The sequence below is a fragment of the Tardiphaga sp. 37S4 genome, assembly GCF_021044645.1.
Classification (GTDB): domain Bacteria; phylum Pseudomonadota; class Alphaproteobacteria; order Rhizobiales; family Xanthobacteraceae; genus Tardiphaga; species Tardiphaga robiniae.
Genome location: NZ_CP088008.1, coordinates 4,387,583 through 4,444,365, shown reverse-complemented (window position 1 = coordinate 4,444,365; position 56,783 = coordinate 4,387,583). Strand labels below are relative to the sequence as shown.

The 56,783-nt window shown below is 62.0% G+C and carries 54 protein-coding genes (2 of these 54 running past the window's edge); 24 read left to right on the top strand and 30 right to left on the bottom strand.

Annotation, left to right across the window (positions count from 1 at the left end; genetic code table 11):
* On the bottom strand, positions 1–116 hold the 5' end (the start) of the coding sequence (locus LPB73_RS21125) for a FadR/GntR family transcriptional regulator (RefSeq protein WP_231078062.1). Its footprint begins 610 nt before the window's first position; the window shows 116 of its 726 coding nt (coding positions 1–116); it begins with the start codon at positions 114–116; the stop codon falls past the left edge of the window.
* Between the two features lie 141 nt (positions 117–257).
* Positions 258–1,268 carry a Gfo/Idh/MocA family protein gene (locus tag LPB73_RS21120; protein ID WP_231078061.1) on the bottom strand — a complete coding sequence of 337 codons (1,011 nt, stop codon included), beginning with the start codon at positions 1,266–1,268 and terminating at the stop codon, positions 258–260.
* A gap of 255 nt (positions 1,269–1,523) precedes the next feature.
* On the opposite strand from LPB73_RS21120, the gene LPB73_RS21115 reads away from it, so the two are divergent.
* From LPB73_RS21115 to LPB73_RS21095, 5 genes are all read left to right on the top strand, one after another.
* A complete protein-coding gene (locus tag LPB73_RS21115; RefSeq protein ID WP_231078060.1) occupies positions 1,524–2,687 on the top strand; it encodes an ABC transporter substrate-binding protein in 1,164 nt (387 codons plus the stop codon).
* A 42-nt stretch (positions 2,688–2,729) separates the two neighbouring features.
* Positions 2,730–3,842 (top strand): ABC transporter ATP-binding protein, encoded by a 1,113-nt coding sequence (locus tag LPB73_RS21110; RefSeq protein WP_231078059.1) that lies wholly within the window; start codon positions 2,730–2,732, stop codon positions 3,840–3,842.
* Entirely contained in the window at positions 3,752–4,738 is a 987-nt protein-coding gene (locus LPB73_RS21105) for an ABC transporter permease (protein WP_231078058.1), read from the top strand. Before LPB73_RS21110 ends, LPB73_RS21105 begins: the two co-directional genes overlap by 91 nt.
* Positions 4,739–4,747: 9 nt before the next feature.
* The gene (locus LPB73_RS21100) at positions 4,748–5,560 is read left to right on the top strand and encodes an ABC transporter permease (RefSeq protein ID WP_068733319.1); all 813 of its coding nucleotides are present in this window, start codon (positions 4,748–4,750) and stop codon (positions 5,558–5,560) included.
* 1,024 nt (positions 5,561–6,584) lie between these two features.
* On the top strand, positions 6,585–7,412 hold the full coding sequence (locus tag LPB73_RS21095; protein WP_231078057.1) for an NAD-dependent protein deacetylase: 828 nt from the start codon (positions 6,585–6,587) through the stop codon (positions 7,410–7,412).
* Between the two features lie 16 nt (positions 7,413–7,428).
* Here the strand turns inward: LPB73_RS21095 and LPB73_RS21090 are convergent, their stop codons facing one another.
* A complete protein-coding gene (locus LPB73_RS21090; RefSeq protein ID WP_139285875.1) occupies positions 7,429–7,650 on the bottom strand; it encodes a hypothetical protein in 222 nt (73 codons plus the stop codon).
* A gap of 320 nt (positions 7,651–7,970) precedes the next feature.
* On the opposite strand from LPB73_RS21090, the gene LPB73_RS21085 reads away from it, so the two are divergent.
* Positions 7,971–8,849 (top strand): UPF0104 family protein, encoded by an 879-nt coding sequence (locus LPB73_RS21085; RefSeq protein WP_231078056.1) that lies wholly within the window; start codon positions 7,971–7,973, stop codon positions 8,847–8,849.
* A gap of 1 nt (position 8,850) precedes the next feature.
* On the opposite strand, the gene LPB73_RS21080 is transcribed toward LPB73_RS21085, so the two are convergent.
* Positions 8,851–9,543, bottom strand: coding sequence for a class I SAM-dependent methyltransferase (locus LPB73_RS21080; RefSeq protein ID WP_231078055.1), 693 nt, complete (start codon positions 9,541–9,543; stop codon positions 8,851–8,853).
* Positions 9,544–9,712: 169 nt separating this feature from the next.
* Between LPB73_RS21080 and LPB73_RS21075 the strand changes: the two genes are divergently transcribed.
* Entirely contained in the window at positions 9,713–10,921 is a 1,209-nt protein-coding gene (locus LPB73_RS21075; protein WP_231078054.1) for a DUF3419 family protein, read from the top strand.
* Between the two features lie 184 nt (positions 10,922–11,105).
* Here the strand turns inward: LPB73_RS21075 and LPB73_RS21070 are convergent, their stop codons facing one another.
* The 5 genes from LPB73_RS21070 to LPB73_RS21050 form a co-directional block, all read right to left on the bottom strand.
* Complete coding sequence (locus LPB73_RS21070; protein WP_089262171.1) at positions 11,106–11,813, bottom strand: ABC transporter ATP-binding protein; 708 nt, start codon at positions 11,811–11,813, stop codon at positions 11,106–11,108.
* Positions 11,800–12,543 carry an ABC transporter ATP-binding protein gene (locus LPB73_RS21065; protein WP_120288460.1) on the bottom strand — a complete coding sequence of 248 codons (744 nt, stop codon included), beginning with the start codon at positions 12,541–12,543 and terminating at the stop codon, positions 11,800–11,802. The genes LPB73_RS21070 and LPB73_RS21065 overlap by 14 nt, the downstream gene beginning before the upstream one ends.
* The gene (locus tag LPB73_RS21060; protein ID WP_120288461.1) at positions 12,540–13,469 is read right to left on the bottom strand and encodes a branched-chain amino acid ABC transporter permease; all 930 of its coding nucleotides are present in this window, start codon (positions 13,467–13,469) and stop codon (positions 12,540–12,542) included. Before LPB73_RS21060 ends, LPB73_RS21065 begins: the two co-directional genes overlap by 4 nt.
* 1 nt (position 13,470) lies before the next feature.
* Positions 13,471–14,325, bottom strand: a complete 855-nt coding sequence (locus LPB73_RS21055; RefSeq protein WP_068733337.1) for a branched-chain amino acid ABC transporter permease — start codon at positions 14,323–14,325, stop codon at positions 13,471–13,473.
* A 128-nt stretch (positions 14,326–14,453) separates the two neighbouring features.
* Positions 14,454–15,677: an ABC transporter substrate-binding protein gene (locus LPB73_RS21050; protein WP_231078053.1), complete on the bottom strand. Its 1,224-nt coding sequence runs from the start codon at positions 15,675–15,677 to the stop codon at positions 14,454–14,456.
* A 266-nt stretch (positions 15,678–15,943) separates the two neighbouring features.
* Between LPB73_RS21050 and LPB73_RS21045 the strand changes: the two genes are divergently transcribed.
* A complete protein-coding gene (locus LPB73_RS21045; protein WP_231078052.1) occupies positions 15,944–16,357 on the top strand; it encodes a VOC family protein in 414 nt (137 codons plus the stop codon).
* Positions 16,358–16,671: 314 nt separating this feature from the next.
* Here LPB73_RS21045 and LPB73_RS21040 read toward each other — a convergent pair whose 3' ends face one another.
* Positions 16,672–17,079, bottom strand: coding sequence for a hypothetical protein (locus LPB73_RS21040; RefSeq protein WP_147421601.1), 408 nt, complete (start codon positions 17,077–17,079; stop codon positions 16,672–16,674).
* Between the two features lie 229 nt (positions 17,080–17,308).
* On the opposite strand from LPB73_RS21040, the gene LPB73_RS21035 reads away from it, so the two are divergent.
* Positions 17,309–17,698: a hypothetical protein gene (locus LPB73_RS21035; RefSeq protein ID WP_231078051.1), complete on the top strand. Its 390-nt coding sequence runs from the start codon at positions 17,309–17,311 to the stop codon at positions 17,696–17,698.
* Between the two features lie 55 nt (positions 17,699–17,753).
* Here the strand turns inward: LPB73_RS21035 and LPB73_RS21030 are convergent, their stop codons facing one another.
* The 4 genes from LPB73_RS21030 to LPB73_RS21015 form a co-directional block, all read right to left on the bottom strand.
* Positions 17,754–19,043 (bottom strand): ArgE/DapE family deacylase, encoded by a 1,290-nt coding sequence (locus LPB73_RS21030; protein ID WP_089262157.1) that lies wholly within the window; start codon positions 19,041–19,043, stop codon positions 17,754–17,756.
* 28 nt (positions 19,044–19,071) lie between these two features.
* Positions 19,072–20,349 carry a 4-aminobutyrate--2-oxoglutarate transaminase gene (gene gabT / locus LPB73_RS21025; protein WP_231078050.1) on the bottom strand — a complete coding sequence of 426 codons (1,278 nt, stop codon included), beginning with the start codon at positions 20,347–20,349 and terminating at the stop codon, positions 19,072–19,074.
* A 270-nt stretch (positions 20,350–20,619) separates the two neighbouring features.
* Positions 20,620–21,645 (bottom strand): histone deacetylase family protein, encoded by a 1,026-nt coding sequence (locus LPB73_RS21020; RefSeq protein ID WP_231078049.1) that lies wholly within the window; start codon positions 21,643–21,645, stop codon positions 20,620–20,622.
* Positions 21,642–22,340, bottom strand: coding sequence for a GntR family transcriptional regulator (locus LPB73_RS21015; RefSeq protein ID WP_231078048.1), 699 nt, complete (start codon positions 22,338–22,340; stop codon positions 21,642–21,644). Before LPB73_RS21015 ends, LPB73_RS21020 begins: the two co-directional genes overlap by 4 nt.
* A gap of 138 nt (positions 22,341–22,478) precedes the next feature.
* On the opposite strand from LPB73_RS21015, the gene LPB73_RS21010 reads away from it, so the two are divergent.
* From LPB73_RS21010 to LPB73_RS20985, 6 genes are all read left to right on the top strand, one after another.
* Positions 22,479–23,252 carry a class II aldolase/adducin family protein gene (locus LPB73_RS21010; protein WP_231081209.1) on the top strand — a complete coding sequence of 258 codons (774 nt, stop codon included), beginning with the start codon at positions 22,479–22,481 and terminating at the stop codon, positions 23,250–23,252.
* Positions 23,253–23,318: 66 nt separating this feature from the next.
* A complete protein-coding gene (locus LPB73_RS21005) occupies positions 23,319–24,884 on the top strand; it encodes an ABC transporter substrate-binding protein (RefSeq protein ID WP_231078047.1) in 1,566 nt (521 codons plus the stop codon).
* Positions 24,885–24,968: 84 nt separating this feature from the next.
* Positions 24,969–25,940, top strand: a complete 972-nt coding sequence (locus LPB73_RS21000; RefSeq protein ID WP_231078046.1) for an ABC transporter permease — start codon at positions 24,969–24,971, stop codon at positions 25,938–25,940.
* Positions 25,937–26,776, top strand: a complete 840-nt coding sequence (locus tag LPB73_RS20995) for an ABC transporter permease (RefSeq protein ID WP_093759485.1) — start codon at positions 25,937–25,939, stop codon at positions 26,774–26,776. The genes LPB73_RS21000 and LPB73_RS20995 overlap by 4 nt, the downstream gene beginning before the upstream one ends.
* Entirely contained in the window at positions 26,776–28,395 is a 1,620-nt protein-coding gene (locus tag LPB73_RS20990) for an ABC transporter ATP-binding protein (protein ID WP_175368801.1), read from the top strand. The genes LPB73_RS20995 and LPB73_RS20990 overlap by 1 nt, the downstream gene beginning before the upstream one ends.
* Before the next feature lie 19 nt (positions 28,396–28,414).
* A complete protein-coding gene (locus LPB73_RS20985) occupies positions 28,415–29,353 on the top strand; it encodes a 2-hydroxyacid dehydrogenase (protein ID WP_231078045.1) in 939 nt (312 codons plus the stop codon).
* 202 nt (positions 29,354–29,555) lie between these two features.
* Here LPB73_RS20985 and LPB73_RS20980 read toward each other — a convergent pair whose 3' ends face one another.
* From LPB73_RS20980 to LPB73_RS29135, 5 genes are all read right to left on the bottom strand, one after another.
* Positions 29,556–30,134: a sarcosine oxidase subunit gamma gene (locus LPB73_RS20980; protein WP_231078044.1), complete on the bottom strand. Its 579-nt coding sequence runs from the start codon at positions 30,132–30,134 to the stop codon at positions 29,556–29,558.
* The gene (locus tag LPB73_RS20975; RefSeq protein ID WP_231078043.1) at positions 30,127–33,093 is read right to left on the bottom strand and encodes a sarcosine oxidase subunit alpha family protein; all 2,967 of its coding nucleotides are present in this window, start codon (positions 33,091–33,093) and stop codon (positions 30,127–30,129) included. The genes LPB73_RS20980 and LPB73_RS20975 overlap by 8 nt, the downstream gene beginning before the upstream one ends.
* Positions 33,090–33,350: a sarcosine oxidase subunit delta gene (locus LPB73_RS20970; RefSeq protein ID WP_120288474.1), complete on the bottom strand. Its 261-nt coding sequence runs from the start codon at positions 33,348–33,350 to the stop codon at positions 33,090–33,092. Before LPB73_RS20970 ends, LPB73_RS20975 begins: the two co-directional genes overlap by 4 nt.
* 6 nt (positions 33,351–33,356) lie before the next feature.
* Positions 33,357–34,607: a sarcosine oxidase subunit beta family protein gene (locus LPB73_RS20965; RefSeq protein WP_231078042.1), complete on the bottom strand. Its 1,251-nt coding sequence runs from the start codon at positions 34,605–34,607 to the stop codon at positions 33,357–33,359.
* 109 nt (positions 34,608–34,716) lie between these two features.
* Positions 34,717–34,842 carry a hypothetical protein gene (locus LPB73_RS29135; protein ID WP_256461202.1) on the bottom strand — a complete coding sequence of 42 codons (126 nt, stop codon included), beginning with the start codon at positions 34,840–34,842 and terminating at the stop codon, positions 34,717–34,719.
* Positions 34,843–34,967: 125 nt separating this feature from the next.
* On the opposite strand from LPB73_RS29135, the gene LPB73_RS20960 reads away from it, so the two are divergent.
* On the top strand, positions 34,968–35,786 hold the full coding sequence (locus tag LPB73_RS20960; protein ID WP_120288476.1) for an aldo/keto reductase: 819 nt from the start codon (positions 34,968–34,970) through the stop codon (positions 35,784–35,786).
* Positions 35,787–35,997: 211 nt separating this feature from the next.
* Here the strand turns inward: LPB73_RS20960 and nikR are convergent, their stop codons facing one another.
* The gene (gene nikR, locus LPB73_RS20955) at positions 35,998–36,438 is read right to left on the bottom strand and encodes a nickel-responsive transcriptional regulator NikR (RefSeq protein WP_120288477.1); all 441 of its coding nucleotides are present in this window, start codon (positions 36,436–36,438) and stop codon (positions 35,998–36,000) included.
* A 96-nt stretch (positions 36,439–36,534) separates the two neighbouring features.
* Between nikR and LPB73_RS20950 the strand changes: the two genes are divergently transcribed.
* Both LPB73_RS20950 and LPB73_RS20945 read left to right on the top strand, forming a co-directional pair.
* The gene (locus tag LPB73_RS20950; protein WP_120288478.1) at positions 36,535–38,829 is read left to right on the top strand and encodes a TonB-dependent receptor; all 2,295 of its coding nucleotides are present in this window, start codon (positions 36,535–36,537) and stop codon (positions 38,827–38,829) included.
* A 92-nt stretch (positions 38,830–38,921) separates the two neighbouring features.
* Positions 38,922–40,073, top strand: a complete 1,152-nt coding sequence (locus LPB73_RS20945) for a lactonase family protein (RefSeq protein ID WP_231078041.1) — start codon at positions 38,922–38,924, stop codon at positions 40,071–40,073.
* Positions 40,074–40,136: 63 nt separating this feature from the next.
* On the opposite strand, the gene LPB73_RS20940 is transcribed toward LPB73_RS20945, so the two are convergent.
* The 6 genes from LPB73_RS20940 to LPB73_RS20915 form a co-directional block, all read right to left on the bottom strand.
* The gene (locus tag LPB73_RS20940) at positions 40,137–41,072 is read right to left on the bottom strand and encodes an MBL fold metallo-hydrolase (protein WP_231078040.1); all 936 of its coding nucleotides are present in this window, start codon (positions 41,070–41,072) and stop codon (positions 40,137–40,139) included.
* A 212-nt stretch (positions 41,073–41,284) separates the two neighbouring features.
* A complete protein-coding gene (locus LPB73_RS20935) occupies positions 41,285–42,184 on the bottom strand; it encodes an NAD(P)/FAD-dependent oxidoreductase (protein WP_231078039.1) in 900 nt (299 codons plus the stop codon).
* Positions 42,181–42,648 carry an RrF2 family transcriptional regulator gene (locus LPB73_RS20930; protein ID WP_116661216.1) on the bottom strand — a complete coding sequence of 156 codons (468 nt, stop codon included), beginning with the start codon at positions 42,646–42,648 and terminating at the stop codon, positions 42,181–42,183. Before LPB73_RS20930 ends, LPB73_RS20935 begins: the two co-directional genes overlap by 4 nt.
* A gap of 291 nt (positions 42,649–42,939) precedes the next feature.
* Positions 42,940–44,154: an acyl-CoA dehydrogenase gene (locus LPB73_RS20925; RefSeq protein ID WP_120288483.1), complete on the bottom strand. Its 1,215-nt coding sequence runs from the start codon at positions 44,152–44,154 to the stop codon at positions 42,940–42,942.
* Positions 44,155–44,263: 109 nt separating this feature from the next.
* Positions 44,264–45,355, bottom strand: a complete 1,092-nt coding sequence (gene ribB, locus LPB73_RS20920; protein WP_089263618.1) for a 3,4-dihydroxy-2-butanone-4-phosphate synthase — start codon at positions 45,353–45,355, stop codon at positions 44,264–44,266.
* 273 nt (positions 45,356–45,628) lie between these two features.
* On the bottom strand, positions 45,629–47,353 hold the full coding sequence (locus LPB73_RS20915; protein WP_231078038.1) for a cation:proton antiporter: 1,725 nt from the start codon (positions 47,351–47,353) through the stop codon (positions 45,629–45,631).
* A 154-nt stretch (positions 47,354–47,507) separates the two neighbouring features.
* Here LPB73_RS20915 and LPB73_RS20910 point away from each other — a divergent pair, with 154 nt between their 5' ends.
* Entirely contained in the window at positions 47,508–48,749 is a 1,242-nt protein-coding gene (locus tag LPB73_RS20910; RefSeq protein WP_231078037.1) for a PLP-dependent aminotransferase family protein, read from the top strand.
* Positions 48,750–48,774: 25 nt separating this feature from the next.
* Here LPB73_RS20910 and LPB73_RS20905 read toward each other — a convergent pair whose 3' ends face one another.
* Positions 48,775–49,620 carry a DUF1499 domain-containing protein gene (locus LPB73_RS20905; RefSeq protein ID WP_231078036.1) on the bottom strand — a complete coding sequence of 282 codons (846 nt, stop codon included), beginning with the start codon at positions 49,618–49,620 and terminating at the stop codon, positions 48,775–48,777.
* A 276-nt stretch (positions 49,621–49,896) separates the two neighbouring features.
* Here LPB73_RS20905 and LPB73_RS20900 point away from each other — a divergent pair, with 276 nt between their 5' ends.
* Positions 49,897–51,507, top strand: coding sequence for an acyl-CoA synthetase (locus tag LPB73_RS20900; protein ID WP_231078035.1), 1,611 nt, complete (start codon positions 49,897–49,899; stop codon positions 51,505–51,507).
* Positions 51,508–51,735: 228 nt separating this feature from the next.
* Here the strand turns inward: LPB73_RS20900 and LPB73_RS20895 are convergent, their stop codons facing one another.
* Positions 51,736–52,257 carry an SRPBCC family protein gene (locus LPB73_RS20895; RefSeq protein WP_414716813.1) on the bottom strand — a complete coding sequence of 174 codons (522 nt, stop codon included), beginning with the start codon at positions 52,255–52,257 and terminating at the stop codon, positions 51,736–51,738.
* 217 nt (positions 52,258–52,474) lie between these two features.
* Between LPB73_RS20895 and LPB73_RS20890 the strand changes: the two genes are divergently transcribed.
* Together LPB73_RS20890 and LPB73_RS20885 are read left to right on the top strand one after the other, a co-directional pair.
* Positions 52,475–53,092: a LysE family translocator gene (locus LPB73_RS20890; protein WP_231078034.1), complete on the top strand. Its 618-nt coding sequence runs from the start codon at positions 52,475–52,477 to the stop codon at positions 53,090–53,092.
* Between the two features lie 80 nt (positions 53,093–53,172).
* Positions 53,173–54,147 (top strand): DUF3592 domain-containing protein, encoded by a 975-nt coding sequence (locus LPB73_RS20885; RefSeq protein WP_231078033.1) that lies wholly within the window; start codon positions 53,173–53,175, stop codon positions 54,145–54,147.
* A gap of 48 nt (positions 54,148–54,195) precedes the next feature.
* On the opposite strand, the gene LPB73_RS20880 is transcribed toward LPB73_RS20885, so the two are convergent.
* On the bottom strand, positions 54,196–54,999 hold the full coding sequence (locus LPB73_RS20880) for an N-formylglutamate amidohydrolase (protein WP_231078032.1): 804 nt from the start codon (positions 54,997–54,999) through the stop codon (positions 54,196–54,198).
* Between the two features lie 126 nt (positions 55,000–55,125).
* On the opposite strand from LPB73_RS20880, the gene LPB73_RS20875 reads away from it, so the two are divergent.
* The gene (locus tag LPB73_RS20875; protein WP_231081206.1) at positions 55,126–56,034 is read left to right on the top strand and encodes a transglutaminase family protein; all 909 of its coding nucleotides are present in this window, start codon (positions 55,126–55,128) and stop codon (positions 56,032–56,034) included.
* A gap of 8 nt (positions 56,035–56,042) precedes the next feature.
* Complete coding sequence (locus LPB73_RS20870; RefSeq protein ID WP_231078031.1) at positions 56,043–56,438, top strand: gamma-glutamylcyclotransferase family protein; 396 nt, start codon at positions 56,043–56,045, stop codon at positions 56,436–56,438.
* Between the two features lie 57 nt (positions 56,439–56,495).
* On the opposite strand, the gene LPB73_RS20865 is transcribed toward LPB73_RS20870, so the two are convergent.
* Positions 56,496–56,783 carry the end of an MFS transporter gene (locus LPB73_RS20865; RefSeq protein WP_231078030.1) on the bottom strand. It continues 930 nt past the right edge of the window, so only the last 288 of its 1,218 coding nucleotides appear in the window; the start codon falls outside the window, past its right edge; the stop codon is at positions 56,496–56,498.

Here is a 56,783-nt window from a genome sequence, read left to right as displayed (position 1 = left end):
ACGGGGTAGATTCCGACCGTGATCTGGCTGAGGACATGATCGTAGACGCGGTCGCTAAGCTTTCCCGTCACGGCCGGGCGCTCCGGAATGTCGTCCCGTTTGACCGTTGAGCCCATGTTCACCCCGTCCTTGCTCCGAACACGCTCCAGTCTTTGGCAACATTACATCTTTTTGACAAGTCGGTGCACTCCCGCTGACAATCCGGGATTGCAGCGCTGGCCAAACTGCTTGGGCGCAAGCGGTCGTGAGAGCGTCGGTCAGGCGCGGGCGGCGGCGTCTGATAGCCAGGCCTCGATCAGCCGCTGCACGTGAAGCGCAGAGCGCACGCTATTGGACGGCTCGCGTCGTTCTTCGATTGCATCCAGCATCTCGGTGATCACGCCCCGATGTGGCCCGTGATCGAATGCCATCGGATCGGCACCTCCGCCGCCGGATTGCGCAGTCCCGACGGTCTCTGGCGGACCTTCGTGACGATGGATGACCAATTGAAACGTCTCGAGATAGGCCGAACCGCGCGTGCCCGCGATTTCGATACGCTCCGGATAGCCGGGCCGCGCAACACTGGTGGCATCGAGCACGCCGATGGCACCGCTTTGGAAGCGCACGGCCGCCGCCGTCACGTCTTCAGTATCGATCGTTCGGAGCGGTGAGGTCGATGCAAAACCGGCGACGTCCTTGTGCGGTCCCACGAAATGCAGAAGCAGATCGAGAGTATGGATGGCCTGTGTGAGCAATACGCCGCCGCCATCGCGAGCCTTCATGCCGCGACCCGGTTGACGGAAATAGGCGTCATCACGCCACCAGCGGATCGATGCACTCGCCGACAAGATATCGCCCAGATCTCCCTGATCCAGCACCGCCTTCAGGCGTAGTGCTGCGGGACGAAAGCGATGTTGCAGGCACACGCCGCACCGCACGCCGGCAGCCTCCGTGACGGCCGCGAGTTCCTCACCCCTGGCCACCGATATCTCGACGGGCTTCTCCACCAGAATGTGCTTCCCTGCTGCGGCTGCAGCCTGCACGGTCGCCAGATGCGTTCCGGGGGGCGTCAGTATCAGGACGAGATCGAGATCGGAGCGCGACAGCAAATCCTTTTGGCTATCGAAAACCGGAACGCCCCACTGCTGTGAAAACGCTGACCGCCGGTCCGCTGACGGCGCAAATCCGCCGACGATCGTAATCCGTCCCTGCGCCTGCAATTCAAGCAACGAAAGAATATGCGGCTTCACCGCCATTCCTAGCCCAATCAGGCCGACTCCAATTGGCATGCGTATCTCCCGATGGCCGACCTTCTCAAGGCGCCGACGTGTCGGCTCTTACGGTCGGTTATGACGTCACAGATTGATATGCGAACGAGCAAGACGGGCAAGGTGTGACATCGCGACATCAGCAAGTCCTGCTCATGATCGGCCGATTGCGATCTCCCAATGCTTGACAGATGTCGCCCAACTCGTCGATGCTGTGTTTACAAATAAATGACAACCGTGCGCGACGCGGGTGCATATGCCAGGGAGGAATCGGAAATGCGGATCTGTCCGAATGCATTATTGCGCCCGTTTGCCGGCGCCGTGGCTGTCCTCGCGGTGACGGCCTTCGCTGGTGAACCCCTGAGGGCCGCCGAGCCGATCGTTCTCTCGATCATCGATACCGGGGGCGATCTCGCATCTACCCAGGTCATTATCGAGAACTACAAGAAGGCCAATCCCGACAAGATCAAGGAGATCAGGATTCAGCGCGCGCCGGCGCCGGAGTTGCCGGCCAAGATCAAGGCTCAGCAGGATGCCGGACGGCTGGACATCAACCTTGTGCTGACTGGACAGGACGGTGGTGCGTTTCTCGCGGCCAACAACCAGTTGATCAAGATTCCTGATTTTGAGAAGCTGTTTCCGCGCGATGAGATGACGCCTGCCGGCAAGGCGCTGTACGACGAAGGCCGCGATTATATGGTGCCGTCGGTGGGCAACGCCGGCGGGCCGGTGTTCGTCTACAATCCCAGCAAGGTCCCCAACCCGCCGAAAACCGCCGAAGAATTGCTGGCCTGGGCGAAGGCAAATCCTGGTCGGCTGATGTATGCGCGGCCGGCGAATAGCGGACCGGGCCGGTCGATCGTGCTCGGCATGGCGCATATTCTAAATGACTCAAAGCCACTTGATCCCGACAAGGGGTGGGACAAGACCTGGGCCTATCTGAAGGAGCTTGGGCAATACGTCGAATACTATCCGACGGGCACCGCGATCACATTGAAGGAATTCGCCCAGGGGCAACGCTGGATCATCGCCGGCATCATGGAATGGGACATGAAGCCCCGCGCCCAGAGCGTCATCCCGCCGGACTCCAAGATCACCATCCTTCAGAACACGACCTTCGTCGTCGACGGACATTACTGGTGCATCCCCACGGGCGTGCCGAAAGAGCAGGTCGACGTCATTCTCGATCTCATGAAGTTCATGCGCCGGCCCGAGCAGCAGGTGCTTTCCTGGTCGGGCTTCATTGGGCCGACGATCACCGCGGCCACCATGGAAAAGGCGCCCAAGGAGATTCAGGAACTGGTGAAGGAGTTTTGGCGGTCCGAATACGACGAGGTCGGAACCAAGTGGAAAGTATCCCCGCCGCTCGGCGTGAAGGAATTGAGCTACGCGATGGACCGTTGGGACCGGGAAGTGGGCGCAAACCAGGTCAAGAAGTAATCAATTCGATGAGCGTGCGGGTCCGCATGCACGGACCCGCCGGTGGCTTTGTTGCTTCTTACTCAGAAACGGGACGACATGAACGGGCCGGGAGATACGTTGGACTCGCTGAAGCTTGGAATCACCAAGCGCTATGGCAACAAGACCGTGCTGGACAACCTTGAACTCGATATCCGAAAGGGCGAGTTCGTCACCTTCCTCGGACCGAGTGGATGCGGAAAGTCGACGGCCTTGTCGATCGTCGCTGGCCTGATTGCGGCGACCGAGGGCGAGATCAGGCTCAATGGAGCGCGGGTCGATCATCTGCCGCCCGAGAAGCGCGCATTCGGAATGGTGTTCCAGAATTACGCGCTGTTTCCTCACATGACGGTCTTCGACAACGTTTCGTTCGGGCTCTCCTTGAAGCCATTGTCCAAGGAGGAGATCAAGAAGCGCACCGATGCGATGCTCAAACTGGTGCAATTGACCGGCTATGAGGAGCGCTATCCGGGCCAGCTCTCCGGCGGTCAGCAGCAACGCGTTGCGATTGCGCGGGCCCTCGTGTTGCATCCGCGCCTGATGCTGTTCGACGAGCCGCTTTCGAACCTCGACGCGAAGCTGAGAGTCGAGATGCGGGCGGAGATCAAGCAGATCCACGCCGCGCTGGGGCTGACGTCGATCTACGTGACTCACGACCAGGCCGAAGCACTGTCGCTGTCGGACAGGATAGTGGTGCTGCGCAATGGCGTCCTGATGCAGTCGGGTACCCCACAGGAAATCCACGACCGGCCCAAGAATGTCTTCGTGGCGGACTTCATGGGTTTCCGGAATTTCTTCAAGGTCAGGATCGCGTCGGTGTCGGACGGGATCGCTGAGGGCATTGGTGATGGAATCCGCATTCGGGCACGGGCAGGGGCCGACGTGCGAGCGGATGTAGATATGGTCATGGCGATCCGCCCGGACGATATCCGGGCGGGCGGTGAGGTGGTTTCCGGTGCCGAAGATGTTAGTGGCCGTGTCGAAGTGGTCGAGTATCTCGGTCGGGAACAGGAAGCCGCCATACGCATCAATGACAATACGCGAGTGTGGTTACGCACCGCCGAGGCGATACGAACCGCCGACACGATTGGCCTTCAGTTTCCGATCGACAAGGTCGTCTTGCTTCCTGTGGAATAGGCGAGAAAATGATGCGCGCCGTAGCCAACGATGAGAAGAGCGAATTCGACGCGCTGGCGTTCTTCTGTTTGCTGCCGTCGTTGCTCTACGTTCTCTGCATGTTCGTCTATCCGTTTCTGTATGGTGTCTATCTCAGCCTTCAGCCGCAAAAGGTCGGCGGCTTCAGCCTCGCGAACTATCTCACCTTCTTCAGTGATCCCTATCAGTATGGTACGATCTGGATCACCTTCAGTCTGGCGATCCCCACCACGATCGTTGTTCTTCTGCTCGCTCTTTGGCTGGCTTACGGCATGCGCCGGGGCATTTTCATGGAGCGCACCGTGACGACGATCCTGATCATGCCTATTTCGCTTGGCGTGATCCTGCTGTCGGAAGGTATCTTGGGTTTCTATGGTTCGCAGGGTTGGTTCAATCAGGTCCTTCTCGGATTAGGGCTTATCAAAGAGCCGTTCATTCTGACCCATAACTACGCTGGCGTCATGCTGGCGCTGTTCATGCAGCAGTTCCCATTCTGCTTCCTGATGCTGCTGGGATACATATCCGGCATCGATCCCAGCCTTGAACGCTCGGCGCGGATGCTTGGTGCGACACCTTCGATTGTCTTCCGACGCGTAATGCTGCCGCTCATCGCGCCCGGTCTTGCCATCGCATTCGCACTGGTGTTCGTCATGAGCTTCGCGGTCTTTCCGTCCGCCATCATGCTCGGGCAGCCGGCGGGTACCACGCGCACGATCTCTATTGCGGCCTATCAGAAGGCCTTCGAACAATATGACATGTCGGCTGCTTCCGCGATCGCGGTGGTTATGGGCTTGTGTCAGCTGGCAGCGCTGCTGGTCATCATCCTGTTCCGTCGCCGGTTGTCGCCAGCTGCGACGATGGGCGTCGGAAAGAGATAGGGCTGCACAATGCGAACCAGAATGTGGAAGCTCTCGCTCTATCTGTTCATTGTGGGTTTCATCCTCAACATGCTTGGGATCGTGTCGCATGTTGTCGTGAGCTCGTTCGCCAAGCGTTGGTTCGGCGGCCTGCTGCCGCCGGCCTATACGACGGACTGGTTCGCTTATGCGTGGAAGAATTTCGATCTGGGGCAGGTGTTAGGTGTCACGCTGCTAATCGTAGTCGTTGTCGTCTTCCTTGCATTGGCCATTGGATTTCCGGCCGCTTACATTCTTGCGCGACGAAATTTCCGATTCAAATCGGTCATTCTGCTGCTGTATTTTCTGCCGCTGGTCATCCCACAGATGACTTACGGGATTCCGCTGGCGACCACTCTTTACCGATACGGGGTCGGCGGATCCGTCGTCGGCGTGATTCTGGCGGTCCTCGTGCCGATGGTCCCGTTGGCCGTCTTCGTGTTGATGCCATTTTTCGAGCAGATTAGCGTCAATCTGGAATGGAGCGGGTCAATGCTTGGCGCAAGCCGGGCTCAGATTTTCAGGCGGATTCTGTTTCCCCTGATGGTACCGGGAATACTGACCGCCGGCGTTCTTGTGCTGGTCAATACGATATCGAATTTCGAGCTCGCATTTCTCCTCGGCGGCGGTGGATCGCAGACGCTCGTCGTCGCGTTATTCTACAATATGTTTGCCGGTGGTGTTCGCCCCGTCTATTCCATCGATGCCATGGCCGTGATCTACATGGTGATGGTCATGACGCTGCTTCTCATCGCATTGCGGTTCGTGCGCCCGACGCAGATGGTGTTCAAGCTCGACAAGTAAATTCATGTTTGAGGCTGCGCGTGCCTAGTCATCGCCAAGGTTGGCTCATGGCGCAAGGCGGACAGGAACCACCTGCCGAAGCATGGAGTTGGACCTAGTAACTGGCATCGACTTTTGTCGCGATCTTGAACCTGCCGATCGAGGCGTGCAGATGTATGGAACGTTGAACAGTCCGATGACGAGCAGCCGGTTGAGTTCTCGTTCGCATATTGGTTCATGGGCATCAGCACGGTCCTACGAGCGCCTGTTTCCAAATTGAATTTCGTGACTTTGCGGATACGTTGTACTTTGCGCCACACCGGATTGGAACTTCATCCATCAACCGACGGGGTAACGGTGCAGATCATCTTCGCGCCGATCACTTTGACCGCTGATGCGCCTGGTCAGACTCCGACTGGTGATCGGAAGCTGCTGTCGGTTGTTTCAGCGCTGAGATGGATTCAGCGCTACGTTGGAGCTGAAACCCGCGCGTCCCCTCAATGGGTTGACGTCGTCAGCAGGCTAGCTGCTGCGAGCGAAGATCCGGTCAGCACTGTTGACGCTAGGAATGCACTTCACGATGCAATGGTTGCCTATGGTTGGGCCAAGCGGAGCATCCATTGATTTCGTTTTGGCAAGGGAGCGCGCGTGTTAGCCGCCGACATAGATATTGCCAGTATGACGGATTCAATCCGGCGCTGGGAGCGGCTGATGCGGAAAATCGATCGCTTCTGTTGCGATTCATTTACCTGAGCGCCGCGGCGCTTCGGGAAATGTTTTCCGCCAGGGTCTGAAGTCTTGGTAAAAAGGTTTTGAGCAACTCACGTCGATCAATTGCAGAGATAAAATAAGTCATTCCTACTGTCGCAAGCACCTTTGTCTCCACTCATGAACAAACCGGTTCATTCCCTCGCCAGCGATGTTCGACGCCGTGGCGTGATCTCGAGTGGTGGAATCGCCGAATTCCCTCCCTACATATGCAGTCCTAGATGCCGCGTCCGCGGCGGTTTGGCATTGTTTCCCGCCGAGAGATAATCGTTCCTCTATGACCCCACCTAATGTCCTTCGCGACTTCGTCGATCGCCATCAACGCCTGTTTGTCCTGACCGGCGCTGGCTGCAGCACCAATTCGGGCATTCCCGACTATCGCGACACTGACGGCAACTGGAAGCGCACGCAGCCTGTGACCTTTCAGGCCTTCATGGGCGAGGAACTGACGCGGCAGCGCTATTGGGCGCGCAGTCTCATTGGCTGGCGTCGGTTCGGCCTGGCGCGGCCGAACGATGCGCATCATGCGCTGGCGCGGCTCGAACAGATCGGCAAATGCGAAGTTCTGCTGACCCAGAATGTCGACCGGCTGCATCAGGCCGCTGGCAGCAAGAAGGTCATTGACCTTCACGGCCGGCTCGATCTCGTGCGCTGCATGGGATGTGAACGCCGGATCCAGCGCGATGAATTCCAGCACGAGATGGGCCGCTTGAACACAGGTTGGCTGGATCTCGACGCGGCTGTTGCGCCCGATGGCGATGCCGATCTGGAGGGAGTCGATTTCGCGTCCTTTGTCGTGCCGGCCTGCGAGATCTGCGGCGGCGTCCTCAAGCCGGATGTCGTGTTCTTCGGCGAGAACGTGCCGCGCGACTTCGTCGATGCCGCGCTTGGTCATCTGCAGAAAGCCGACGCCATGCTGATCGCCGGTTCGTCTTTGATGGTCTATTCCGGCTTTCGCTTCGTTCAGGCGGCTATGCGGGCGGAGATTCCCATCGCCGCGGTCAATCTCGGCCGCACGCGCGCCGACGAGTTTCTCAGCTTCAAAGTCGAAGATCGCTGCGAGGACGCGCTCGCATTTCTGCTTCAGCGGGCGGATGCGCCCTAACGGCGCAAGCCTCGGCTCAGGCTGCCAGATCCCACAGTCGCGGACAGCCGCGCAGAACCACGGCGCGGCCCATCGGCGTGAGCGCCGGGTGAGTGTCCGATAGCGCAACCAGTCCCATCGCAACCAGCTGATCGAGCACGTAACGGTTCAGCTTGGCCGGTGGCAGGATCGCTGGGCGAAGCATCCGCAATGTGTCCCACTGGTTTTCGGTGAGCTGATATTCGGTCTCGGTCGACATGGTGTCCTGCTTGGATGAATCAGTGCATTCAGTGCGCATGGCTTACGGAACCCGCATGACCTTGATGCGACATGGCGGGGGCGAAATCTGGAAATCACCGGATTGTTGGATGACGCCAAAACGCTGCTTTTGCGCAGCTGTCACATGGACGTGCAACAGAACGCGCGAACACATGCGCGAATCACGGCGTGCCCAGACCTAATGAAAAGTAGAACAATGTGCCACCCGCATTGAAAAATATCATGCAGCTGATGCGTACGCGCCTCAGCTGGAGGTGGCTTGGCGCGCTCCTTAGCATAGCAATTGCTACGATTGCGTTTATGGCGCTGTCCAAGGCGCTCAAGGGCGTGGATTTCGCCCACGTGCTGTCTGCCATGCACATGGTACCGCCAGGCAGCATCGCGCTGGCGCTGGTGCTGGTGGCGATCTCCTATGGCAGCCTGACGCTGTATGACTGGCTGGCGCTGCAGATGATCGGGCGAGGGGACATTCCCTTCAGGATTGCAGCGCTGGCCAATTTCACCAGCTATCCGATTTCGCACGGAACCGGCGCCGTGCTGTTGGTGTCATCGGCGGTGCGTTACCGGATCTATGCACCGCATGGCATCGGCCCCGCCGGCGTCGCCCGCATCTGCTTCCTGACCGGACTCACCTTCTGGCTCGGCAATCTCACCGCGCTGGCGCTCAGCACCTTGCGCGATCCAGGCGCCATCAGCCGGATCGATCAGCTCTCGCCCGAGATCAACCGCTTCATAGCGATGGCAGTTCTCGTCGGCATCGTCGCGTATGTCGGCTGGACATGGAACGGTATCCGGACGCTCGGTGGCCGCAACTGGTCGGTGCCGGTGCCGAGCGGGCGCAACGTGTTCTTCCAGATCGGGATCGGGCTCGTCGATCTCGGGGCGGCAGCTCTGGCGATGTATGTGCTGATCCCCGTGACGATGGATGTCGGCGTCGCGCAGGTGATCGTCGTCTTCATCGCCGCCACGCTGCTCGGCTTCGCCAGCCATGCGCCCGCCGGCATCGGCGTGTTCGATGCGACGATCCTGGTCGGGCTCGGCGGCGAACATACCGAACAGCTACTAGCTGTACTGCTGCTGTTCCGGCTGTTCTATCACCTGATTCCGTTCGTGCTGTCGCTGACGCTGTTCGGCGCCGTTGAAGCCTACCGGAATGTGAACAGGCGCAAGCTCGCCTGAATTACTTCAGCAGTGTCAGCACCGCCGATTGCGCATAGCCGCGGAACGGACGATTGAAGTCGAGATTGGCGTGGTGACGCTCGGCGAGTGCCTTCAGCACATCGAGAAGCTCGCGGCGCGGCGTCACGTCGAACAGCGTCAGCCAGCGCAACAGCAGCTTGCTCGCGATCTTTGGCAACCGCTCCTGATGTCCGAAATCGACGATATGCAGTTGGCCGCCGGGCTTGAGCTGCGACACGGCGTGATCGAGCACATCCTGCCAGCTCGGGATCATCGAGAGGCTGTAGGAAATCATGACGTGATCGAATGACGGAACAGCAAAGATGCGTGCCGGATCGAAATTCGTCGCATCGCCGTGGGCGACACGGACGGTATCCGTGAGCTCGTTGCGGGCAATGGAAGCGATGGCCGTGGTCAGCATCTCGGTCGAAATATCGATGCCGTAGAATACCGCTTGTGGATATCTGCGGGCAGCCTGAACCAGATTGCGGCCGGTACCGCAGCCGATCTCCAGCACCGTCGCGTCCGGCGCGGGTGTCAGTTCGGCGATGAGCTGATCACGGCCGAGAAGATAGTACCGGCGCGTTGCGTCATAGATGAAGCGCTGCCAGCGATACATCCGGTTCATGCGATGCGTGGCTTCGTTCGACCATGCGGGCTGACCGCCGTCTTCGTATTCGGAGACAATCGTCATGGCGCACCTCGTCGCATCCGGATGAGCGATCCATTTCATCGCAACACGACAGCGGTGTGACAGTGGTTTCGTCGCGGGAATCGGCCGAAATTTAGAATGACTGTCGCAAAACCGCAGTCTGCGCTTGATAAAAATTTCAGATTGTCGATTCGAAGGGTCCAAGAAACCGATGAATACGCATCTGATCGCCGACGCCGTTCGCAATAGCCGTGGTCGCGAGGAAACGACGATCTGGGACAGGCTGTTTGCCTTCTGGTTCCGTCGGCTGGTCTACACCCAGATCTGGGAAGATCCCGAAGCGGACATGGCGGCGCTGAAACTGGCGCCCGGTTCGACGATTGTCACCATCTCCAGCGGCGGCTGCAACGCGCTGTCCTATCTGTCGGCGAAGCCCGAGCATGTCTATGCGGTCGATCTGAATGAAGCGCATCTGTCGCTGCTGAAGCTGAAGCTCGCAGGCCTGCGAGCACTGCCGAACTATCAGGACTTCTGGAAATTCTTCGGCGAAGGCGCCTCGGATACCAATGTCGGCCTGTATCGCGAGCGGCTGCGCCCGCTGCTCGATGCCGAAGCGCGCGGCTATTGGGACGAGCGCGATATCCAGGGCCGCCCGCGCTACGGTTACTTCAGTGACGGCTTCTATCGCCACGGCGCGCTCGGCCGCTTCATCGGCTTCGCGCATACGCTGGCGAAACTTGCCCGCATCGATCTCAAGGCGTTGTTGCATGAGGACAAGCAGTCCCCGGCGCGCAAGCGTGCGCTGGAACGACTGCACTGGCTGTTCCACTCCCGGCTCGCTCGTATGATGACGAAGACGCCAGCGCTGTTGTTCAGCCTCGGCATCCCGCCGCAGCAGCGCACATTGCTGGGCGGCAATCAGCCGCTCAACGAAGTGCTGCATCAGCGTCTGCTCGCTCTGATCGACGTGCATCCGAACGCCAACAACTATTTTGCCTGGCAGGCGCTGAGCCGCAGCTATGTCGGCCCCGGTGACAAGTGCTTGCCGCTCTATCTGCAGCAGAGCCGTTACGCGGACACCGCCAGCCGCGCTGCTCTGGTCACGCCGGTGCATGCCAATCTGCGCGTGTTCCTGGAGAGCCTTCCAGCCCGCCAGATCGACGCGGTCGTGCTGCTGGATTCGCAAGACTGGATGGCGTCGGATGAAATCCGTGCGCTGTGGGACGCGATCGACCGCGCCGGCAAGGATGGCATCCGGGTGATCTTCCGCACCGCCGGTGCCGAGTCGCCGCTGGACGATCCTGAACATGCATCGCTGCGTGAGACGTGGCAGCGCGATGAGGCGCGCAGTGCCGAAGGTCTGGCTGCGGATCGTTCGGGCATCTATGGCGGGTTTCATCTGTATACGCGGAAGGCGTAAGGCGTTGCTGTCTTAACCTCTCCCCGCTTGCGGGGAGAGGTCGACTGTAACGCGCGTAGCGCGTGGAAGTCGGGTGAGGGGGCGGTGTTTTACTCGCTGGCTCCCCCTCACCCGAAGCCTCGCTGGCGCTCGGCTCCGACCTCTCCCCGCAAGCGGGGAGAGGTAAGAAGCGAGCACGTGAACGTCACACCCCCAGATAAATCTGCTGGATATACTTGTCGCCAGCAATCTCCGCAGACGTCCCCTCACGGATCGTCCGTCCATGCTCCAGCACATAGACGCGATCCGCGATCCGCAGCGTTGATGTAGCGTCCTGTTCGACGATCAGGATCGCGGTGCCGTCTCTCCGGATTTGCTGGATCGAGTCGAAGATCAGCCCCTTCAGCCGCGGCGCGATGCCGACGGACGGCTCATCCAAAAGCAATAGCTCGGGCCGGCCCATCAGCGCGCGGCCGATGGCTACCATCTGCTGTTCGCCGCCGGACAATGTGCTGGACTGTTGCCATTGCCGTTCGCGCAGCACCGGGAATAGCGTGAAGACGCGCTCCAGGTCCTTCTCGACGTCCGCGTTGTTCTTGCGCAGGTAAGCGCCGAGCTGCAGGTTCTTCAGCACCGACAATTCCGAGAACAGTTTTCGCCCCTCGGGACAGTGGCAGATGCCCTTGGCAACGACGTTATATGGCTCGATCGGATGCAAGGACGCATCCTTGAAATTCAGTGTGCCTTGCGATGCGATCGAGCGCGAGATCGCTTTCAGCAGCGTGGTCTTGCCGGCGCCATTGGGGCCGAGCACGCCGATGAGTTCGCCTTTCTCGACCCTGATAGAGACGGATTCGATCGCCAGCGCCTTGCCATAGCTGACCTTGAGATCGGCGACTTCAAGCAGAGGCATGGGCTTCCTCCGTCTTGCCGATATAGGCTTCGATCACCTTCTCGTTCTTCACGATTTCTTCCGGTGGGCCGACGGCGATGATCTCGCCGAAATTCATCGCGATCACGCGCGATACCAATGCCATGAACTCGCGCAGCTTGTGTTCGATCAGCAAAATAGTGAGGTTCTCCTCGCGATGCAGCCTGCGGATCAACTGTGCCAGTTGTTCGATCTCGCTGCTGCCAAGCCCTGCGAAGGGTTCGTCGAGCAGCAGCAGGTCGGGGCGGGTCGCCAGTGCACGCGCGATCTCGAGCCGTCGCAGGTCGCCGTATGGCAGCGTCTCCACCGGTTCCTTGTCACGACCGCCGAGGCCGACCTGTCCCAGCAGATAGCTGGCGCGCGCCTCCTTGTCCTTGTCCTCGCTGGCGCGCGGCGACATGCAGGCCACCAGCACGTTCTCCAATAGGTTCATGCCGACAAAGGGACGCGTGAGCTGGAAGGTGCGCGCCATGCCGCGATTGACCACCTTGTAGGGGGCGAGTTCGCGCACCAGTTCGCCGTTGAAGTGAATAGTGCCGGTGGTCGGCTGCATGAAGCCGGTGAGGATGTTGAACAGTGTGGTCTTGCCGGCGCCGTTGGGGCCGAGAATGCCGGTGAACTCGCCTTTCTTCAGCGTGAAGCTCGCGTTCTTGACGGCGGTGAGGCCGCCGAAGCGCTTGGTCACGCCGTTGACTTCGAGCAGGTCAGTCATCGCAGGCGCTCCGTCAGCCGGCGCCAGAGCGGCGCGATCAGTCCATTGGGCAGGAAGAACAGGATCAGCATCAGGGTCAGCGTGTAGATCCACAGCCGGTATTCGCCGAAGCCGCGCAGCATCTCGGTGAGCAACGTCAGCAGGATCGCGGCGATGGCGGCGCCATAGATCGAGCCGATGCCGCCAACATAGACCATGATGATGACCGTGATCGACACAACGACCGAGAACAGCGGCGGCGACACCTGCAGCTGGTAATGCGCATAGAGCGCGCCCCCCAGACCGGCAAAGCCGGCTGAGATCATCAGCGACACGATCTTGTAGAAGGTGACGTTGATGCCGGCGGCCTGACAGGTCGCCTCGTCGCCGCGGATGGCGCGCAGCAGGAGCCCCCAATGCGATCGGGCCAGCAGTGTCAGTACGATCACGGTGACTGCGAGAATCGCCAGCACGAACCAGTAGTAATGCAGCGGGTTTTTCATCAAGGGATCGAGGCCGTAGATGCCTTCCTCGCCGCCGGTGTATTCCCAGAAGATCAGACACAGCCGCTGCAGGATCGCCGAGGCGGACAGCATCGCCAGCGCGAAATAAGGCCCACGCAGCCGCAATGTCGGGAAGCCGACCAGCAGGCTGAAAGCGATGGCGATCACCACGCCGAGCGGCAGGCTGACCCACGGATTTGTCGACCAGATCGAGGACAGGAAGCCCGCGGTATAGGCGCCAGCGCCGATGAACAGCGAATGGCCGAAATTCTCGCGCCCGGTGAGGCCGGACATGAAGTCCCAGCTCGATGCCCAGATGCCGTAGATCACGCAGACCGTGAGCACGCCGGTGAGATAGTTGCTGGCAGCGAACATGGGCAGCAGCGCGAGAAAGGCGACGACGAGGATTCCGCCTGCGATGTCGATGGGGGCGATGCGTTTCATGTCAGAATGCTGCCCGTCGCCCGAGGAGTCCTGACGGACGTATCATCAGCGTGACGACGACCGCGACCAGCGACACCAGCTCCGTCCATGATGTTGAAATCAGATAGGCGACGATGGTCTCGGAATAGCCGAGGATCAGCGACGCGATGATGCTGCCGGGGATCGAGCCGAGGCCGCCGACGATGACGATGGCGAAGGCCTTGACCATGGGCAGCAGGCCCATGGTCGGCTGTACCGTGAGGAACGGCGACACCAGCACGCCGGCAAGCGCCGCGGTGCCGGCGGAGATCGCCATCACGATGGAGAAAATGCGGTTGGTCGGGATGCCCATATATTGCGCTGCTTCCGGATCCTGCGATACCGCGAGGATGGCCGCGCCGAGGCGCGTGCGCTGAATGAACAGCCAGAGGCCGAGCAGCACGAGGACACCGGCGACAAGGGCGAGCAGGCGCTGGCCGGAGATATCGACGCCGCCGATCGAGAGCTTGTCAGCCACGAAGGAAGGCACGTTGCGATATTCGGAGCCGAAAGTGATGAACAGCGCCTGTTCGACCGCGAGCGAGACGGCGAGGGTGATCATCAGCACGGCGAGCTGAGACGAGCGCAACGGACGCACCAGAAAACGCTCCATCACCACGCCGAAGCCTGCGACGATCAATACCGCCAGCGGAGCTGCGATGAAGAGCGGAACGCCGAGCAGCGAGGTGAGGACATAGGCCGCATAGGCGCCGAGTGCGTAGAACGAGCCATGGGCGAGATTGAGGATGCGGGCGACGCCGAAGATCAGGGTGAAACCAACGGCCAGCATCGCATAGATGGCGCTGGAGACCGCGCCGTAGATCAGAATCTGAAGCATGAGAACCCGCTGTTGAAGACCGGACGGCGGAGGGCGAACTTCTTCGGGCTCGCTTCTCCCGTTTTCCGGCCGGCGAGGGATCGCCGGCCGCGCGGTTACGCTGCGGTCAGATGACCGCCATCAACAAATCAGTTGCTCATCCAGGGCGGTGCGATCATCGGGCCGGTAGCGGCTTCCTTCGGCCAGACCACGACGCGGGCGCCGTCCTTCTGCCACTGCACGAACAGCAGGTTCTGCAGTCCCGGGCCGGTCTTCACATCGTGTACTTCGTCGAACACCAGCTTGCCGGCGATGCCGACATGGTCGGTCTTCTCCAGCTCCTTGATGACAGCGTCGGGCTCGATGGAGTTGGCGCGCTTCACGGCATCGGCATAGACATAAACGGCGTCATAGGCGCCGATGCCGGTATAGACGGGCGCGGTGCCGAAGCGCTTCACGAATTCATCCCAGAACGGAATGGTCTTCGGGGTAAGCGGCGCGCGGATGGCGAACATGCCGACGGTTTCGGCATTGGCCTTGCCGCTGACGCGCGTGAAGAAGTCGGCGTCCTGGCTCTTGACGTCGATGCCGCCGATCGGAATCGGTACCTGAGCGTCATGCCACTGCTTGACGAAGATGTCCGAGGAGGCGTGCGACAGGATCACGATCAGATATTGCGCGCCGGAGTTCTTCACCTTGGCGAAGAGCGGTGAGAAATCAGAAGTCGAGGTGTCGAAGAATTCGGCCAGCGTCACGTCGGTGCCGCCGTCGGTGGCGCCTTTTTTCAGGATCGGAACGAGGTCCTGCACCCATTTGGCGTTTTCGCCGACGATGGCGATCTTCCTCAGGCCCATCTCGCCTTTCAGCTTGCCGTTGATGAAGTCGACCAGCGCGCGCGCCTGATGCGCCGCGTTGATGGGGAAGGCGCGGAAGATATATTTGTAGTTCTCATAGTCGGTTTTCACCTTTGCGGTGATGGCAGGTGAAGCAGCACCGACGCCGAGATAGATTGTCTTGGCGCTGGAGATGTGCGGCAGCTGGGCCAGCGTCACGCCTGACGTGTAGCCGCCGATCAGCACGTTGACCTTGTCATCGGCGGTGAGCTTCTTGATTGCAGCAATGCCCTGTTCGGGATTCTCGGTCTCGTCAGCGACAACCATTTCGAGCTTGCGGCCGAGCAACCCGCCCTTGGCATTGATCTCTTCAATGGCCAGCTTCGCGGCGTTCTGGGTGTCGCGGCCGACCTGCAGCTGGACCGACGTCGGAATGCCGATCTTGATCGGCGCTTGCTGGGCAGATGCTGGAGCAGTGGAAGCAAGGGCGCCAGCAACAATCATACTCGCAGCCGCAAGCGGCCTCAGAAATGAGTCCATGGTGTCTCTCCCTAGAGGCATCTGGGTCGTTGCCCGATGCTTTTTTGTGTGATCACAGACTGCCAAGTGCGGCGAGAGCAAGTCAAGGAAGATTGCGCGCAGCAACACTGTGTCGCGGATTAAATTGCGAGCATTCACAACGTGTACTTCTGTTGCGTTGCGATGACGCGCAGGCGCAATGTGCCTTGCAGTTGTAGGCGCGCAGCCGGCTGTGCGAGGCTTGACGCTGATGGATCATCTCGCGGGATGAACATGGAGAGGCCGGAATGGATGAACAGGGCGCAGGCACCGAGTCAACCTTTCAAGCCATTCGCGCCATCGACTACACGGTCATCTTCGTCCGCGACATGGACGCGATGCGGCACTTCTACGAGACGCTGCTCGGCTTTTCGCTGCAGCGCGTGCTGTCGTCCGGCTGGATAGAATTTCGTATCGGCAGCAACACGTTAGCTCTGGCGATGCCAAGCCGCACCGCGTCGGATCATCCGATCCCGGTTGGCAGTGCAGCACTTCAGCTCGCCTTCAAGGTTTCCGTGGCGGAGGTCGATGCGTGTGCCGAGGAATTAGTGCGAAAAGGTATCAGCCTCGTGTCACCGCCGACCGATCAGGTCTTTGGACATCGCACGCTGTTCTTTCGCGATCCCGACGGGAATTTGCTGGAGGTGTTCGCTGATATCTAGGCGTCACCGATGCTCTGCACGTGATCGGACGCACGCAGTCACAGCACGACGCAGGTCGCGTGATCGGTAACGGCTGCGTGTTTGGGTGGTCAGGATTGTCGGCCAAGGGGTGGGACCGCCGACGCAGGTAATAACGGCGGTCCCGTGCCGTGCATTGAAATTCGGGGTTGGAAAGCGACTTCCACACCCCACTGCGCGACGCGATCGACGCTATCCCAGCCGGGTTTTGTCGCAACTTAAACCAAATCTTAACCTAACCGATTAGGCTTACCTGGCCGGCCTTTCGAGCATTTTTAGTAAAGGTGGAGAATAATCTACTCCGCAGCCCGGGCCAGCAGCGTAATGTCGTTGGCATTGGCGCAATAGTTCTCGTAGTTCGCCGCCGCCGTTTTGGCTGCGAGGTCGATCCCGCAGGCCCGCTTGTGCGCGCAACTGGCGCAGGCGTGGCGCATCTCCATCATGTCAGGCGGCCGGATCTTGGCAATGGCGGCCTCGTCAAAACCGAGCGCGCGGAGCATCTGCGGCAATTCCTCCGCACCGTTCACGCCTCTGCGCACGATCGTATCGAGATCGCTTGGCGCAAGGCCAAGCTCATGGGCCATGCGTTTGAACTCGCCGCTGTCGAGCGCACCGAGTTCGTTGAGCTGGCGACGCTGGATCAACCAGTCGCCAATGCGTTCGATGAGATTGCTGACGACGGGATAGGGCTGGACGGATGTCATGGCGGTCTCCGCTGCTGAGAGTGATTGAGCGAAGGGTCTGCGCAGCAGCGCGGAGTCGCATTGCGCTGGATCAATCGGTGGGTGCGGCATGGACGGTTAGTCTTACCGCCAGAAATGCCTGCGCCGCAGGCACTTTCCGGGGAAACTCGAGGCTGGATTCAACGTTATCCATGCTTAACTTAGAGACATTGTTAGTCCAGAAGCCGGGAACCGGCCTCAGGAGGCGTAAATGAGTTGCAAGCGTTTGAGTATGATTGCGGCCAGCGTCAGTCTGCTGGCGTGCGTCGGTGCCGCGCAAGCGGACACATACAAGCCCGGCGAATTCTTGCTGCTCGACCTGCAGAAGGCCGTGCTGTCGCCGAAACTGCTGGGCCCGCCCGCGTCATTCGAGCAGGTGCATATCCAGGCCAAGGCCGATGCGAAGGCGAATGTGAAAGCTGATCCGGCGAAGGGAGCACCGCGTCTTGTGCGCGCGCAGTCTGCGAAGCCGGTGGCACAGCGCGCCGCTGCGCAGAAGAAGGTTGCCCGTCGCAGCAATCCGCTGAACGCCAATGCGGCGGACACGCGGGTGCAGGTCTGGCCGTGCCGCACAGGTGGCATCTGCAGCTGGCAGAAATGAAAAGGCGGCGGATTGCTCCGCCGCCCATTCGGTCTTCAGGCTGACGCCTGAATGATCAGGCCTTGATCTCTTCCACGCCGCACCATTCGGCGATGAACAGCGCCAGCGCCGTCGTCGTCTTCTTCAAGGAGGGCAGGTTGACGCCTTCGTCGAAGCCGTGGACGCCGCGCGAGATGCAGCCGTAGTTCAGCGTCGGCACATTGTCGAACAGCGCATAGACGCGGCTGTCGAGATAGGCCAGCGAGATTTCCGGCTTCGGCTTCTGGCCGAACACCGCTTCATGCGCCGCGGCCAGCGTGGCTTCTGCATCCGAGCCCGGCTTAAGTTCGTAGCCTTCGGCCTGGAAGCCGTTGAAGGTCACCGTCGGCGGGATGTTCGACAGGAACGGATCCTGATGCGCGAAGGCGGCGACGCAGTCGGTGATCTCCTTCTTCGCAGCTTCGGCCGTCTTGCCGGGCAGCAGCGAGATACGGAAGTCCACCTTGCACCATGCCGGGACCGATGAGGCCCAGTCGCCGCCGGCGATCTTGCCGATATTCAGATTGACCGGCTTTTCGATGTTCTTGAAGTGCTCGTGCTGGTCCTTGGTCGCATTCCACTTCGCTTCGAGCTTGCGCAATTCACCGATGATCCGATAGGCGCCGTCGATAGCGTTGGCGCCGGTGCCCATGCGCTGCACGTGTACCGGCACGCCGCGGACCTCGACCTGGAACCAGACCACGCCGATATTGGCGCGGGTGATCGTCTCATGCGACGGCTCCGACACCACCACGGCATCGGCCTTGTAGCCGCGCAGATGCGTCATCAGCGCGCCGTCGCCGGTGGATTCTTCTTCCACCACGGACTGCAGATAGACCGTCGCTGCCGGCTGCAGGCCGAGGCTCTTCAAGGCGTCGAGCGCGAAGATGTTGGAGGCGCAGCCAGCCTTCATGTCGCCGGCGCCGCGGCCCTGCATCCAGTCGCCCTGGATCACGGGGTCGTAAGGCGGCGTGGTCCACATGTCGTGCGGGCCTTCCGGCACCACGTCGACATGACCCTGCATGATTAGCGAGCGGCCTTTTTCCTCGCGCGGATAATGCGTGCCGACCACGATCGGCGCGGTCGAATGCAATTCGTCCCAGGCACCGGCGCCGGGATGATGGCCGAGCGCGGCGCGATCCATCTCGAAGCGCTCCATCTTGTAGCCGCGCGTTTTCATGGCGCGGAACATGAAGTCCTGCATCGTGTGTTCGTTGCCGCGCGTGGAGACGTGGCGCACCATGTCCTGGGTGAACTTCACCTGTGCATCGAAGCCCTTGTCGACGGCGGCGATGATCTTGTCGCGGAGGGCGGGATCGAGAGCCATGTTGTTTTTCCTTTTCTTGTGAGAGGGCTCAGGCGGTCAGCGCGCGCTCGAGCTTTTCCATGCCTTCGTCGAGGATTTCGTCCTGGGCGGTCAGCGGCACCAGCACGCGGATGGTGTTGAAGTTAACGCCGCAGGACAGCAGGATCAGGCCTTCCTCGGTGGCCTTCTGCGTCACCTTCTTGGTCACTTCGGCGTCCGGCGTATCAGAGCCGCGCTCCTTGACGATGTCGAAGGCGATCATGGCGCCGACATTGCGGATGCTGGTGATCGGCACGAGGTCGTTTCGCTGCTGCATCTTCTTCAGGCGCGTGGTGATGCGCTCGCCGATATGGTTGGCGCGCTCCACCAGCTTCTCTTTCTCGAACACGTCGAGCACGGCCATCGCTGCGGCAATCGCCAGCGGGTTGCCGGCATAGGTGCCGCCGAGGCCGCCCGGATCGGCTGCGTCCATGATCTTGGCCTTGCCGATCACGCCCGACAGCGGGAAGCCGCCGGCGAGGCTCTTCGCCACGGTGATGAGGTCGGGCTTCACGTCGTAATGTTCCATCGCGAACATCTTGCCGGTGCGGCCGTAACCGGTCTGCACTTCGTCGGCGATGAAGACGATTCCGTTCTCGTCGCAGATCTTGCGCAGCGCACGCATCAATTCCGGCGGCGCCTGATGGAAGCCGCCTTCGCCCTGCACCGGCTCGATGATGATGGCCGCGACGCGGGCCGGATCGATGTCGGCCTTGAACAGGAAGCTGAGATACTTGAGCGATTCCTCGACCGTGACATCGAGCGGCGCGGCTGGGAACGGCACGTGCCAGACTTCTGGCATGGCGCCGCCAAAGCCCTTCTTGTACGGGAACACCTTGCCCGTCATGGTCATGGTCATGTGGGTGCGACCATGGAAGCCGCCGGTGAAGGCGATCACACCGGCGCGGCCGGTGGATGCGCGGGCCATCTTGATGGCGTTCTCGGTGGCTTCGGCGCCGGTGGTGAAGAATGCGGTCTTGGTGGCGCCGTCGATCGGCGCCAGCTTGTTCAGGCGCTCGGCGAGGGTCACGTAGGATTCATACAACAGCACCTGGAAGCAGGTGTGGGTGAAGTTCTCCATCTGCGCGCGCACGGCGGCCATGATGGTCGGGTGGCAGTGGCCGGTGTTGAGCACGGCGATGCCGCCGGCGAAGTCGACATAGCGCTTGCCTTCGACGTCCCAGACTTCCGCATTCAGCGCGCGCTGCGCCGAGATCGGAGTGGAATGGCCGATGCCGCGGGGAACGGCGGCTTCGCGGCGCGCGAAGATTTCTGCATTGGTCGACATTCGAGTTTGTCCTTCGAGTTTTCTTGGATGTTGTTGGGTGTGGATCAGTGGATGGAGCAGGCTGCTGCGCCGGGCGCTGTAGGCTCCCTCGCCCCGCTCTTGCGGGGAGAGGGGTGGGGTGAGGGGCTCTTGCGATCCGCAAGTGCAGTGCGTGCGATGAGCGCCGTGCCATGCCCCTCACCCGCCGCGAAGACGCGGCGACCTCTCCCCGCGCAGAGCGGGGAGAGGTTAAGAGAGCGCGGCGTGCTGGTGTTCACTCGATAAGTCCAATCACCGCGCGGCTTCGAAACCGGCGAGGGTCGAGGTGAGGTTGGCGCCGAGGATGTCGGAGAGATATCCGCCTTCCTGAACGAGAACGGTGGGCAGGCCCATGCGCGCAACGGCTTCACCGATGCGCTTGAAGCCCGGGGTGGTGACTTTCAGGGCCGCCAGCGGATCGTGCTCGGATGCATCGAGGCCGAGAGCGAGAACCAGAGCCGTCGGTGCAAACGACTTGATGGTCTTCTCGGCGACAGCAAGCGCGTCGATGAAACCGTCATCGCCGGTGCCAAGCGCGAGCGGAATATTGAGATTGGTGCCGAGACCGTTGCCTTCGCCCTTCTCATGGGCATAGCCCCAGACGAAGGGGTAGTAACCGACGGGATCGGCATGGATCGACACCGTCAGCACGTCTGGACGCGCATAGAAGATGCCCTGTGTGCCGTTGCCGTGATGCACGTCGACATCGAGGATCGCGACGCGCTCGTGCTTGGTGCGCAGATGCTCGGCGGCGATGGCCGAATTGTTCATGAAGCAGAAGCCGCCGGCCATGTCGCGATAGGCGTGGTGGCCGGGTGGGCGACACAGCGCGTAGACGGCGTCCTCACCGTCCATCACCATCTGCGCCGCGGTGACGGCGACGTCGGTGGAGGCGCAGGCACCAAGCCAGGTGCCAGGACCGATCGGTGCTGCGGTATCCGCGGTGTGCCAGCCGAGCTTGCCGGTGATGTGGGTGGGATAGCTGCCCGCCACGCGGTTCGGGTGGATATTGGCGATCATTTCCGGGCCGTAATCCGGCAGCTTGATCCATTCCTCCCAGGCGCCTTCGAGGAAGCGCAGATATTCCGGCGAGTGCACGCGGGCGCGTGGGCCCTGGCCGAATTCGGTCGGCGCGACCAGCTTGTGCTTGCCGTCGGCGAGGCCCTTCAGCAGGCGCTCGGCGCGCTCCGGCTGCTCGGTGGTTTTACGGACCTGACCGCGTACCAGAAAGAACTGCGGATCGTGGCTCTTGTGCTTGTCGGAATACACTGCCTTCACGTGGCGGCTCCATTCGTTGAGGAGGGAAGTTCGCGGACCAGCTTGCCGACTTCGCGCCAGGCAGCGCCGATGTGATAGTCGATCCGCGCGGTGATGATATCGGGATGCCCCTGTTCGAGGACTTCGAGCAGCGCCTCATGGGTCTGCGCAATACGGTGCGGATCGTCATAGAGTCGGCCGATCAGGCCGATCGTCATGCGGAGTTCCGAAGCGAGGTCATCGAACAATCGCAACAGGCGCTTGCTGCCGGCGATTTCGCAGATCATGCGGTGAAATTTGTAGTCTTCCTCGATCTGCCGGGCGTGATCGTCGATCGCTGCCGTCTCATGCATGACGTCGATCTGCCGGCGCAGCATGTCGCGATTGGCAGGCGTCATGTTCTTGGAGGCGAGCACGCCGGCATGACATTCGACGCAAATGCGCAGGTCGTAGACCTCGTCGATATCCGTCGCTTCAAGCTTGCGGACAAAGAAGCCACGGCGCGGATGCGAGACCAGCAGGCCCTGTTGCTCGAGCAGCCGTGCAGCCTCGCGGACAGGAGCGCGGCTGACGCCGAGCTCGCGGGCGATGCCGGCTTCGACGACTTTGGCGCCGGGCAGCAACTGCCCCTTGATGATGGCCTGGGTCAGGATGCGTGCGACCTGCCCGACAAGATCGGTGTCGGCGAGGGCGGTCAGACCAACTGGAGGAGACATCAAACGCATGCGGGGGACCCGTTTCTTCCCCTGTACAAGAATTAATCGTCGATTGTCGACAGTTTAATCTTGCGAGCTGCCATGCGATTGTGTTTCCTGCCCGCACCTTAAAAAAAGCCGGGAACCGCGCCTGTGAATATGCATGCAAACCTTACGCCGACCCTCGATGCCGCCAAGCAGGTTCGTATCGATCTTGCTGCGGCCTATCGTCTGATCCATCGCCTCGGCCTCGATGACAGCATTTACACGCATATTTCGGTGCGCGTCCCCGGCACCCAGGACCGCTTCCTGATCAATCCCTATGGCATGCGCTTCGAGGAAGTGACGGCCGGTAACCTCGTCACCGTCGACGTCGACGGTAAAGTTGTCGACGATCCGCTCGGCCTCGGCATCAATCCGGCCGGCTTCACCATTCACAGCGCCGTTCACGCTGCGCGCCACGATGCGCAGTGCGTGCTGCATACGCATACCGTTGCCGGTGTTGCCGTGTCATGCCTGAAGGACGGCCTGCAGCCGCTGAACCAGTGGTCGATGCAGTTCACCGACCGCATCGCCTATCATGACTTCGAAGGCATCGCGCTGGACCTGTCCGAGCGTGAGCGCCTGGTCGCCGATCTCGGCGACAAGATGGTTCTCATCCTGCGCAATCACGGCCTGCTCACCTGCGGCCGCTCGGTCGGTGAGGCCTTCAAGCTGATGTTCAATATGGAGCGCTCCTGCCGCGCGCAGCTCGCGATTCTTTCAACCGGCGCAGAAGTCATTCGCCCGTCCCACGCCATTGCCGCACACACCGCCGGCCAGTATGACCGCGGTTACGACAAGGTGCACGGCACCGAAGGCGGCAAGCCGGACAGCGAGTGGGAGGCCTTCAAGCGCATGCTCGAGCGCACGGACGCCGATTACAAGAATTGATCCGACTTCCGCTACACATCGTCAACTGATCTGGGTTACGTGCCAGCCGGCACTAAGGGGAAAGATATGTTGAAGAAATTTGTATTGGCTTTGGCACTGGCCAGCGTGAGCCCGCTCGTCTTCACGAGCACGATGGCGCTCGCGCAGGAGCCGAAGATGGGCGGCACCATCAATGCGGTGATCCAGCCTGAGCCGCCGGGCCTGATGCTCGCGCTGGTTCAGAACGGCCCGACCCAGATGGTCTCGGGCAACATTTATGAAGGCCTGCTGCGCTACAGCAAGACCCTGGAGCCGCAGCCGGGTCTCGCCGAGAGCTGGACCATCAGCCCGGATGCCAAGACCTACACGTTCAAGCTTAAGCAGGGCGTGACTTGGCATGACGGCAAGCCGTTCACCGCGGCCGACGTGCTGTTCTCCATCGAGACGCTCAAGGTCACCCACGCGCGTGCGCGCAACAACCTCGTGCAGCTCGACAAGGTCGAGGCGCCCGACGATTACACCGTCGTCTTCACGCTGAAGCAGCCCTTTGGCCCCTTCATCGGCATCTTCGAAGTCGGCTCGATGCCGATCATCCCGAAGCACATCTATGAAGGCTCCGACGTCAAGACCAATCCGGCGAACAATACGCCGATCGGTACCGGTCCGTTCATGTTCAAGGAATGGAAGAAGGGCTCGTTCATCCAGCTGGTGAAGAACCCCAACTACCACGTCCAGGGCAAGCCCTATATCGACGGCATCTACTGGCAGATCATTCCGGACGCCGCCGCGCGTTCGGTGGCCTACGAGACCGGCAAGGTCGATGTGCTGCCCGGCGGTTCGATCGAGAACTTCGACGTACCGCGCGTCAGCAAGCTGCCGAACACCTGCGTCACCGGCGACGGCTGGGAGTTCTTCTCGCCAATGGCCTGGATGTGGCTCAACAACCGCACCCCCGTGCTCGCCAACAAGAAGGTTCGTCAGGCGATCATGTATGCGGTGGACCGCGAATTCGCCAGGGACGTGATCTGGAACGGCCTCGGCAAGGTGGCTACCGGCCCGTCCTCGTCGGCGATCAAGTTCTACACCGACAACGTGCAGAAGTACCCGTACGATCCGGCCAAGGCCAAGGCGCTGCTGAAGGAAGCCGGCTACAAGGGCGAGAAGGTCCGCCTGATGCCGCTGCCTTACGGCGAAACCTGGTCGCGTTGGGGTGAAGCTGTGAAGCAGAACCTCGTCGACGTCGGCATGAATATCGAAACCATCGCCACCGACGTGCCTGGTTCGAACCAGAAGAACATGGAGTGGGATTACGATATCTCCTTCACCTATCTCTATCAGTACGGCGATCCGGCGCTCGGCGTTGGCCGCAACTACGTGACGAGCGCAATCGCCAAGGGCCAGCTGTTCAACAACCTCGAGGGCTATTCCAATCCTGAGGTAGACAAGCTGTTCGAAGAGGGCGCCGTCGCCACGCCGGATTCGAAGCGCAAGGAAATCTACGAGAAGGTCCAGAAGATTCTCGTCGAGGATGTGCCTGTTGCCTGGCAGCTTGAACTGCAGTTCCCGACCATCACCAACTGCAAGATCAAGAACCTGATCACGACCGGTATCGGCGTCAATGACGGCTTCCGCGACGCCTGGATCGACAAGTAAGCTTTCAGCCTGATGCCCGTGACGATCCCTCGGATCGTCACGGGTTTTCTTTGTGTACTCTGACTTGAATGCGATGGACCTCTGATGCTGTCATTCGTTGCCCAGAGGATCGTGAAGGGCGTGTTCGTCCTGCTTGCGATCATCGTGATGAACTTCTTCCTGATCCGCCTTGCGCCCGGCGATCCCGCAGCGGTGATGGCCGGCGAGGCCGGCGCCAGCGATGCGCAATTCGTCCAGCAGCTGCGTGAAAAGTTCTCACTGGACAAGCCGCTGCCGGAGCAGCTGTTCATTTACGTGAAGGGTGTCGTCACCCTCGACCTCGGTTTCTCGTTCCGCCAGCAGATGCCGGTTGCGAAGCTGATCGCCGAGCGTCTGCCGGCGACGCTGCTGCTGACGATGACGGCGTTCGGCATATCGCTGTTGCTGGGCATCACATTCGGTACGCTGGCCGCGAGATTTGCGGGGACATGGGCGGACACTGCCATCACTGTCTCGGCGCTGCTGTTCTATGCCACGCCGATCTTCTGGGTCGCGCTGATGTCGATCCTGCTGTTCTCGGTCTATCTCGGCTGGCTGCCGAGCTTCGGCTACGAGACCGTCGGTGGAAACTTTACCGGATGGGCACATGTGAAAGACGTGGCTCTGCATCTGGTGATGCCGGCCATGACCATCGGCCTGTTCTTCATGGCGACCTATACGCGCATGACGCGCGCCTCGATGCTCGAGGTCAAGCGTCTCGATTTCGTCAAGACGGCCCGCGCCAAGGGCCTGCGCGACAATATCATCCAGCGCCGCCACGTGCTGCGCAACGCGCTGCTGCCGGTGGTGACGCTGGCCGGCGTCCACTCCGGTACGCTCGTCGGCGGCGCCGTGCTCACCGAGACGGTGTTTGCATGGCCCGGCATCGGCCGGCTGCTCTATGAGGCGCTCTTGCAACGCGATTATAACCTTCTGCTCGGCGTCTTCGTGGTCTGCTCGGCGATGGTCCTGATCTTCAACCTCGTTACCGACCTCGTTTATCGACTGGTCGATCCACGCATCGAGTTTGCATCATGAAGAAGTTCTGGAAATTGATGCTGCGCAATCCCGGCGGCGTTATCGGTCTGGTCATCATCACGCTTGCGATTTTCGTCGCGCTGTTTGGGCAGATGATCTTCCCGACCTCGCCCTGGCGCATGGTGCAGCGGCCGTTCCTGCCGCCCTTTACCAATCCCATGGTGACCCTCGGCACCGATGCGCTGGGCCGCGACGTGTTCGCCGGCCTGATCTACGGCGCACGCGTTTCGTTGCTCGTCGGTCTCGTTTCGACCACCGTGGCGCTCACCATCGGCGTGCCGCTCGGCGCCATCGCCGGTTATTTCGGCGGCAAGGTCGACGACGCCCTGATGCGCTTCACCGAGTTTTTCCAGACCATTCCGAGCTTCCCGCTGGCCATTGTGCTGGTGGCGATCCTGCAGCCGTCGATCTATTCCATCGTCGGTTCCATCGCCATCGTCTCGTGGCCGCCGGTGGCGCGCCTCGTGCGCGGCGAGGTGTTGTCGCTGCGCACGCGCGAATATGTCCAGGCGGCCATCGTGACCGGCCAGAGCAATACCTGGATCATCTCGCGCGAGATTTTGCCGAATGCGCTGTCGCCGGTGATCGTGCTGGCGTCGCTGATGGTGGCCAATGCGATCCTGCTGGAATCCTCGCTGTCGTTCCTCGGCCTCGGCGATCCCAACCTGATGTCCTGGGGCTATATGGTCGGCGCGGGCCGGACGGTGATCCGTCAAGCCTGGTGGATCACCGTCTTCCCCGGCGTCGCCATCCTGATTTCGGTGCTCGGCATGAACCTGATCGGCGAAGGCCTCAACGATGCGCTCAATCCGCGCCTGGCGAAGGATAGCCGCTGATGACTGCTACCCCCGCCGTTTCCATCAAGAACCTGAAGATTGCTCTGCCGAAGAGCGCCGAACGTCCTTATGCGGTCGACGGCGTGTCCATCGATCTCATTCCCGGTGAGATCGTCTGCGTTGTCGGCGAATCCGGCTCGGGCAAATCCATGTGCGCGCACGCGCTGATGGGTCTGCTGCCGGATACGGTGAAGACCGAGACCGGCGAAGTTCTGTTCGAGGGTCAGAATCTCTTGAAGCTGGACGAAAGCGGTTGGCGCGAAGTGCGCGGCCGCGGCATCGCTATGGTGTTCCAGGAGCCGATGACCGCGCTCAATCCCTTGATGCGGATTGGCGAGCAGATGATGGAAATGTTCGAGGCGCATAATCTTTTGACGCCGAAGGAGCGCCGCGCCAAGGCCCTCAGCCTCGCCAAGGAAGTCGGTCTGCCCGATCCGGAGCGTATCATCCGCGCCTATCCGCACCAGCTCTCCGGCGGCCAGCGCCAGCGCGCCATGATTGCCATGGCGCTTGCGCTTGAGCCGTCGGTGCTCGTCGCCGACGAGCCGACCACTGCGCTCGACGTCACCACGCAGGCGCAGATCCTCAAGCTGATCCGCAATCTGCAGCGCAGCCGCAACATGGCCGTGATGTTCATCACCCACGACTTCGGCGTCGTCGCCGATATCGCCGACCGCGTCGTGGTGTTGCGTCATGGCAAGATCGTCGAGGAAGGCTCAATCGACGCCGTCTTCAGGAATCCGCAGCACGATTATACCAAGGCTCTGCTGGCCGCCGTGCCGTCGATGCACCCGCCGGTGCGCGCGTCGCTGGATGAAAACGCCAAGGCTGTCGAGGTCATCGGCCTCGACAAGACCTATGTGACCTCGGGCGGCTGGTTCAAGCCGGATCGCCGCGTGCAGGCGGCCAATGAAGTCACGTTCTCGATCATGCAGGGCGAGACTGTCGGCCTGGTCGGCGAGTCCGGTTCGGGCAAATCGTCAGTGGCGCGCCTGGTGATGCGGCTGATCGAGGCCGACCGCGGCACCGTGCGCATCGGCGATATCGATCTTACGGCACTCGAAGGCAAGGCGCTGCGCGCGCAGCGCCACCGCATCCAGATGATCTTTCAGGACCCGTTCGCCTCGCTCAATCCGCGCCGCCGGGTTGGCCAGATCATCACCGATGGCCCGATCGCCCGCGGCACCGATCCCAAGGTCGCGATGCAGCGTGCGCGTGATCTGCTCGGGATGGTCGGCCTCGATGCCGGTTCGCTCGACCGCTATCCGCACGAATTTTCCGGTGGCCAGCGCCAGCGTCTCGGCATCGCCCGCGCGCTTGCGATGGATCCGGAGATCATCGTCGCCGACGAAGCCGTCTCCGCGCTCGACGTCTCCGTGCAGGCGCAGGTGCTGAAGCTGCTCGAAGACCTCAAGGCCCGCCTTGGTCTGTCGATGCTCTTCATCACCCACGATCTGCGCGTTGCCGCACAGATCTGCGACCGTATCGCGGTGATGCAGCGCGGCGTCATCGTCGAGCTGAAGCCGACAGCGCAACTGTTTGCGTCGCCGGAACATCCCTACACCCGCGAATTGCTCGGCGCCGTCCCCGGCCAGAGTTCGCCATCCCAGGCCGCCTGACCTTATGCCGACGTCTCCCGTGACTTGCGTTTTCCTGAGCAGGACCATCAACCTGCGCAAATACCTGACCAACGAAATCGCCCGGCTCGACGGCAAGGTGAATTTTGTCGACCATCTCGACGGCACCGATCCCGCCAAGATCGACATGGCGGTGAGCTGGCATCCGCATGCGGATGCGTTCGATCACTATCCGAACCTGAAGGCGGCGTGTTCAATCGGCGCCGGTGCCGACAGCATCCTGAATTGTCCAAGCCTGCGCGACGGTATCGACGTGGTGCGCGTGGTCGAGCCGGTACAGGCGCAGATGATGTCCGGCTTCGTGATCTGGAACGTGATCTATCACCAGCGCCAGTTCGGGACATATTTGCAGAACCAGCGCGATCACGTGTGGAAGCGCCTCGGTGGCGGGCGCCGCCCGTCCGAGGTTCCGATCGGCATTCTCGGCTACGGCGCCATCGGCGCGCGCGTCGCGTCCGATCTGGCGATGCTCGGCTTTCCCGTCCGAGTCTGGAGCCGCTCGGCCAAGCCGACGACGCCGGGTGTGACCGGCTTCCACGGTAGCGACGGGCTCGACGCGATGCTCGCGGGCTCTGAGGTGCTGGTGAACCTGCTGCCGCTGACCGAGGAAACCCGCGGCATCCTCGATGCAAGCCTGTTCGCCAGGATGCCGCGTGGTAGCTATCTCATTCAGGTCGGTCGCGGCGAGCACTCCGTCGAGCAGGATATCCTCGATGCGCTCGCCAGCGGGCAGCTCTCCGGGGCGACACTCGATGTCTTCCACACCGAGCCGCTGGCCAAGGACCATCCATTCTGGTCGCATCCGCAGATCGTGCTGACGCCGCACGACGCCTGCGAGGTCACCATGACCGCGATCGGCGATACGATTTTGGCGACGGCCGAAGCCGTGAAGCTGGGCGTGCAGCCGAAAGATTCGGTGGATCGCAGCCGGGGATATTAGATGGATGGAGCGGCTTGCTTCCCTCGCCCCGCCCGGCGAAGCGAAGCTTCGCTAAGCGGGGAGAGGGTGGCGTGACAAGCGAAGCTTGTCGCGACGGGTGAGGGGGAGCTAGCGAGTAGAACACTAGCTCCCCCTCACCCGAAGCCTCGCTAGCCACTCGGCTCCGACCTCTCCCCGCAAGCGGGGCGAGGTTAAGAAACGACTACTCCACCGCCAGCCCGACCATCGCCGCCGACGCTTCCAGCCAATGCAGGAAACTCCCAGCCATGCTGCGCGCAACCGCGATGTGAATCGTCGGCGCTTCATCCACCTTCCACAGCGTCACACCCATATGCGCGACCTGCGTGGCGGCCACGCTGCCGGCTGGAAACGCCGCGGCGCTGAGATCGATGGCGACGCCCTTGGCCAGCACGTCGAGCAGGGCCGGGCCTGACAGCCGGAGCAGGCCAACGCTGTCGGACTGATCGACGACAGAAGCGAGGCCATCGAGCTGCTGCGCAAGCCTATCCACGAAACGCGGTGTGCCCGCATCATGGGTCACCAGCCAGCGGCCGGGACCGGTGCCGAGAAATGACGTGGCATCGCTGCCGGAGCCATGCGGTCCCAGTGGCAGGTTGATATCGAACTGTTCTCTCACCGCAGCGGCGAGCGCGGCACCCTGGCCTTTGCGCGCCATGACGGTGGCAACGGCGATGCCGCGGCGTTCGCGTGCGATGACGCCGCGGCCATCGCCCGTGGAGCGCAACTCAGCGAAGGCAGAGATGTAAGCGAGATCAAGCACGCAGCCGCGCTCCTTCTGCATCGACGAAGACGGGATCGACGACTTCGAGCTCATAGTCGCCGGAACGCACCGGATCCCAGGCGCGGATGATCTCGCCATGCCGCTCGGGTCCGCGGGCCAGCAGGCCGAGCCCGATCCAGTGATTATTGCCCGGGCTGAACGCCGTCGAGGTGATGAAGCCGGCATTGGTGTCCGGCGCAGGCGCCACATCGCGCGCGAACAGCAGCGATCCGTTGCGCGGGCGCTGGCTGCGATCGACCGGCCGCAGGCCGACCAGCGTCGGCCGGTTGGAATCGATCAGCGCCTCGCGCGCCGCCATGGTGCGGCCGATATAGTCCTTCTTAACCGACATCATGCGTCCGAGCCCGAGATCGCGCGCCACGGTCTGGCCGTTGAGTTCGGAGCCGGCGACATGGCCCTTTTCGATCCGCATCACTGACAGTGCTTCGGTGCCATAGGGCGTAACGCCGAGCGGCTTGCCGGCCTGCATCAGCGCGTTGAACAGCGCTTCGCCATAGCCCGCTGGCACGGCAATCTCATAGGCGAGTTCGCCGGAGAACGAGACGCGGAACAGCCGCAGTGGGATATTGCCGACATGGAATTCGGCGCAGGCCAGATACGGAAAAGTCTCGTTGGAGATGTCAAAGGCGTCGCCAAGCAGGGCCTGCAGCAGGTCGCGCGACTTCGGCCCCGCGACCGCATATTGCGCCCATTGTTCGGTCACCGAGACCATCTGCACGTCGAGTTTGGGCCACAGCACCTGATGGCCGTATTCGAGATGCTGCATCACCTTGCCGGCATTCACCGTGGTGGTCGTCATCACCCAGTGATCGGCGGAGAGACGCGCGGTCGTGCCGTCGTCCATGACGAAACCGTCTTCGCGCAGCATCACGCCGTAGCGCACCTTGCCGACGGGCAGGGTCGAGAAGGTGTTGATGTAGACGCGATCGAGGAACGTTCCGACATCCGATCCGCACAGTGCGATCTTACCGAGAGTCGAGACATCGCAGATGCCGACGCTGGAGCGCACAGCCTTCACCTCACGGGTGACGCTCGTGAGCCAGTCATTCTCGCCGGGCGCATTGAACCATTGCGCGCGCATCCATTGGCCGGCTTCGACAAAGGTGGCATTGGCTGCGGCAGAGGCCGCGTGGTTGGCCGTCAACCGCGTCGGCTTGAAATGCTTGCCGCTGTGCAGGCCCGCGAAAGCGCCGATAGCGACGGGCACATGCGGCGGGCGTGCCCGCGTCGCGCCGGTTTCGGCGATGGTCTTCCTGACCTCGCCGGCGAGGATCGCCAAGCCGTTGACATTGGATGTCTTGCCCTGATCGGTCGCCATGCCCAAAGTCGTGTAGCGCTTGAGCTGCTCGACCGAACGGAAGCCCTCCTGCGCAGCGAGAGCAATATCGGTCGCGGTGACATCGTTCTGCAGGTCAACGAACGCCTTGCGGCGCGATCTCTTAAACAGCCAGACCGGATTGTTGCCGGACGCCTCGTCGCTGGCGGTGATGGGCTTCTGCGTCTGCAGGCCGACGCCGACATGCGAAGCAGCTTTTGCTCCGGCCAGTGTACCGCTCTCCAATGCCCGCGCCAGCGTCCATTGCGCGGCTGCGGCGCCCGCGATCTGCATGCCGGGCGGCATGTCGTTGCAGAGAAATGCGGATTTCTCCTCCGACCAGTTGCCCTTGCCGCCCAGATGCGTGGCGATGCCGATGCTCGGCGACCAGCCGCCGGAAACGCCAAGCGTGTCCACAGCCACGCTGCGGGTCTTGCCCGCACTGTCGGTGATCTCGATCGTCGTCAGCCTGCGATAGCCTGACGTGTCGGAGACATGCGCGCCGAGAAACTGCGGTGCATTGCCAGCGAGTTTGCGCACCTCAGGCGAAACCTCCGTCCGTGCATCGACCACAACAGCGATCTCGGCGCCGGCCGCTTGCAAGTCGAACGCACTGCGCCAGCCATCGTCCGATGTCGTGAAGATCGCAACGCGTTGGCCCGGCACCACGCCGAAGCGGTTGGCATAAGTGCGCAATGCCGAAGCCAGCAAGATGCCGGGCCTGTCATTGCCGGGAAATACAAGCGGTCGTTCCTGCGCGCCAGCGGCGAGCACGCATTGCTTGGCGACGATCTTCCACAGCCGTTGGCGCGGCATGAACGGCGGTGGCACCGGCAGATGATCGCTGACGCGCTCGATGGCGCCATATTCGCCGTCATAGACGCCGAACACGGCGGTGCGCTTGAGGATGCGGACATTCGGTAGCGTGCCGAGTTCGGCTTCAGCTAGCGTCGCCCATGAGGCCGCTGAGATGCCATCGATCTGCGCGGTGTCGCTGAGCAGACGACCTCCAAGAACGAAGTCTTCTTCGGCGAGGATCACGCGCGCACCGGCGCGGCCTGCGGCCAGCGCTGCGGCAAGGCCCGCGGGACCTGCGCCGATCACCAGCAGGTCACAGAAGGCGTGCGATTTTTCGTAAGTGTCGGGATCGTCGAGGCCGCTGAGTGCGCCGAGGCCCGCCGAGGCACGGATGGCGGGCTCGTAGAATTTCTCCCAGAACAATGCCGGCCACATGAAGGTCTTGTAGTAGAAGCCTGCATTGAGCAGCGGGCCGGCGAGCTGATGCACGGCGCGCAGATCGAAATTTGGCGACGGCCAGCAATTCTGGCTCGATGCGTCCAGGCCATCAAACAGCTCGACTGTGGTTGCCTTGGTGTTTGGTTCGGCGCGCGCGCCCGAGCGCAGCGTCACCAGCGCATTCGGCTCTTCCGGCCCGGCCGAGAAGATGCCGCGCGGCCGGTGATATTTGAACGACCGGCCGACCAGCATCGTGTCGTTGGCGAGCAGCGCCGAGGCCAATGTGTCGCCGGTATAGCCGCCATAGGTCTTGCCGTCGAAGGTGAAATTGATCGGCTTCGATCGGTCGATCAATCCGCCGGAGGCGAGGCGACGCGAGATGCTCATGATGCAGCCTCATCATGGGCCAGCACGGCGTCGATCACCTCATGCGTCGAGACGTTGCGCGTCACCTTCAGCCAGGCGTGGCAGCCGGCGGCGTGATACCAGTATTCCCTGTGAACGCCGACTGAATTGTCGCGCAGATAGACATAGTCGAACATCGCGTCCGTGTTCTCGAGCGCGGGCCGCGTCAGCGTGGCGTCGCCGGAATAGGAAAATTCCGAAGCATCACGGGATCCGCAATAAGGGCAGGGGATGCGCATGGGGCCTCAGTGCAGGTTCGGTTGGGCGCCCTGGCCCTTTTCATCGACGATGTGGCCTGAGCGAAACCGGTTAAGCAGCAGGCGATTGGCAGCAGGATGCGGTTCGTCTTTCGCCAGCAGATGCGCGAAGACGAAGCCCGAGCCGGGCGTCGCCTTGAAGCCGCCATAGCACCAGCCGGCATTGAGGTAGAGCCCATTGATATGGGTGCGGTCGATGATCGGCGAGCCGTCCATCGACATGTCGACGAGGCCGCCCCAGTTGCGCAGCATGCGTGCGCGGCCGATCGCCGGCATCAGGGCCATGCCGCCTTCGCAGACATCCTCGACGACAGGCAGATTGCCGCGCTGGGCATAGGAGTTGTAGCCGTCGATATCGCCGCCGAACACGAGTCCGCCCTTGTCGGACTGGCTGATATAAAAATGCCCGGCCCCGAAGGTGATGACCCCGGGAATGACAGGCTTCAATCCTTCGGAGACGAAGGCCTGCAGCACGTGGCTCTCGATCGGCAGCCGCATCCCGGCCATGGCTGCGACACGAGACGATGAGCCGGCGACTGCGAGGCCGATCTTTTTCGCTCTGATCGCGCCGCGCGAGGTCTGCACGCCCACCGCATGACCGTCGACGATATCGATCCCTGTCACTTCGCAATTCTGGATCACGTCGACGCCGCGATCGCTGGCGCCGCGGGCGTAGCCCCAGGCGACGGCATCATGGCGCACGGTGCCGCCGCGCTTCTGCAACAAGCCGCCCTGGATCGGGAAGCGTGCATTGTCGAAATTCAGGAACGGATAGAGTTTGCGCACGCCCTCGCGGTCCAGCAACTCGCTGTCGGCGCCGTTCAGCCGCATCATGTTGCCGCGCCGGGCATAGGCGTCGCGCTGGCCGTCGGAATGATAGAGGTTCAACACACCACGCTGGCTGACCATGGCGTTGTAATTGAAGTCCTGCTCGAGGCCTTCCCACAGTTTCAGCGACAGCTCATAGAGCGAGATGTTCTCGGAGAGCAGATAGTTGGAGCGGATGATGGTGGTGTTGCGGCCGATATTGCCTGACCCGATCCAGCTCTTCTCCAGCACGGCGATGTTCCTGAGGCCGTATTCCTTCGCCAGATAATAGGCGGTCGCCAGCCCATGCCCGCCGCCGCCGACAATGACAATGTCGTATTCGGGTTTCGGCGCAGCATCACGCCATTGCGGCGTCCAGCCTTTGTGGCCGGTGAGGGTTTGCCTGAGCAGCGACGTCAGCGAATAGCGCATGGAGAATCCGGGTGGCGATCAGGCCCGGAGTGTCGCGTATTTCGGGGATTGGCACCAGTCCATGGGCGACATTCAGAAGCCCACCAGCGACATCGTGAGATGATGCCGTTTAGCGCGCCAGCCAGAAGCCGCCCACCACCAGGATCATGGCCAGCAGGCTGATGACCCCAAGCACGGCCGCAGTGATGGCCAGCAGGCCGTGGGAGTCGAGCCATCCGCGTAATGCCTTTTCCATGGTGCTGAAACTCTCCCGGTGATTTGAGTTTATCGTTGCAGGCTGGCACCGTATCAAACACTTCAGGCGCCGTCGTCTCGGACGGTTTCGCCATATTGAAGAATTGACATGCTTGAGGAAGTGACATGGACAATCTGAACACGCAGGGCATTTCAGTGCCGAAGCTCGGCCTCGGCACATTCAAGCTCACGGGCGACGGCTGCGTCGCCGGCGTGGAAAGCGCCATCGGCCTCGGTTATCGCCACATCGACACCGCCGAAATGTATGGCAACGAGGCCGAAGTCGGCGCCGGCATCAAGGCTTCGGGTATCGCGCGGAGGGATCTGCATGTCACCACCAAGGTCTGGCACGAGAATCTCGCGCCGGATGCCATCAGGCGCGCCTTCGACACCAGCATGAAGAAACTCGGTCTCGATGTCATCGATCTCTATCTGGTGCACTGGCCCTCGAAGGGCATGAACCTGCCGGCGATCTTCGAGACGCTGCTGAAGCTGAAGGATGAGGGCCGCGTCCGCGCCATCGGCGTCGCGAATTTTCCGGTCAAGCTGATGAAGCAGGCGGTGGAGGAGATCGGCGCGCCGGTTGCCTGCAACCAGGTTGAATATCACGCGCTGCTCGACCAGACGAAGCTGCTGACCTATCTGCGGTCGAAGTCGATCCCGCTGGTGGCCTATTGCCCGCTCGGTCAGGGCCGGCTGGCCGACAACGATGTGATGAAAAAGATCGCCGCCAAGCACGGCGTGTCAGCGGCGCAGGTCGCATTGAAATGGCTGCTCGATCAGGATGGCGTCGCGGCGATCCCCAAGGCGTCGCGCAAGGAAAGTCAGCAGGCCAATCTCGATGCGCTGAAGGTCACGCTGGACGACGACGACCGCAAGGCGATCGCGGCGCTACCGAAGACGCAGCGGCTGGTCAATCCGGGCTTCGCGCCGGATTGGGATTGATCTTTCTTGCTTCCCCTCTCCCCCATGCGAAGCGCAGCTTCGCTAGGTGGGAGAGGGTGCCTGAGCGAAGCGAAGGCGGGAGAGGGGGCGCCACAACGTACGGAGCCTGTGGCGCTCCCTCTCCCGTCTCGAACCGCTGCGCGGTTCGATCCACCCTCTCCCGCTGCGCGCTGCTTCGCCGCGCTGGGGGAGAGGGGAAGGAAGCCCCCCATCACCCGTGACTGTGCCCCTTCTTCTTCCCTTCCGCCTTCTTCCCCGTCGGCATCATCACCACGCGGCCATATTTCACGCCGCGCTCCGCGATGATGTGATCGGCGAAATGCTGCACCTCGCTGCCCGAGCCACGCAGCGCCGTGACTTCCATGCAGTTGTCGCCGTCGAGATGCACATGCAGCGTCGCCAGCGAGAGGTCGTGGTGATGGTGATAGGTGTCGACCAGACGGCGTGACAGGTCGCGCTGGGCGTGATCATAGACATAGACCAGGGCGGCGACGCATTCGCCGGTCTTGCCCTTCTCTTGTGTCGCCTGCTGCATGCCGGCCCTGGCGAAATCGCGGATCGCTTCGGAGCGGTTCTGATAGCCGTGTTCGGCGATCATCGCATCCAGCTCTTCCATCAGGTCGTCATCGAGCGTGATCGTAATGCGCTGCATCGGTCCTCTCAAATAGTATGACGAATCTTTGACTTCATCATACTTGGCATGCCAGTGTGTTCCGGTTGAACCCAGCATAGCCCGGCCGACTGACCGATGCATCGCTCTCTCTTTTCATCGGCCGGAATCGCCCTGGCTTCGCTCGCAGCTGTCACGCCGTCGGCTGCGCAGCCGGCGACAGTGCTGTCGCCGGTCGAAGTCGAGGCGCCGCCGCGGCCTGCGGCCAAACCACGTGTACCGCGCAGCGGGAATGAGGCAGGCCGCCCGGAGGCACGCCATGTTGCCGCACCGACGTTGGGGGCCGGCGGCATGAGTGTCACGCCCGGCGCCAGTGCAGCGCAGACGCCGGTCGCCTCCGCCAGCGAGAAGAATATCAGCGGCGCCGAGGTCAATGCGCGGCCGCTGTCGCGCCCGGCCGAAGCGCTCGAAGTCGCGCCCGGCCTGATCGTCACCCAGCATTCCGGTGACGGCAAAGCCAACCAGTATTTCCTGCGCGGCGTGAATCTTGATCACGGCACGGATCTCGCCATCTTCATCGACGGCATGCCGGTGAACATGCGGACCCATGGTCACGGCCAGGGCTATGCCGATACAAATTTTCTGATCCCCGAGCTGATCAATTCAGTCAACGTCCGCAAGGGGCCGTATTTCGCCGACGAAGGCGACTTCTCGTCCGTCGGTGCAGTTCATGTCAGCCTGATCGACAGCGTTGCGCGCACCATGGCGTCGATCACGTCAGGCAGCTTCGGCTATAACCGCGCCTTCGGCGTCACCTCGGGCAAAGTCGGCGAAGGCACGCTGCTGGTGGCCGCCGAGGCCAATATCTATAACGGCCCGTGGGACAATCCCGACAAGCTCCAGAAGCTCAATGGCGTGATCCGCTACAGCCAGGGCACCGCCGACAATGGTTTGTCGCTGACCGGTATGGCCTATGGCAACAAGTGGAATTCCACCGATCAGGTGCCGCTGCGCGCAATCACTTCCGGCGAGATCGGCCGCTATGGCGCGCTCGATCCCAGCGATGGCGGCAATTCGGAGCGTTTCTCGCTGTCCGGCCGTCTCCGGCAAACCGATCTCGACAGCGCAACCAAACTCGATTTCTACGTCATCAAGAGCAAGCTCAATCTGTGGAACAACTTCACGTTCTTTCTGAGCGATCCCGTCAATGGCGACCAGTTTCACCAATATGACGATCGCGTGCTCGGCGGCATCAATGCCGCGCATACATTCAAGTACACTATCGCGGGCTTCCGCAACGAAACCGAGGTCGGCATCCAGAGCCGCTACGACGATATCAATGTCAGCCTCGGCAACACCATCAAGCGGCAATATCTGTCCATCACGCGCAGCGACGGAGTGAAGGAAGGCAGCGTCGGCGTGTTCGTCCAGAACACCACCTTCTGGACCGACTGGCTGCGCACCAATATCGGCTGGCGCGGTGACTATTACGACACCACGGTCAATTCGTTCTTCAATCCGGTGAACTCCGGCAGCGCCACGGCGACCATCGGCAGCCCCAAGGCAGGTTTGGTGATTGGTCCCTTCGCCAGGACTGAACTGTTCCTGAATGCCGGCGAGGGCTTTCACAGCAACGATGCGCGCGGTGTGACCATCAAGGAATCGCCGAGCGACGGATCGCCGGTCGATAGCTCGCCATTCCTGGTGAAGACCAAGGGTGCAGAGATCGGATTGCGCACCAAGCTCGTGCCGGGTCTGACCAGTTCGGTCGCCTTCTTCATGCTGGATTCGGCCTCCGAAATCCTGTTCGTCGGTGACGCCGGAGATACTGAAGCCAGTCGTCCCAGCCGCCGCGTCGGCTTCGAATGGACCAACGACTACAAACCGACATCATGGCTGAGTCTTGAAGCCGACCTCGCAATGACGCGTGCGCGCTTTCGCGGCAGCAATGCCGATCAGGCGGCGGCCTATGCGGAGCTCGATGGCTATCCGGCCTCGCAGATCGGCAACGCGCCCGGCAATTTCATTCCTGGCGCGCCCAACATGATCGCCTCGGCTGGCATCAGGCTGGGCGATGCCACCGGCTGGTTTGGCGCCTTGCGCTATCGTTATTTCGGCCCGCGTCCGCTGACTGAAGACGCGGCCTTCATCTCGCCAGCCACGGGTTTGCTGAACGGCCAGGTTGGTTACCGCTTCGACAATGGCTGGCGCATCCAGCTCGATGCCTTCAACATGCTCGACAGCAAGTCCGACCAGATCACCTATGCCTATGGCTCGCTGCTGAAGACGGACTCGCTATTCGCCATGTGTTTCCCGGCGGGCGGTGGAGCGCCGACGGCATCTGCCGCGGTGTGCCAGACCGGCATCATGGATCGCGTGCTGCATCCGGTCGAACCGCTGGCCTTGCGGGTGACGGTGGCCGGCCGGTTCTGATCTCGCGGTTCCGACTTTGCCGCAGCGCAGCTTGCCTATTCGAAAAGGCGGTAGCATCATCCCTCCCAATGAAAAGAGGCAGGGAGGTGTTGATGCTCGTACGGGTTCGTTCCGTTTCGCGCCGTTGGCCATTCACGCGTGCCAGCGCCGGTTTGAAGGCGCTGCTGGCGATCGTGTCGCTCCCGTTAGCAACAGGGTTCATCATGTCATCGGCCAGTGCCGCCACTTACGTCTATGTCGGCAATGCCGACAGCCAGAACATCAGCATCCTCGAACTGAAGGCGAATGGCAGTCTCGCTGCGATCGATACCGTGGCGGTGCCGGGACCGGCGAAGCCCGGCGGCTCGCTGCCGCTGGCCATCAGTCCCGAAAAGCACCGGCTCTATGCTGGTTTGCGCAACGAGCCGTACACAGCGGTGACCTTCGATATCGATGCCAAAACTGGAAAACTGAAACTGGTCGGCCCCGGGCCACTGGCGGATTCCATGGCCTATATCGCGGTCGATCGCACCGGGCGATTTCTGCTGAGCGCCTCCTATGGCGGCAACAAGGTGACGGTGAACGCCATCGGGCCGAATGGCGTGATCGCAGCGGCGCAGCAGGTCGTCGCCACCGAACCGAACGCGCACTGCATCATCGTCGATCCCACCAATCGCTATGTGCTGCATACGAGCCTCGGCGGCGATGTGATCTATCAGCAGAAATTCGATGCCAGGGCCGGAAAGCTGACGCCGAACGATCCGCCGACCGTGAGCGTGAAGGCGAAAGGTGGCCCACGCCATCTGGTGTTCTCGCCTGACAAGAAGTTCGTCTATCTGCTCAACGAGCTCGATGCGGCGATCTATGTATTTCCGTGGGACGCTGCGACCGGGACGCTGAAGAAGGAAACGCAGGTCGCCTCCGCGCTGCCGAAGGGTTTCGACGGCAAGCCCTGGGCGGCGGATATCCATCTGACGCCGGACGGCAAGTTTCTCTATGCGTCGGAGCGCACCAGCAACACGATCGCCGCGTTTCGTGTCGATCCCAAAACCGGCGCGCTGACGTCGCTCGGCTCGACCGCCACGGAGAAACAGCCGCGCGGATTCAACATCGATCCGTCGGGCCGCTATCTGCTGGCGGTCGGTCAGCTCTCGAACAGCATGACGGCCTATGCCATCGATAAGGCAACGGGCAGCCTGACCAAGCTGAGCGAAACAGCGGTGGGCAAGAATCCGAACTGGGTCGAGATCGTGAACCTGCCGTAGGACTGTCTCACGTCGGGCTGATGCACTGACCTCTCGCTCCCTCTCCCCGCATGCGGGGAGAGGTTAGGACGCCATCCGATAGCTTCCGCCGATGACTGGATCGCCATCTGTCAGCACCAGGCCGCGGGCGACGAGATCTTCCAGATGCGCCAGCACGGAATAGCCGGCGGCGTTGGTCAGGCGGGGATCGAGGCCGATATAGATTGCGCGGACGATGGTCGGGATATCCGCCTCGCCCTTGCCGAGGCGATGCAGGATCGAGGCTTCGCGGGCGCGGCGGTGGCGAATGAGAAAGCGGACATAGCGCTGCGCGTCGGGAATGTCCGGGCCGTGGCCGGAGAAATACAGGTCCTCATCGCGCGCGGCGAGTTTATCGAGCGAGGCCATGTAGTCGATCATCGAGCCATCGGGCGGCGCGACGATGGAGGTCGACCAGCCCATCACGTGATCGGCGACAAACAAATACTTCTTCTCGCGCCAGGCAAAGGCCATGTGGTTGGCGGTATGGCCCGGCGTCGCCACGCCTTCCAGCGCCCAGCTGTCGCCTTCGATCACGTCGCCATCGGCCACCAGCACGTCCGGTTTGAAGTCGCGGTCGGCGCCGGATTCCGGCGAATGTTTCTCACTCTCGAAGCGGGGCCGCGAGGCGCGGTGTGGACCTTCGGCATAGACCGTGGCGCCGGTGGCAGCCTTGAGTGCTGCAGTGTTCGGTGAATGGTCGCTATGGGTGTGGGTGACGAAAATATGCGTCACGGTCTCGCCCTTCACGGCATCGAGCAGCGCCTGCAGATGGGCGTCATTGGCCGGGCCGGGATCGATGATCGCGACCTTGCCGGTGCCGACGATGTAGCTGTTGGTTCCGGTAAAGGTGAAAGGCGAGGGGTTGTTGCAGAGAACCCGGCGCACGTTTGGGCGAACCTGATCGACGACGCCGGGCTTGAGCGGGTAATCGCGATTGAACGGAACGTCGTCGTTGGCGCCGTTATCCTTGTCGCTCATGGTCGGTCCTTCCCAGGGTGTTCTTGGCCTGTGATGACTAGCAACATGATCAGGGAAATCAAACAGCGCGGAGACGCGCCTGCCATGCATGCTTAAACACCGTCATGGCCGGGCTTGTCCCGGCCATCCACGTCCTGCCGTATGCGCCGTCGAGGCGTGGATGCCCGGAACAAGCCCGGGCATGACGAACTCTGGAAGCACAGATCTGGAAGTTACGCGTGCCCCGTCCCGAACATCAGCGATCGATGCGCGCCGACCCCGGCCATCGCGCCATCGCCCACCGCAAGCGCCACGGAGCCCGTCGCGCGCGCCATGTCACCGCAGGCGAATACGCCGGAGACGGTGGTTTCCTTGAACATGTCGGTCTGCAGGAACGGTCCCATCGGCCCGTCTTCGATGGTGCAGCCGAGCTGTGCGCCGAGCGGCGAGGCCGGGCTGGTGCGCGTCAGCGTGAACATGCCATCAAGCGGAATGATGCGGCCGTCCGTGAGTTCGACATCGATGGATGCGCCTGAGAACTGCCTGATCGGTTCGCGCTCGACGGTGACACCGCGCTCCATCAGTTGCATGAGCTGGTCCGCGTCCGGCGTGAACGTGCCATTGAGGAACAGCGTCGTCGATCCCCAGTCCGGCAGCATCAAGGCGTGATGCATCGACATCTCCGATGACGCCAGCACGCCGATGCGACCCTGGTCGAGTTCATAGCCATGGCAATACGGGCAGTGAAACACATGCTTGCCCCAGCGCTCGGCAAGACCGGGGACATCCGGCAGCGTATCGACCACGCCTGTGGCGAGGATGATGCGCCGGGCTTGATAGCGCGTGCCGGTCTCGGCGCTGACAGTGAAGTTGTTCACGACGCCCTTGCCATCTGTGGCCGCCGCATCGACCCATTCGACAGTGGGATACTTCATCAGCTGCGTGCGGGCGTCCGCGGCAATCGCGCCCGGCGGACGCCCGTCCTGGCCGAGAAAGCCATGCGAGTGTTCAGCGAAGCGATTACGGCGCTGGCCGGAATCCATGACCAGGACCTTGCGGCGCGCACGCGCCAATTGCAGCGCTGCGGAGAGGCCGGCATAGCTGCCGCCGATGACGATGGCATCGAAACTCATTTTGTCTTCCTTGAAATCTTGCTCTGAATTTTGCTGCGATGATCCTCCGCCCGCGCGTGAAAATCCGCGGCGAGCTGCGCCAGCGTGACATCTGCAAGGCGGCCGATCAGAACTGCCTCCGCTTCCGCGAAGGCCGATGTGAGCGAGTGATTGACCGCCTGTTCGACGAGGCAGGTCGGGCTTTCCAGATGAATGCCCATCGCCATCAGGCTGGGCTTGCCCAACGCGTCATAGATGTCCTTCAGCGTCACCGTGGACAGATCCCGCGCGATCTCCCAGCCGCCGCCATGACCCTTTTCGGAGCGCACGAGGCCCGCTTCGCGCAGCCCAGCCATGGTGCGGCGGACGACCACGGCATTGGTGGTCATGCACATGGCCAGTTCGGCGGAGGTCATCGGGCGGTTCTGCTCGGCCATGTGCAGCAGCGCATGCAGCGTGGCGGAGAGGCGGTTGTCTCGTCTCATGTAACTTATGATGATACATGAAAGGGCGAGCGTCAAGGCGCTCCCTTTTCCCTCCCCCCGCGCGAAGCGGAGCTTCGCTAGGCGGGAGGGTGGCCGGCTTTTAGGCCGGTCGGGTGGGGGCGCCACAAACTCTGACGTCACGTGGGGCACCCCCACCCCGGCCTATCGGCCGACCCTCCCCGCAAGGGGGAGGGATTCAACTGGCACCGGCGCAAATACGGATGTCCAAAATAAAAAATGCCCGGCGCGAGGCCGGGCATTTCGAAGTTTTGAAGTCTGAAGCGTAGACGCTTAACCGAACGCCTGGATGCCCGTGATGGCGCGGCCGAGGATCAGCGCGTGGACGTCATGCGTGCCCTCATAGGTGTTCACGGTCTCCAGGTTCTGCGCATGGCGCATCACATGGTATTCGGCCTGGATGCCGTTGCCGCCGTGCATGTCGCGGGCCATGCGGGCGATATCCAGCGACTTGCCGCAATTGTTGCGCTTCACCACCGAGATCATGTCCGGATGGAAATTGCCTTCGTCCATCAGGCGGCCGACGCGGAGCGAGCCCTGCAGGCCGAGCGAGATTTCGGTCAGCATGTCGGCAAGCTTCTTCTGCACCAGCTGGGTGGCCGCGAGCGGGCGGTTGAACTGCTTGCGGTCCAGCGTGTACTGGCGGGCGCGGGCCATGCAGTCTTCGGCGGCGCCGAGCACGCCCCAGGAGATGCCGTAGCGGGCGCGGTTGAGGCAGCCGAACGGACCCTTGAGGCCCGACACGTTGGGCAGCAGATTCTCTTCCGGCACGATCACGCCGTCCATGACGATTTCGCCGGTGATCGAGGCGCGCAGCGAGAGCTTGCCGCCGATCTTCGGCGCCGTGAGGCCCTTCATGCCCTTCTCGAGGATGAAGCCGCGGATCTGGTTGTCATGTGCGGCGGACTTCGCCCACACCACGAACACGTCGGCGATCGGGGCATTCGAGATCCACATCTTGGAGCCGGAGAGCTTGTAGCCGTCCGACACCTTCTCGGCGCGGGTCTTCATGCCGCCGGGATCGGAGCCGGCATCGGGCTCGGTGAGGCCGAAGCAGCCGACCCACTCGCCGGTGGCGAGCTTGGGCAGGTACTTCTTGCGCTGGTTCTCGTCGCCGTAAGCGTAAATCGGATACATCACCAGCGACGACTGCACCGAGTTCATCGAGCGGTAGCCTGAGTCGACGCGCTCGATTTCGCGGGCGACGAGGCCGTAGGCGACATAGCTGGCATTGGCGCAGCCATAGTCTTCCGGCAGCGTGATGCCGATCAGGCCGAGCTCGCCCATCTCGTTGAAGATCTCGCGGTCGGTATGCTCATTGAGATAAGCGTCGTTGACGCGCGGCAGCAGCTTGTCCTGGGCGTAAGCGCGCGCGGTGTCGCGGATCATGCGCTCGTCTTCGGTGAGCTGGCTATCGAGCAGGAACGCATCGTCCCACTGGAAACTTGCAGCGGCCGGCTTGTCCTTTGCCTTGGGGGCAACGCTCATCGAAATCCCTTTCACATCATGGCTGAGTAATGCGCATTGGCTGCGCGTGTTCTGGTCGCAAAACCACGCGTTGCCTCAGGCAGATTGCGCGGATGCGGAAGCTTGCAGTTTAGGTCTTTGAACTATCGCCATCAAGCTGTTCGTTGCAGGCGATCTCGATGCCGAAACCCGACAGGCCCTTGTAGTCATGGGTCGACGAGGTCAGGTGGCGGATCGAGGTGACGCCGAGATCGCGCAGGATCTGTGCACCGACGCCGATTTCACGCCACTGCCGGTTGCGGTCGGCTTCCGCCGACTTCGGCGCATCGAGCGGCTCGACGGGCACGCCCGCGGCGCCATCGCGCAGATAGACCAGCACGCCGCTGCCGTTCTTTTTGAAGCGTTCCAGCACGGGCTGCATCTTGGCCGGGCCGAAAAACACGTCGCGCACGATGTTCGGCTTGTGGAAGCGCGTCAGCACGTTCTTGCCGTCGCCGACGCTGCCGTAAACGAAGGCAACATGGTGGATCGGATCGAACGGCGAGCGATAGGAATAGCCGTGCAGCGGGCCGATCGGACTGTCGGTGGTGAAGGTCGAGACGCGCTCGATCAGCTTCTCGCGGGCCTGACGATAGGCGATCATGTCAGCGATCGTGACATGCTTGAGCTTGTGCTTGGCCGCAAAGTCGACGACCTGCTGGCCCTTCATCACCGAACCATCGTCGTTCATCAATTCGCTGATGACGCCGACGGGCGCGAGATTGGCCAGCTTGCAGAGATCGACGGCGGCTTCGGTATGGCCGGAGCGCATCAGCACGCCACCCTCGCGCGCGATCAGCGGGAAGATATGACCGGGACGGGCGAAGTCATTGGCGCCGGCATTCGGATTGGCCAGTGCGCGGCAGCAGGAGGCGCGCTCATCGGCTGAAATACCGGTACCGCCATCGGGCTTGTAGTCGATGGAGACGGTAAAGGCGGTGGTGTGGTTGCTATCGTTGTTGACGACCATCGGATCGAGCCGCAACCGGCGCGCATCCTCGGTGGTGATCGGCGCGCAGACGATGCCGGAGGTGTGCCGGATGATGAAGGCCATCTTCTCGGCGGTACAGAACGACGCGGCGACGATGAGGTCGCCTTCGCCCTCGCGGTCGTCATCGTCGGTCACCACGACCATTTCGCCGGCGGCAAAGGCTTGCAGAACGTCTGAAATCGGGTCGGCCATAAAATTCGCCTCGGATGCACTCTTGCTCTGTGTGAAGTCCATATGGCGCAGAGCGGGGGGCGGTGCAACCCGCGGAAATGGGGGGCGGTATGCGGGTTCGCAGTGCGGAATGGGGAGTTTGCCTTCTCCCCGCTTGCGGGGAGAAGGTGGCCCGAGCTTGCGAAGCATGATCGGGTCGGATGAGGGGGACGTTCCACGAACTGATGAGTGGATGGAAAGTCCCCCTCACCCGCCGCGAAGACGCGGCGACCTCTCCCCGCAAGCGGGGAGAGGTCAAGGCAGCACTTCCCTTCGCTCCGCCAGCTGCGCGTCCATTTCGGCGCGTTTATCGTCCAGCAGGCCCTGATCGGCGGCCTCGATCACCTCATAGAGCGCATGCGCGTCGCTGAGCCGGGGCACGGTGACGTAGTCGGCGCCGGCCGCGTAAATATCGCTCACGTCGCCGAGCACGTCCGCCGTGGAGATGATCTTGGCGGTCGGGTTGATCGAGCGAACATGGCGGACCAGCTTCTCATTATTCGCGCCCTTCAGCAGCGAGTCCGGCACGCTGAGGATGATGATCTCGGCCTTGCCGACGCCGGCATGCACCAGCGTGTCGACATTGCTGATGTCGCCATAGATCACATGCTGGCCGCGCCCGACCAAAGTGCGGAAGACGTTCGGATTGAAGTCGACGACGCTGATCTGGTCGAGCAGTGACGCGTTCTGGCGCTCGATCTCGGCGAGCAGGGCGGACGCGGTGCGGAAGAAGCCGAGAATGACGATGCGGCGGGCGTCGCCATGGCCCTCGGCATGATCGCCCTCGCGGCCCTGGCCGTGATCGAGGTCGCGCAGCCCGATGCGCTTCATCGGGCCGATCAAGAGGCGCGTGATCTGGTCGCTGCGCATCATCGCGAAGGTCGAGAGTACCGCCAGGATCACGAAGGCGAAGGACGCCGCGCTGGAGGTCTGCGTGGTGATATGGCCGGCGGCAATTCCCGTTTGCAGCACCACCAGCGAGAATTCGCTGATCTGTGCCAGATTGAGCGCCGGCAGCAGGCTGGCGCGCAGGCCCTGCTTCATCAGATAGAGCGGCGTGAAGGTCGTGAGCATGCGGCTGACCACCGTGAACACGGCGATGATCAGGGCGAGGCCGATAGTGGCGCCGTTCGGGATCGGGATCGTCATGCCGACGGCGACGAAGAACAGCGTGATGAAGAAGTCTCGCAGCGTCGTCACCTTGGCGGTGACGTCGAGCGCATAGGGGAAGGTTGATAGTGACACGCCAGCCACCAGCGAGCCCATCTCGCGGGACAGATGCAGCCGCTCGGCGATTTCGCCGATCAGGAAGCACCAGGCTAGCGCGCCGAGCAGCACCAGTTCCGGCCGCCGCGCGATCTGGTGGAATAGCGCCGGCAGCACATAGCGGCTCAGGATCAGCGCAGTGGCGACCAGCACGCCGACGCGGGCGATCGACAAAGCGACAACGCTGACCTGCAAATCGGCGAGGCTCGGCTGCACCGCCAGAAACAGGATCGCGAAGATGTCCTGCAGCACCAGGATGCCGAGCGTGATGCGGCCGGGCAGTGTGTCGAGCTCGCGCTTCTCGTAGAGCACCTTGACGATGACCACCGTCGAGGACAATGCACAGGCGACGCTAAGATAGAGCGCATCGAACCCGCCGCCGAGCTTGAGCCCGAGCGCCATGAAGAAGGCCGCGCCGAGCACGCAGCCTGCGATCAATTGGCCGCCCGCGGCGAACAGGATGACCTTGCCGGCGCGGATGATCTTCTTCAGATCGATCTCGAGACCGATCATGAACAGCATGAAGATCAGGCCGAGTTCGGAGATCGTGCTGATGGATTCGTCCGACTTGACCCAGCCGATACCGAATGGCCCAATGATGAAGCCGGCAATCAGATAAGCAAGAATCAACGGCTGACGGGTGAAATGCGCAATAAGCCCGATGCCCCACGCAAACAGGATACACAGCGTGATATCGCGGATTAAGTCGTGCATGCCCCTGCCGGAAAAGCCTTACATTTCGGCGGCACTCTAATGGTGCGCCGCGTGAGGGCAAAGGGGTAATATCCGGCATTCGGCGCGCGATACACGCGGAGGGCGGTCCAACGAGGCAGCCTTCGTCATAAAAAGCTTCAGGGAGACGACGTTCATGACCACTGCACGGTTCGACTACGCGCCATTGCTGCCTCCGGGCCTGCCCGCGGCTGCGGCAAAATGGACCGGTCTCGCCAAATACAGCTTCGTCGGCGGGAACAACGATATGGACCAGGTGCCGGTGGAGGGTCTGACTGCCGCCGCTAATGCCGTCATGCTGCGCGAGGGACGCACGCTGGCAACCTACGGCCTGGCGAGCGGTCCGCAGGGCTATCTGCCGCTGCGGGATTTCATTGCTACCAAGCTGAAGCGCGATGCGAGCATCGATTGCAGCGCCGATGACATCCTGGTCGTCTCCGGTTCGCTGCAGGCGCTCGACCTCGTCAATCACAGCCTGCTGGTCAAGGGCGACACCGTCATCATCGAGCGCGACTGCTATCAAGGCTCCATCAACCGGCTCACCCGTCTCGGCGTCAACATCGTCGGCATCCCCTTGGATGACGACGGCATGCGGATGGACGCGCTGGCCTCAGCATTGGAAGATCTGAAGACGAAGGGCATCCGGCCGAAATATATCTATACGATCCCGACCGTGCAGAACCCGACCGCCACCATCATGCCGGAAAGCCGTCGCCGCGAGCTGCTGGCACTGTCGGCCAGATATGGCGTCCCCATCTTCGAGGACGATTGCTATGCCGATCTGATCTGGAACGGCGAGCGTCCGCCGGCGATTCACGCGATGGATACAAGCGGCAGCGTGATCCATATTGGCTCGTTCTCCAAGTCGATCGCGCCTGCTCTCCGCGTCGGCTACATCGTCGCGCCCTGGGAGATCATGTCACGCATGCTGGCGCTGAAGACCGATGCCGGCTCAGGCGCCCTGGAGCAGATGGTCCTCGCCGAATATTGCGTGCCGCATTTCGCCACCCATGTGCCGAAGGCGACGCGCGGACTACGCGCCAAGCTGGAGACGCTGATGGACGCGCTCAACGAGCAGTTCGGCACGGCGGCGGAATTCGACGAACCCAAAGGCGGCATCTTCCTGTGGGTGAAACTGCCCGCCAATGTCGATGCGATGAAGCTCTATCACGCCGCGCTCAAGGCCGGCGTGTCGATCAATCCCGGCCCGGAGTGGTCTGTCGACAAGACCTATGCGCACAGCCACATTCGCATCTGCTTCGCCAGCCCCACGCATGATGAAATCCGCGAAGGGATCGCGGTTCTCGCCGACGTCTGCCGGCAGGAGTTCGGTGTGCCCGAGCGGATCGCCAATGTGGAGAAACGTGCGCGGGGGTGAGTGCTTGTCGGGGAGGGGCGGGAGCCTACTTCTTCACGCCCTTCGCCGCAGCCTTCGCCGGCGTCGCCGCCTTCTTCGGCGCCGGCGCGCTGTCGACGGCGGTGTTGATATCGTCGATCAGCTTGGTGATGCGCGCCGCGTTGCTGCCGAGATCGCCTTCGAAATAGCGTGACGACGAGCGGATATCGACGCGCGAGCCTTCGCCGTCGGGCGTGAAACGGATCGAGACGTCCTCGCGAAAACCCATGATAGGGGTGCGCGCCACCGCCTCGATACGGCCAATGCGGCGCGGCGGCTGCGGCGGACGCTCGTCGATGACGATCCACTTGCGCTTTTCGACCAAAGCGCGCGTTACGTCATAGGCGCGTTGCACCGGCACCTCCAGCTCCACCGGCTCGATATCCGGATAGGCGGTGCGCTGCTGCTCCGCGGAGTAGAGGCCGGAATAGACGGCTGAATTGGTGCCGTCGCCGGTCCGCAGCCGCGCCAGCGCCTCGAAGCGCGGCGGGTCGACGGGGTCGGTGGTGATGTCGTGGATCTTCGGCAGCTTGCGGTACTGGTACGCAAGGTAGCCGGGATACGCCAGGATCACCACGTCGAGCATCAGCGCCACCATGATCACGCTCATGCCCCGCGAGCCGTTCTGCCAGATCGCGGCAAAGCCGGCGAGCGCCACCAGGATCGACAGGCCGGCAAAGCCCAACGCGCCGAAGAAGGTCATCAGCGCCGGTTTCACTTCGAGGAACCCGAAGCGGACGATGATGATCGAGGTGATGGCGGCAATGGCGGCGAAAACTGCGAGGCGCCGCGCCCACAGCGCCAGGCTGGATACTGGCTCCGACTGGTAAGCGGCCGAAAACCTGCGTGCCATGGGGAATTTCTGCCGGATTGAGCTTGCGAAGGCGCTGATAGCGCCGGGTTCCGAATAGGGTGCTTGAGACCATGCCGGGCCGGGAATTTCAAGGCACTTTGGCGGACGGCGGCTATCGTTTAGAGTTCTTTTGCCTTGAACTTCATAATGGATCCACAAGCGATCCCTCATCCTGAGGAGCGGTCTCTTCGACCGCGTCTCGAAGGATGTGCAAAACAATCATGGTTCGAGACGCGCGCAAGAGCGCGCTCCTCTCCATGAGGGCAGGGAGTGCCGATGCTGGTCGAAACCACGGATTATGAGACGCTCGCCCGCAATTTCCGCTGGGACGTGCCGGAACGATTCAACATCGCGACGGTGGCCTGCGACCGTCATGCCGACGGTAGCGGGCGGCTGGCGCTGATCTATGTGGACGAGGACCGCGGCACGCATCGTTTCTCCTTCGACGAGATGCAGGCTTTCTCGCGCAGCTTCGCCAATGTGCTGAAGGCGGATGGCCTGCAGCGCGGCGACCGCATTGCGGTGTTTTTGTCGCAATCGGTGGAATTGCCGGTGGCGCATCTCGCGGCGTTCCGGTCCGGGCTGGTGTCGGTGCCGCTGTTCACGCTGTTCGGCGAGGACGCGTTGGAATTCCGCCTTGCCAATTCCGGGGCCAAGGCCATCGTCACCGACGCGAGCGGCTGGGACAAGCTGTCGAAAATCCGCGAGCGGCTGCCTCATTTACAAGATATCTACGTCACGGACAGTGCACCGCATGCCGGTGCCAAATCGTTCTGGTCGGCGATCGAGGCGGCGTCCGAAGACTTCACCACGGTCGATACGTCCTGCGACGATCCCGCGATCATCATCTACACCTCGGGCACCACGGGAAATCCCAAGGGCGCGCTGCATGCCCATCGCGTGCTGCTCGGCCATCTACCCAATGTGGAGATGGTGCACGGCTTCTTTCCGAAGCCGGGCGACGTCTACTGGACGCCAGCCGACTGGGCCTGGATCGGCGGGCTGTTCGATGCGCTGTTTCCTGCCTGGTATCACGGCGTGCCGATCGTCGGCTATCGCGCCAGGAAATTCGAGCCAGAGGCAGCGATGCAGCTGATGGCCGATCACAAGATACGCAATGTGTTCCTGCCGCCGACGGCGCTGAAGCTGATGCGGCAGGCAAACGTGAAACATCCCGACGTCAAGCTGCGCAGCATGCTCACCGGCGGCGAGTCGCTCGGTTCGGAATTGCTCGACTGGGTGCGCCATACGTTCGGCATCGACGCGCATGAGATCTACGGCCAGACCGAGTGCAATCTCGTGGTTGGCAACAATGCCGATCTGTTTCCGATCAAACCGGGCTCCATGGGCAAGCCGACGCCGGGCTTCGATGTGCGTATCGTCAATGAGCAGGGCGAGGAACTGCCGCGCGGCGAGCGCGGCATTGTCGGCGTGAGGCAGCCCAATCCCTGTACCATGCTCGGCTATTGGCAGAACCCCGAAGGCACCGCGAAGAAATTCGCCGGCGAGTTTCTTCTGACGGGCGATCTCGGCATTCAGGATGATGACGGTTACTTCTGGTATGTGTCACGCGAAGACGACGTGATCACATCCGCAGGTTATCGTATCGGTCCGTCGGAGATCGAGCATACGCTGCTGAAGCATCCCGCGGTCGCGCTGTCGGCAGTGGTCGGTATTCCCGATCCGATCCGCACTGAAGCCGTGAAAGCCTGGATCGTGTTGCGGCCTGGTTTTAAACCCAGCGACGCACTGGCGCGCGAGCTGCAGGACTTCGTCAAGTCGCAACTCGCCGCCCATGAATATCCGCGCCATGTGCAGTTCGCGGAGAGCCTGCCGATGACGGCAACGGGCAAGGTGCTCAGGCGGGAATTGCGGGCGCTGGGGTAGTTCTTAACCTCTCCCCGCAGTGCGGGGAGAGGTCGCCGCGTCTTCGCGGCGGGTGAGGGGCAGGGCACGCAGCCAGCACCAATCACACAACTCTCGGATCGGCCGACTCGAGAGATAAGCTCCGGGCCGTCGACGTGCCCTTGCCCCTCACCCCACCCCTCTCCCCGCCTAGCGAAGCTTCGCTTCGCACGGGTGCGGGGAGAGGGAGCGCACGGCTATCGCCTTGCCTCACATCCCCGGCACCTTGATCCCCATCTCCTTCAACGCCGCCAGCAGCCTCAGCGGCGGCTCCATCTGGATCGCGGGGACCTTGCCTGTTTCCAACAAACTCTTCAGGCTCGAAAGGATAGCCGGCCAGCCGGCGCGTCCGCCGGACAGGATGTCGTCGCTGAGTTCGCGATCATGCGCCTGTGTCATCGTCAGCTTCACCGTATCACCTGATGGTACAAGGTCATAGGTGACCAGCGTCGAACCGAGCGCCTCGACGAGACCGGGCCAGTTCACATCCCAGGTGATGGTGAGCTTGCGCGGCGGATCGTGTTCGATCACCTCGCCCGAAACATGCAATGATCCATCCGGCGCGAGCACCTTGAACGCGCCGCCGACGTTTCCCTCAAGCTGCACCGCGAAGCCGGAGAAATACTGCCGGCTGAACTCCGCCGAGGTCAGTGCCTGCCAGACCTTCTCGGGCGTCGAAGCGATATAGATCGTGTAGACGATCGCGGGCTGGAACCTGTTGATATCGATCATGGCCGTTGCTCCATGCGTGCAGTGACAGGCAACCAGATGGCGCCCTGCCGGGCAAGTGTGTTTTGCTGCGAGCAATACGAGTGCTAGTGTTAAGACAACACACCGTCGTCATGCCCGGCCTTGTGCCGGGCATCTACGTCTTAGCCTGCAGTGAAGGCGTGGATGGCCGGGACAAGCCCGGCCATGACGTAGATAAAATCGGAATAGGAGCGTGCCGATGTCCCTGCAAATCTATCTCGCCTTTGTCGCTGCCTGCATTGCGCTGGCACTGCTACCCGGCCCCAACGTCACGCTGGTGATCGCCAACGGGCTGCGTTACGGCACGCGCGCGGCGATGATCAGCATTGCCGGCACGCAAGCGGGGCTTGCCGTGGTGATCGGCATCGTCGCGCTGGGGCTTGCGACGCTGATGGCCACCATGGGCTATTGGTTCGACTGGGTGCGCTTTGCCGGCGCTGCCTATCTGGTGTGGCTCGGCATCAAGATGGTCCGCGCGCCGGTCGAGGGCATCGACGCGGATACGCCGCCGGCGCCGCCGCGCGGCGGCTTCTTCCTGCAGGGCATGATGGTGCTGCTCAGCAATCCGAAAGTGCTGGTGTTCTTCGGTGCCTTCATTCCGCAATTCGTTGATATGGAGAAGAACCACATCCTGCAGGTCGGAATCCTTGGTGCGACTTTCATGGTGACGGCCGCGCTCACCGATATCGTCTATGCGGTGGCCGCGGGCCGTGCGCGACAATTCTTCTCGGCACGGCGCACGCGGTTGCTGTCGCGCATCTCCGGCGGCTTCATGATCGGCGGCGGGGTCTGGCTGGCGCTGACCCGAGCGCGGTGAATCTTTTGTCGCGCTGAACCTTTCGCCGCATCGTCACGTCAAACTTCGGGGCGCGCCGCGCCGTGCCATGAGGTTTCGCCGTGCCCGACATTCCCTGGTTCGTCTATGCCATGCTGCTGGCGCCGTTCGGCCTGATCCTGGTCGCCGCCGGCTATAAATATCTGCAGGTCCGCGCTGCCAGCGACTGGCCTTCCACCTTCGGCAAGGTGATCGTCTCGACCTCCGAAGTACGAGACGTCAAGGTGCTCGACGACACGCGCGAGGAGCGCAAACGCACCGAAAAGCGCAATTTTGCGAACATCGTCTACGAATACACCGTTAGCGGACAGAAGCTCACCAACAATCGCGTCAGCATCGGCGAGGACCGCGGCAATTTTGAAGTCGCCGAGACAATCGCGCGCTATCCGGTCGGCACCGCGGTGATGGTGTATTACAATCCGCGACACCCGCGCGACGCCGTGCTCGATCGCGAGATGCCGAAGGGCATTGGCGGCTGCCTCGGCATCGCTGCAGTTATCGTGCTGGCGATTGTGGTCGGCGGCATCTTTGGCGGCGTCCGCATCAACGAATTCATCGCAGCGCATCTTGTCGATCCAAAGGTGTCCCCGATTGTGACGGCGCTCTGCGGGTTTGGCTTCCTCGTTGCCTTGTTCGGCCTGGCGTTACACCGGCAGGGATCTCTGGCCAAGAAGTGGCCGGTGGTGCCCGGCATCGTCAAACTGGGCGCGCCCGAGACCTATGTGAGCCGTGACAGCGACACCGGTCGCAGCGGGCCGGTGATGCAGACCCGGAACGTGCAATACAACTATCGCTTCAAGCACGTCGCCTATATCGGGTCCGCTGGGAGCTTGAGCACGAGCAACCCGAACCCGCCGCAATGGCAGTTGCGGCTGTTCGGGATGGACTACAAGAGCGGTGACGCCGTGAAGGTCTTCGTCAATCCGGACAATCCGTCCGACTCGACGCTGAGCCCTGGTGGCGGCGCGGCCTATTTCCTGTGGGTGGTCGCGGCGGGATTTGTGGTGGTGGCTTATTTCATCGGGACGCACGGCTAGGCACGGCATGCCGCGCGGGCGCATTGGCAGCTACGCCGGCATCAAGGCCTAGAGATGCGACGCGCGCGGCGTGATCAGCGTCGCCTCGATCTCGCCGAAGATGCGCGTCAACCGCTCCGCCCATTCGGTCTGGCCGCTGACATCGGTGATCAGGTCCTGCCGGATCTCGATGCCCGTATTCATCAACCCGCGTTTCTCGCCATGCACGGGAATTGTGTAGTCGGTCGCGTCGGAGACCGCATAGGGTTCGTTGTCGCCCACCACCAGATCGGCTTCGGCGCGCAACAGCTGCAGCAGCAATGGCGGCAGTTTGCTGTCGTGCTGATAGAGCGTGCCGATATGCCAGGGGCGGGGAATGCCGGCATAGACAGGCGTGAAACTGTGCAGCGACACCAGCACTGTCGGCTGGCCCTTCGCCAGCCTTGCATCGATCACCTCGTCGATGCGCCGGTGATACGGATCGAAGATCAGCTCGCGCCGGCGCGCCTTCGCATCGGACGTGAGACCGTCATTGCCGGGCACGGTGGTCGCCTCGCTGATCAGCGGAATCGCGCTTACGGCGTCCGGCGGGCGGTTGCAGTCGATCACCAGCCGCGAATAGCACTGCGCCACGAGATGCGCATCGAGCGCCTTGGCCACCTGTTCGGCAACGTCGGCGATGCCGACATCCCAGGCGATATGGCGGACGAGCTCGCTCTCGGGCAGGCCGAGATCGCCGAGCATCTCGGGAATCAGCCGGCCGTAGTGATCGCAGGTCAGGAGAAAAGGGGAGTTTCCGGCGGTATTGAGTTCCAGAACGGGCGGAACCTCCTGGGGGCCGAGACGTAGGGATGTGTCCTGATCGCTATCCAAGGCTCTGTCCAAAATTCTGTCCAACGCTTTTTCCCGATATTGCCTAACGATGCGGCATCCCGGCCTGTGATTCTGCAGGCTTCCGTATAAATTACACGGGACAAATCACGCATGAACGATCCATTGATGCCCCTGCTCACGATTCATCACAAGACCGAATATCGCTACGCCCATCCGGTCGAATTCGGTGAACACCGGATCATGCTGCGGCCGCGCGATGGCCATGATCTGCGCATGCTCAACGGCAGACTGGACATCACGCCCGAGCCTGCATCGCTGCGCTGGATCCACGATGTGTTCGGCAATTCGGTCGCCATCGCCACCTTCGACGAGCACGCGCGCAAACTCACCTTCGTATCCACCGCAACCATCGAACATCTGCCATCGGATGAGTTCGCGCTCACGGCGGACGACAAGGCCTATTTCTATCCGTTCCTCTACGATGCCGAAGAACTGCCCGATCTGCAGGAATTCATCCGGCCGCAATATGGCGATCCCGATGGTGAACTGGCGGCATGGGCGCGCGGATTTCTCGACCCGCAGGGCCGCACGCCGACCGTCAATATTCTGACCGGCATGACGCTCGGCATCCGCAAGCAGTTCGCCTATCGCAAGCGCTACGAGCACGGCACCCAGCATCCGCTCGATACGCTGCAGACCAAATCCGGCACCTGCCGCGATTTCGCGCTGTTCATGATCGAGGCGCTGCGCCGGCTCGGCATCGCCGCACGTTTCGTGTCGGGCTATCTGTTCATCCATGGCGACCGCGAGCACAATTATGTGGGCGGTGGCTCCACCCATGCCTGGGTGCAGGTCTATCTGCCGGCCGCAGGTTGGATCGAATTCGATCCGACCAACGGCATCATCGGCAGCAAGGATCTCATTCGCGTCGCGGTCGCGCGCGATCCGCGCCAGGCGGTGCCACTGCACGGCACCTATATGGGCTCGGCCGATGCGTTTCTCGGCATGGATGTGAGTATCAATGTGGTGTCCGCGGGCGACGATGTCGCTGCAGCGCTTGCCGAGAAAGTCTAGCTCCCGTCATGCCCGATCGCGTTTTCGTCTACGGCACGCTGATGCGCGGTTTCGATCATCCGATGTCGAAGCTGCTGTCATCCGGCGCGGATTTCCTCGGCGAAGCCTCGTGCCGTGGCAGGCTCTATATGATCGCGCATTATCCCGGCTTGCTGCACTCCGACGATCCCGCGGACATCGTGTTCGGCGAGCTGTTCTGGCTGCGCAAGCCGAATGAGTTGATGGCGGCGCTCGACGACTATGAGAGTGTGGGGCCTGGCCATCCGCAACCGACGCTGTATCTGCGCGAGCGGATCGCCGTGACGCTCGCCGATGGCAGCGTGAGTGAAGCCTGGACCTATATCTACAACAAGCCGGTCGATGAGACGAAGCGCATCATGTCCGGGCGCTTCCTTGCGCCCTAGAGCATGATCCGGAAAAGTGGAAACCGGTTTTCCGAAAAGATCATGCTCAAATAAAATCTAACCTTCCTTGCGTCTGCTCGCCACTTCCAGCCCGAACAGTGCCAGCGCAATCAGCGATGCGCCGATGCCAATCAAGGCGATCATCGACGTGCCGCCTGATGCCACGGCAAATCCGCTGAAGCCGGAACCGACAGCGCCGCCGAAAAATGCGCAGGCAAGAAACAGCGCGTTGAGCCGGCTGCGGATGTTGCCGGCGAGCGCATAGATGGCGCGCTGTCCGGCCACCACATTACCCTGTGTGCCCGCATCGATCAGGATTCCCGCGATGACGAACAGCGTCACGGC

Bases quoted from the DNA above. Each gene is read 5' to 3' on its own strand.
- LPB73_RS21120 (WP_231078061.1), bottom strand. From the start codon at position 1,268: ATGCCAATTGGAGTCGGCCTGATTGGGCTAGGAATGGCGGTGAAGCCG.
- LPB73_RS21115 (WP_231078060.1), top strand. From the start codon at position 1,524: ATGCGGATCTGTCCGAATGCATTATTGCGCCCGTTTGCCGGCGCCGTG.
- LPB73_RS21100 (WP_068733319.1), top strand. From the start codon at position 4,748: ATGCGAACCAGAATGTGGAAGCTCTCGCTCTATCTGTTCATTGTGGGT.
- LPB73_RS21095 (WP_231078057.1), top strand. From the start codon at position 6,585: ATGACCCCACCTAATGTCCTTCGCGACTTCGTCGATCGCCATCAACGC.
- LPB73_RS21090 (WP_139285875.1), bottom strand. From the start codon at position 7,650: ATGTCGACCGAGACCGAATATCAGCTCACCGAAAACCAGTGGGACACA.
- LPB73_RS21085 (WP_231078056.1), top strand. From the start codon at position 7,971: ATGGCGCTGTCCAAGGCGCTCAAGGGCGTGGATTTCGCCCACGTGCTG.
- LPB73_RS21080 (WP_231078055.1), bottom strand. From the start codon at position 9,543: ATGACGATTGTCTCCGAATACGAAGACGGCGGTCAGCCCGCATGGTCG.
- LPB73_RS21075 (WP_231078054.1), top strand. From the start codon at position 9,713: ATGAATACGCATCTGATCGCCGACGCCGTTCGCAATAGCCGTGGTCGC.
- LPB73_RS21070 (WP_089262171.1), bottom strand. From the start codon at position 11,813: ATGCCTCTGCTTGAAGTCGCCGATCTCAAGGTCAGCTATGGCAAGGCG.
- LPB73_RS21065 (WP_120288460.1), bottom strand. From the start codon at position 12,543: ATGACTGACCTGCTCGAAGTCAACGGCGTGACCAAGCGCTTCGGCGGC.
- LPB73_RS21060 (WP_120288461.1), bottom strand. From the start codon at position 13,469: ATGAAACGCATCGCCCCCATCGACATCGCAGGCGGAATCCTCGTCGTC.
- LPB73_RS21055 (WP_068733337.1), bottom strand. From the start codon at position 14,325: ATGCTTCAGATTCTGATCTACGGCGCGGTCTCCAGCGCCATCTATGCG.
- LPB73_RS21050 (WP_231078053.1), bottom strand. From the start codon at position 15,677: ATGGACTCATTTCTGAGGCCGCTTGCGGCTGCGAGTATGATTGTTGCT.
- LPB73_RS21045 (WP_231078052.1), top strand. From the start codon at position 15,944: ATGGATGAACAGGGCGCAGGCACCGAGTCAACCTTTCAAGCCATTCGC.
- LPB73_RS21040 (WP_147421601.1), bottom strand. From the start codon at position 17,079: ATGACATCCGTCCAGCCCTATCCCGTCGTCAGCAATCTCATCGAACGC.
- LPB73_RS21035 (WP_231078051.1), top strand. From the start codon at position 17,309: ATGAGTTGCAAGCGTTTGAGTATGATTGCGGCCAGCGTCAGTCTGCTG.
- LPB73_RS21030 (WP_089262157.1), bottom strand. From the start codon at position 19,043: ATGGCTCTCGATCCCGCCCTCCGCGACAAGATCATCGCCGCCGTCGAC.
- gabT (WP_231078050.1), bottom strand. From the start codon at position 20,349: ATGTCGACCAATGCAGAAATCTTCGCGCGCCGCGAAGCCGCCGTTCCC.
- LPB73_RS21015 (WP_231078048.1), bottom strand. From the start codon at position 22,340: ATGTCTCCTCCAGTTGGTCTGACCGCCCTCGCCGACACCGATCTTGTC.
- LPB73_RS21010 (WP_231081209.1), top strand. From the start codon at position 22,479: ATGCATGCAAACCTTACGCCGACCCTCGATGCCGCCAAGCAGGTTCGT.
- LPB73_RS21005 (WP_231078047.1), top strand. From the start codon at position 23,319: ATGTTGAAGAAATTTGTATTGGCTTTGGCACTGGCCAGCGTGAGCCCG.
- LPB73_RS21000 (WP_231078046.1), top strand. From the start codon at position 24,969: ATGCTGTCATTCGTTGCCCAGAGGATCGTGAAGGGCGTGTTCGTCCTG.
- LPB73_RS20995 (WP_093759485.1), top strand. From the start codon at position 25,937: ATGAAGAAGTTCTGGAAATTGATGCTGCGCAATCCCGGCGGCGTTATC.
- LPB73_RS20990 (WP_175368801.1), top strand. From the start codon at position 26,776: ATGACTGCTACCCCCGCCGTTTCCATCAAGAACCTGAAGATTGCTCTG.
- LPB73_RS20975 (WP_231078043.1), bottom strand. From the start codon at position 33,093: ATGAGCATCTCGCGTCGCCTCGCCTCCGGCGGATTGATCGACCGATCG.
- LPB73_RS20970 (WP_120288474.1), bottom strand. From the start codon at position 33,350: ATGCGCATCCCCTGCCCTTATTGCGGATCCCGTGATGCTTCGGAATTT.
- LPB73_RS20965 (WP_231078042.1), bottom strand. From the start codon at position 34,607: ATGCGCTATTCGCTGACGTCGCTGCTCAGGCAAACCCTCACCGGCCAC.
- LPB73_RS29135 (WP_256461202.1), bottom strand. From the start codon at position 34,842: ATGGAAAAGGCATTACGCGGATGGCTCGACTCCCACGGCCTGCTGGCC.
- LPB73_RS20960 (WP_120288476.1), top strand. From the start codon at position 34,968: ATGGACAATCTGAACACGCAGGGCATTTCAGTGCCGAAGCTCGGCCTC.
- nikR (WP_120288477.1), bottom strand. From the start codon at position 36,438: ATGCAGCGCATTACGATCACGCTCGATGACGACCTGATGGAAGAGCTG.
- LPB73_RS20950 (WP_120288478.1), top strand. From the start codon at position 36,535: ATGCATCGCTCTCTCTTTTCATCGGCCGGAATCGCCCTGGCTTCGCTC.
- LPB73_RS20945 (WP_231078041.1), top strand. From the start codon at position 38,922: ATGCTCGTACGGGTTCGTTCCGTTTCGCGCCGTTGGCCATTCACGCGT.
- LPB73_RS20940 (WP_231078040.1), bottom strand. From the start codon at position 41,072: ATGAGCGACAAGGATAACGGCGCCAACGACGACGTTCCGTTCAATCGC.
- LPB73_RS20935 (WP_231078039.1), bottom strand. From the start codon at position 42,184: ATGAGTTTCGATGCCATCGTCATCGGCGGCAGCTATGCCGGCCTCTCC.
- LPB73_RS20930 (WP_116661216.1), bottom strand. From the start codon at position 42,648: ATGAGACGAGACAACCGCCTCTCCGCCACGCTGCATGCGCTGCTGCAC.
- LPB73_RS20925 (WP_120288483.1), bottom strand. From the start codon at position 44,154: ATGAGCGTTGCCCCCAAGGCAAAGGACAAGCCGGCCGCTGCAAGTTTC.
- ribB (WP_089263618.1), bottom strand. From the start codon at position 45,355: ATGGCCGACCCGATTTCAGACGTTCTGCAAGCCTTTGCCGCCGGCGAA.
- LPB73_RS20915 (WP_231078038.1), bottom strand. From the start codon at position 47,353: ATGCACGACTTAATCCGCGATATCACGCTGTGTATCCTGTTTGCGTGG.
- LPB73_RS20910 (WP_231078037.1), top strand. From the start codon at position 47,508: ATGACCACTGCACGGTTCGACTACGCGCCATTGCTGCCTCCGGGCCTG.
- LPB73_RS20905 (WP_231078036.1), bottom strand. From the start codon at position 49,620: ATGGCACGCAGGTTTTCGGCCGCTTACCAGTCGGAGCCAGTATCCAGC.
- LPB73_RS20900 (WP_231078035.1), top strand. From the start codon at position 49,897: ATGCTGGTCGAAACCACGGATTATGAGACGCTCGCCCGCAATTTCCGC.
- LPB73_RS20895 (WP_414716813.1), bottom strand. From the start codon at position 52,257: ATGATCGATATCAACAGGTTCCAGCCCGCGATCGTCTACACGATCTAT.
- LPB73_RS20890 (WP_231078034.1), top strand. From the start codon at position 52,475: ATGTCCCTGCAAATCTATCTCGCCTTTGTCGCTGCCTGCATTGCGCTG.
- LPB73_RS20875 (WP_231081206.1), top strand. From the start codon at position 55,126: ATGCCCCTGCTCACGATTCATCACAAGACCGAATATCGCTACGCCCAT.
- LPB73_RS20870 (WP_231078031.1), top strand. From the start codon at position 56,043: ATGCCCGATCGCGTTTTCGTCTACGGCACGCTGATGCGCGGTTTCGAT.